The 57,671-nt window shown below is 52.2% G+C and carries 53 protein-coding genes and 2 rRNA genes (1 of these 55 running past the window's edge); 35 read left to right on the top strand and 20 right to left on the bottom strand.

Features of this window, described 5'->3' with window-relative positions; translation table 11 throughout:
• From K0778_RS12890 to kgtP, 3 genes are all read left to right on the top strand, one after another.
• Window positions 1-93, top strand: a 23S ribosomal RNA gene (locus tag K0778_RS12890); the annotation flags it as partial.
• Window positions 94-187: 94 nt separating this feature from the next.
• Window positions 188-303: ribosomal RNA gene (gene rrf / locus K0778_RS12895) — 5S ribosomal RNA — on the top strand.
• Window positions 304-628: 325 nt separating this feature from the next.
• On the top strand, window positions 629-1,927 hold the full coding sequence (gene kgtP, locus K0778_RS12900) for an alpha-ketoglutarate permease (RefSeq protein WP_000841103.1): 1,299 nt from the start codon (window positions 629-631) through the stop codon (window positions 1,925-1,927).
• On the opposite strand, the gene K0778_RS12905 is transcribed toward kgtP, so the two are convergent.
• The 5 genes from K0778_RS12905 to trxC form a co-directional block, all read right to left on the bottom strand.
• The gene (locus tag K0778_RS12905; RefSeq protein ID WP_001300818.1) at window positions 1,924-2,247 is read right to left on the bottom strand and encodes a YfiM family lipoprotein; all 324 of its coding nucleotides are present in this window, start codon (window positions 2,245-2,247) and stop codon (window positions 1,924-1,926) included. The genes kgtP and K0778_RS12905 overlap by 4 nt on opposite strands.
• Before the next feature lie 45 nt (window positions 2,248-2,292).
• Entirely contained in the window at window positions 2,293-3,648 is a 1,356-nt protein-coding gene (pssA, locus tag K0778_RS12910) for a CDP-diacylglycerol--serine O-phosphatidyltransferase (protein ID WP_000949265.1), read from the bottom strand.
• A gap of 113 nt (window positions 3,649-3,761) precedes the next feature.
• Window positions 3,762-6,422: a protein lysine acetyltransferase gene (pat, locus tag K0778_RS12920; RefSeq protein ID WP_063084665.1), complete on the bottom strand. Its 2,661-nt coding sequence runs from the start codon at window positions 6,420-6,422 to the stop codon at window positions 3,762-3,764.
• 31 nt (window positions 6,423-6,453) lie between these two features.
• A complete protein-coding gene (gene tapT, locus K0778_RS12925) occupies window positions 6,454-7,152 on the bottom strand; it encodes a tRNA-uridine aminocarboxypropyltransferase (protein ID WP_001300438.1) in 699 nt (232 codons plus the stop codon).
• 68 nt (window positions 7,153-7,220) lie between these two features.
• Window positions 7,221-7,640 carry a thioredoxin TrxC gene (gene trxC, locus K0778_RS12930; RefSeq protein WP_001098726.1) on the bottom strand — a complete coding sequence of 140 codons (420 nt, stop codon included), beginning with the start codon at window positions 7,638-7,640 and terminating at the stop codon, window positions 7,221-7,223.
• Window positions 7,641-7,846: 206 nt separating this feature from the next.
• On the opposite strand from trxC, the gene K0778_RS12935 reads away from it, so the two are divergent.
• A complete protein-coding gene (locus tag K0778_RS12935) occupies window positions 7,847-8,884 on the top strand; it encodes a tRNA/rRNA methyltransferase (RefSeq protein WP_000997403.1) in 1,038 nt (345 codons plus the stop codon).
• A 47-nt stretch (window positions 8,885-8,931) separates the two neighbouring features.
• Here K0778_RS12935 and ung read toward each other — a convergent pair whose 3' ends face one another.
• Window positions 8,932-9,621, bottom strand: coding sequence for a uracil-DNA glycosylase (gene ung, locus K0778_RS12940; RefSeq protein WP_001262716.1), 690 nt, complete (start codon window positions 9,619-9,621; stop codon window positions 8,932-8,934).
• A gap of 304 nt (window positions 9,622-9,925) precedes the next feature.
• Here ung and grcA point away from each other — a divergent pair, with 304 nt between their 5' ends.
• Window positions 9,926-10,309: an autonomous glycyl radical cofactor GrcA gene (grcA, locus tag K0778_RS12945; RefSeq protein ID WP_000627807.1), complete on the top strand. Its 384-nt coding sequence runs from the start codon at window positions 9,926-9,928 to the stop codon at window positions 10,307-10,309.
• Between the two features lie 55 nt (window positions 10,310-10,364).
• Here the strand turns inward: grcA and eamB are convergent, their stop codons facing one another.
• A complete protein-coding gene (gene eamB, locus K0778_RS12950; protein ID WP_000189207.1) occupies window positions 10,365-10,952 on the bottom strand; it encodes a cysteine/O-acetylserine transporter in 588 nt (195 codons plus the stop codon).
• 102 nt (window positions 10,953-11,054) lie between these two features.
• On the opposite strand from eamB, the gene K0778_RS12955 reads away from it, so the two are divergent.
• Window positions 11,055-11,936 carry a LysR family transcriptional regulator gene (locus tag K0778_RS12955; protein ID WP_001300638.1) on the top strand — a complete coding sequence of 294 codons (882 nt, stop codon included), beginning with the start codon at window positions 11,055-11,057 and terminating at the stop codon, window positions 11,934-11,936.
• Between the two features lie 208 nt (window positions 11,937-12,144).
• On the opposite strand, the gene srmB is transcribed toward K0778_RS12955, so the two are convergent.
• Window positions 12,145-13,479: an ATP-dependent RNA helicase SrmB gene (gene srmB, locus K0778_RS12960; RefSeq protein ID WP_063084666.1), complete on the bottom strand. Its 1,335-nt coding sequence runs from the start codon at window positions 13,477-13,479 to the stop codon at window positions 12,145-12,147.
• Window positions 13,480-13,610: 131 nt separating this feature from the next.
• On the opposite strand from srmB, the gene trmN reads away from it, so the two are divergent.
• Window positions 13,611-14,348 (top strand): tRNA(1)(Val) (adenine(37)-N(6))-methyltransferase TrmN, encoded by a 738-nt coding sequence (gene trmN / locus K0778_RS12965; RefSeq protein ID WP_001295363.1) that lies wholly within the window; start codon window positions 13,611-13,613, stop codon window positions 14,346-14,348.
• Here trmN and nadB read toward each other — a convergent pair.
• Window positions 14,333-15,955: an L-aspartate oxidase gene (gene nadB, locus K0778_RS12970; protein ID WP_001094491.1), complete on the bottom strand. Its 1,623-nt coding sequence runs from the start codon at window positions 15,953-15,955 to the stop codon at window positions 14,333-14,335. The genes trmN and nadB overlap by 16 nt on opposite strands.
• A 255-nt stretch (window positions 15,956-16,210) precedes the next feature.
• Here nadB and rseD point away from each other — a divergent pair, with 255 nt between their 5' ends.
• The 13 genes from rseD (at window position 16,211) to shoB (ending at window position 26,258) form a co-directional block, all read left to right on the top strand.
• Window positions 16,211-16,366 (top strand): rpoE leader peptide RseD, encoded by a 156-nt coding sequence (rseD, locus tag K0778_RS12975; RefSeq protein ID WP_001303621.1) that lies wholly within the window; start codon window positions 16,211-16,213, stop codon window positions 16,364-16,366.
• Window positions 16,363-16,938: an RNA polymerase sigma factor RpoE gene (gene rpoE, locus K0778_RS12980; protein WP_001295364.1), complete on the top strand. Its 576-nt coding sequence runs from the start codon at window positions 16,363-16,365 to the stop codon at window positions 16,936-16,938. The genes rseD and rpoE overlap by 4 nt, the downstream gene beginning before the upstream one ends.
• A gap of 32 nt (window positions 16,939-16,970) precedes the next feature.
• Window positions 16,971-17,621: an anti-sigma-E factor RseA gene (gene rseA / locus K0778_RS12985; protein WP_001168459.1), complete on the top strand. Its 651-nt coding sequence runs from the start codon at window positions 16,971-16,973 to the stop codon at window positions 17,619-17,621.
• Entirely contained in the window at window positions 17,621-18,577 is a 957-nt protein-coding gene (rseB, locus tag K0778_RS12990; protein WP_000812053.1) for a sigma-E factor regulatory protein RseB, read from the top strand. Before rseA ends, rseB begins: the two co-directional genes overlap by 1 nt.
• Window positions 18,574-19,053, top strand: coding sequence for a SoxR-reducing system protein RseC (rseC, locus tag K0778_RS12995; RefSeq protein ID WP_000589068.1), 480 nt, complete (start codon window positions 18,574-18,576; stop codon window positions 19,051-19,053). The genes rseB and rseC overlap by 4 nt, the downstream gene beginning before the upstream one ends.
• 197 nt (window positions 19,054-19,250) lie before the next feature.
• Window positions 19,251-21,050 carry a translation elongation factor 4 gene (gene lepA, locus K0778_RS13000; RefSeq protein WP_000790168.1) on the top strand — a complete coding sequence of 600 codons (1,800 nt, stop codon included), beginning with the start codon at window positions 19,251-19,253 and terminating at the stop codon, window positions 21,048-21,050.
• Window positions 21,051-21,065: 15 nt separating this feature from the next.
• Complete coding sequence (gene lepB / locus K0778_RS13005; protein WP_000002542.1) at window positions 21,066-22,040, top strand: signal peptidase I; 975 nt, start codon at window positions 21,066-21,068, stop codon at window positions 22,038-22,040.
• A 271-nt stretch (window positions 22,041-22,311) separates the two neighbouring features.
• Window positions 22,312-22,992: a ribonuclease III gene (gene rnc, locus K0778_RS13010; protein ID WP_001068343.1), complete on the top strand. Its 681-nt coding sequence runs from the start codon at window positions 22,312-22,314 to the stop codon at window positions 22,990-22,992.
• Window positions 22,989-23,894: a GTPase Era gene (era, locus tag K0778_RS13015; RefSeq protein ID WP_000020749.1), complete on the top strand. Its 906-nt coding sequence runs from the start codon at window positions 22,989-22,991 to the stop codon at window positions 23,892-23,894. Before rnc ends, era begins: the two co-directional genes overlap by 4 nt.
• Window positions 23,895-23,905: 11 nt before the next feature.
• A complete protein-coding gene (gene recO, locus K0778_RS13020; protein ID WP_000399393.1) occupies window positions 23,906-24,634 on the top strand; it encodes a DNA repair protein RecO in 729 nt (242 codons plus the stop codon).
• Between the two features lie 11 nt (window positions 24,635-24,645).
• Window positions 24,646-25,377, top strand: coding sequence for a pyridoxine 5'-phosphate synthase (pdxJ, locus tag K0778_RS13025; protein ID WP_001295365.1), 732 nt, complete (start codon window positions 24,646-24,648; stop codon window positions 25,375-25,377).
• Window positions 25,377-25,757: a holo-ACP synthase gene (gene acpS, locus K0778_RS13030; protein ID WP_000986029.1), complete on the top strand. Its 381-nt coding sequence runs from the start codon at window positions 25,377-25,379 to the stop codon at window positions 25,755-25,757. Before pdxJ ends, acpS begins: the two co-directional genes overlap by 1 nt.
• 420 nt (window positions 25,758-26,177) lie before the next feature.
• A complete protein-coding gene (gene shoB, locus K0778_RS13035; protein WP_000128776.1) occupies window positions 26,178-26,258 on the top strand; it encodes a type I toxin-antitoxin system toxin ShoB in 81 nt (26 codons plus the stop codon).
• Between the two features lie 193 nt (window positions 26,259-26,451).
• Here the strand turns inward: shoB and yfhL are convergent, their stop codons facing one another.
• A complete protein-coding gene (gene yfhL / locus K0778_RS13040; RefSeq protein WP_001196283.1) occupies window positions 26,452-26,712 on the bottom strand; it encodes a 4Fe-4S dicluster ferredoxin YfhL in 261 nt (86 codons plus the stop codon).
• Between the two features lie 55 nt (window positions 26,713-26,767).
• On the bottom strand, window positions 26,768-27,616 hold the full coding sequence (locus tag K0778_RS13045) for a MurR/RpiR family transcriptional regulator (protein WP_001013779.1): 849 nt from the start codon (window positions 27,614-27,616) through the stop codon (window positions 26,768-26,770).
• Window positions 27,617-27,824: 208 nt separating this feature from the next.
• Between K0778_RS13045 and yfhb the strand changes: the two genes are divergently transcribed.
• On the top strand, window positions 27,825-28,460 hold the full coding sequence (gene yfhb, locus K0778_RS13050; RefSeq protein WP_063084668.1) for a phosphatidylglycerophosphatase C: 636 nt from the start codon (window positions 27,825-27,827) through the stop codon (window positions 28,458-28,460).
• Window positions 28,461-28,517: 57 nt separating this feature from the next.
• Window positions 28,518-29,021, top strand: a complete 504-nt coding sequence (gene tadA, locus K0778_RS13055; protein WP_001297409.1) for a tRNA adenosine(34) deaminase TadA — start codon at window positions 28,518-28,520, stop codon at window positions 29,019-29,021.
• On the opposite strand, the gene mltF is transcribed toward tadA, so the two are convergent.
• The gene (mltF, locus tag K0778_RS13060) at window positions 29,018-30,574 is read right to left on the bottom strand and encodes a membrane-bound lytic murein transglycosylase MltF (protein WP_000734212.1); all 1,557 of its coding nucleotides are present in this window, start codon (window positions 30,572-30,574) and stop codon (window positions 29,018-29,020) included. The genes tadA and mltF overlap by 4 nt on opposite strands.
• A 257-nt stretch (window positions 30,575-30,831) precedes the next feature.
• On the opposite strand from mltF, the gene purL reads away from it, so the two are divergent.
• From purL to glnB, 5 genes are all read left to right on the top strand, one after another.
• Window positions 30,832-34,719 (top strand): phosphoribosylformylglycinamidine synthase, encoded by a 3,888-nt coding sequence (purL, locus tag K0778_RS13065; protein WP_000970095.1) that lies wholly within the window; start codon window positions 30,832-30,834, stop codon window positions 34,717-34,719.
• 557 nt (window positions 34,720-35,276) lie between these two features.
• On the top strand, window positions 35,277-36,704 hold the full coding sequence (gene qseE / locus K0778_RS13070; protein WP_024187693.1) for a two component system sensor histidine kinase QseE/GlrK: 1,428 nt from the start codon (window positions 35,277-35,279) through the stop codon (window positions 36,702-36,704).
• Window positions 36,705-36,868: 164 nt separating this feature from the next.
• Entirely contained in the window at window positions 36,869-37,582 is a 714-nt protein-coding gene (gene qseG, locus K0778_RS13075) for a two-component system QseEF-associated lipoprotein QseG (protein WP_001215861.1), read from the top strand.
• Complete coding sequence (glrR, locus tag K0778_RS13080; protein ID WP_001295369.1) at window positions 37,572-38,906, top strand: two-component system response regulator GlrR; 1,335 nt, start codon at window positions 37,572-37,574, stop codon at window positions 38,904-38,906. The genes qseG and glrR overlap by 11 nt, the downstream gene beginning before the upstream one ends.
• Before the next feature lie 60 nt (window positions 38,907-38,966).
• The gene (gene glnB / locus K0778_RS13085) at window positions 38,967-39,305 is read left to right on the top strand and encodes a nitrogen regulatory protein P-II (RefSeq protein ID WP_000717691.1); all 339 of its coding nucleotides are present in this window, start codon (window positions 38,967-38,969) and stop codon (window positions 39,303-39,305) included.
• A gap of 44 nt (window positions 39,306-39,349) precedes the next feature.
• On the opposite strand, the gene hmpA is transcribed toward glnB, so the two are convergent.
• Entirely contained in the window at window positions 39,350-40,540 is a 1,191-nt protein-coding gene (gene hmpA / locus K0778_RS13090; protein WP_000883122.1) for an NO-inducible flavohemoprotein, read from the bottom strand.
• Window positions 40,541-40,867: 327 nt separating this feature from the next.
• Between hmpA and glyA the strand changes: the two genes are divergently transcribed.
• Window positions 40,868-42,121, top strand: coding sequence for a serine hydroxymethyltransferase (glyA, locus tag K0778_RS13095; RefSeq protein ID WP_000919159.1), 1,254 nt, complete (start codon window positions 40,868-40,870; stop codon window positions 42,119-42,121).
• Between the two features lie 197 nt (window positions 42,122-42,318).
• Here the strand turns inward: glyA and K0778_RS13100 are convergent, their stop codons facing one another.
• Entirely contained in the window at window positions 42,319-43,512 is a 1,194-nt protein-coding gene (locus K0778_RS13100) for an ROK family protein (RefSeq protein WP_001556166.1), read from the bottom strand.
• Window positions 43,513-43,629: 117 nt separating this feature from the next.
• Between K0778_RS13100 and K0778_RS13105 the strand changes: the two genes are divergently transcribed.
• The 6 genes from K0778_RS13105 (at window position 43,630) to K0778_RS13130 (ending at window position 52,559) form a co-directional block, all read left to right on the top strand.
• A complete protein-coding gene (locus K0778_RS13105; RefSeq protein ID WP_001556165.1) occupies window positions 43,630-46,911 on the top strand; it encodes a DUF5107 domain-containing protein in 3,282 nt (1,093 codons plus the stop codon).
• A gap of 96 nt (window positions 46,912-47,007) precedes the next feature.
• A complete protein-coding gene (locus K0778_RS13110; RefSeq protein ID WP_001556164.1) occupies window positions 47,008-47,991 on the top strand; it encodes a substrate-binding domain-containing protein in 984 nt (327 codons plus the stop codon).
• A gap of 22 nt (window positions 47,992-48,013) precedes the next feature.
• Entirely contained in the window at window positions 48,014-49,525 is a 1,512-nt protein-coding gene (locus K0778_RS13115; protein WP_001556163.1) for a sugar ABC transporter ATP-binding protein, read from the top strand.
• Window positions 49,526-49,549: 24 nt separating this feature from the next.
• Complete coding sequence (locus K0778_RS13120; RefSeq protein ID WP_052932828.1) at window positions 49,550-50,548, top strand: ABC transporter permease; 999 nt, start codon at window positions 49,550-49,552, stop codon at window positions 50,546-50,548.
• A gap of 32 nt (window positions 50,549-50,580) precedes the next feature.
• The gene (locus tag K0778_RS13125) at window positions 50,581-51,675 is read left to right on the top strand and encodes a zinc-binding dehydrogenase (RefSeq protein WP_000700787.1); all 1,095 of its coding nucleotides are present in this window, start codon (window positions 50,581-50,583) and stop codon (window positions 51,673-51,675) included.
• An 11-nt stretch (window positions 51,676-51,686) separates the two neighbouring features.
• Window positions 51,687-52,559: an aldose 1-epimerase gene (locus K0778_RS13130; protein WP_000158547.1), complete on the top strand. Its 873-nt coding sequence runs from the start codon at window positions 51,687-51,689 to the stop codon at window positions 52,557-52,559.
• A 47-nt stretch (window positions 52,560-52,606) separates the two neighbouring features.
• On the opposite strand, the gene K0778_RS13135 is transcribed toward K0778_RS13130, so the two are convergent.
• The 6 genes from K0778_RS13135 to hcaE form a co-directional block, all read right to left on the bottom strand.
• A complete protein-coding gene (locus tag K0778_RS13135) occupies window positions 52,607-53,029 on the bottom strand; it encodes a DoxX family protein (protein ID WP_001094726.1) in 423 nt (140 codons plus the stop codon).
• Between the two features lie 96 nt (window positions 53,030-53,125).
• Window positions 53,126-54,328, bottom strand: a complete 1,203-nt coding sequence (gene hcaD, locus K0778_RS13140) for a phenylpropionate dioxygenase ferredoxin reductase subunit (RefSeq protein ID WP_000660788.1) — start codon at window positions 54,326-54,328, stop codon at window positions 53,126-53,128.
• 9 nt (window positions 54,329-54,337) lie between these two features.
• Entirely contained in the window at window positions 54,338-55,150 is an 813-nt protein-coding gene (gene hcaB, locus K0778_RS13145; protein ID WP_001281379.1) for a 3-phenylpropionate-dihydrodiol/cinnamic acid-dihydrodiol dehydrogenase, read from the bottom strand.
• Window positions 55,147-55,467, bottom strand: coding sequence for a bifunctional 3-phenylpropionate/cinnamic acid dioxygenase ferredoxin subunit (locus K0778_RS13150; RefSeq protein WP_001618764.1), 321 nt, complete (start codon window positions 55,465-55,467; stop codon window positions 55,147-55,149). Before K0778_RS13150 ends, hcaB begins: the two co-directional genes overlap by 4 nt.
• Entirely contained in the window at window positions 55,467-55,985 is a 519-nt protein-coding gene (gene hcaF, locus K0778_RS13155; protein ID WP_001276072.1) for a 3-phenylpropionate/cinnamic acid dioxygenase subunit beta, read from the bottom strand. Before hcaF ends, K0778_RS13150 begins: the two co-directional genes overlap by 1 nt.
• Window positions 55,982-57,343, bottom strand: coding sequence for a 3-phenylpropionate/cinnamic acid dioxygenase subunit alpha (gene hcaE / locus K0778_RS13160; protein WP_000211172.1), 1,362 nt, complete (start codon window positions 57,341-57,343; stop codon window positions 55,982-55,984). Before hcaE ends, hcaF begins: the two co-directional genes overlap by 4 nt.
• Before the next feature lie 135 nt (window positions 57,344-57,478).
• Between hcaE and hcaR the strand changes: the two genes are divergently transcribed.
• A protein-coding gene (hcaR, locus tag K0778_RS13165) for a DNA-binding transcriptional regulator HcaR (protein ID WP_000423261.1) crosses the window boundary here: on the top strand, window positions 57,479-57,671 show its start. 698 nt of this gene lie beyond the right edge of the window; only the first 193 of its 891 coding nucleotides appear in the window; it begins with the start codon at window positions 57,479-57,481; its stop codon lies beyond the right edge, outside the window.

The following is a 57,671-nucleotide window of genomic DNA, read 5'->3' on the forward strand; positions in this document are numbered from 1 at the left end:
GAACGTTGAAGACGACGACGTTGATAGGCCGGGTGTGTAAGCGCAGCGATGCGTTGAGCTAACCGGTACTAATGAACCGTGAGGCTTAACCTTACAACGCCGAAGCTGTTTTGGCGGATGAGAGAAGATTTTCAGCCTGATACAGATTAAATCAGAACGCAGAAGCGGTCTGATAAAACAGAATTTGCCTGGCGGCCGTAGCGCGGTGGTCCCACCTGACCCCATGCCGAACTCAGAAGTGAAACGCCGTAGCGCCGATGGTAGTGTGGGGTCTCCCCATGCGAGAGTAGGGAACTGCCAGGCATCAAATTATGCGAAAGGCCATCCTGACGGATGGCCTTTTTGCATTGGCGCAGAAAAAAATGCCTGATGCGACGCTGCGCGTCTTATACTCCCACATATGCCAGATTCAGCAACGGATACGGCTTCCCCAACTTGCCCACTTCCATACGTGTCCTCCTTACCAGAAATTTATCCTTAAGCTCCTCAATAACCATTTTCCTGCTAACTAAATTCATGGTTAAGGTTGCATAATGATATGCAACAAATGTATAACATTTCCTTTACCAAAAAAAATAAACAAAAGCGACCGACAAAAGCATCGGATTACGGCAGGAGACATAATGGCATGGCTGAAAGTACTGTAACGGCAGACAGCAAACTGACAAGTAGTGATACTCGTCGCCGCATTTGGGCGATTGTGGGGGCCTCTTCAGGTAATCTGGTCGAGTGGTTCGATTTCTATGTCTACTCGTTCTGTTCACTCTACTTTGCCCACATCTTCTTCCCTTCCGGGAACACGACGACTCAACTACTACAAACAGCAGGTGTTTTTGCTGCGGGATTCCTGATGCGCCCAATAGGCGGTTGGCTATTTGGCCGCATAGCCGATAAACATGGTCGCAAAAAATCGATGCTGTTATCGGTGTGTATGATGTGTTTCGGATCGCTGGTTATCGCCTGCCTCCCAGGTTATGAAACTATAGGTACGTGGGCTCCGGCATTATTGCTTCTCGCTCGTTTATTTCAGGGATTATCTGTTGGCGGAGAATATGGCACCAGCGCCACCTATATGAGTGAAGTTGCCGTTGAAGGGCGCAAAGGTTTTTACGCATCATTTCAGTATGTGACGTTGATCGGCGGACAACTGCTAGCCCTACTGGTTGTCGTGGTTTTACAACACACCATGGAAGACGCTGCACTCAGAGAGTGGGGATGGCGTATTCCTTTCGCGTTAGGAGCTGTGTTAGCTGTTGTGGCGTTGTGGTTACGTCGTCAGTTAGATGAAACTTCGCAACAAGAAACGCGCGCTTTAAAAGAAGCTGGATCTCTGAAAGGATTATGGCGCAATCGCCGTGCATTCATCATGGTTCTCGGTTTTACCGCTGCGGGCTCCCTTTGTTTCTATACCTTCACTACTTATATGCAGAAGTATCTGGTAAATACTGCGGGAATGCATGCCAACGTGGCGAGTGGCATTATGACTGCCGCATTGTTTGTATTCATGCTTATTCAACCACTCATTGGCGCGCTGTCGGATAAGATTGGTCGCCGTACCTCAATGTTATGTTTCGGTTCGCTGGCAGCCATTTTTACCGTTCCTATTCTCTCAGCATTGCAAAACGTTTCCTCGCCTTATGCCGCTTTTGGTCTGGTGATGTGTGCCCTGCTGATAGTGAGTTTTTATACATCAATCAGTGGAATACTGAAGGCTGAGATGTTCCCGGCACAGGTTCGCGCATTAGGCGTTGGTCTGTCATATGCGGTCGCTAATGCTATATTTGGTGGTTCGGCGGAGTACGTAGCGTTGTCGCTGAAATCAATAGGAATGGAAACAGCCTTCTTCTGGTATGTGACCTTGATGGCCGTGGTGGCGTTTCTGGTTTCTTTGATGCTACATCGCAAAGGGAAGGGGATGCGTCTTTAGTGACGGGTCAGTTGCCAGACGGTATAGCCGGTGCTTGCACCGGCGACATCCCAGGCCAAATCCTTCCAGCTCCAGCCGCTCCCTTCGGGGCGGCTATCCCAAAGCTCTTTTGACGCCCCCAAACTGACAGAGAACATCAATCCAAACATGGCACTGCGATCCCGGCTCATCCCCTGATGCTGTGAATATTCATTTCCGGCGGCGGAAAGCATCGCCGAGGCGATAAAGTGTTGAGCTTTATCCTGCCCGCTCCAGCTATCGTTAGCCATATGGCTGCATCCAGAAAGTAACAATAGCGAACAGACAAAAAGAATACGCAAAACGTGGCCTCCAAAAAACAAACCCCGTACAGGACGGGGTTGTGATTACAGGATGCGGCTAATTAATCGGTCGATGCGGATACGGCGCAAACGGCGGATGAGTTTACGAACCTTCACCGGATAATCGGCAATACTTTGCAGATCGCGATAGTGCTTAACGATGGTGGTATGCTCGCGGATCAGCTCCAGTTCTTTCTCTCGCTGTGGCGCCAGCTCAAGTTGCGGATCGTGGATCAAAATGGCGTTTTCCAGATCCAGACGCCAGGCGCGCGGGTTCAGGTTATTACCGGTGATCAACATCCACTTATCATCAACCCACATCCCTTTCAGGTGATAGGTGTTGTCGTCATCTTTCCATAACCGAACCACTAGCTGGTCAGTATTGACGTAATACTGCAAACGGCTCAGGAAACGACGCAGATTGATCTCATAGAGATAAGGCAATGCGCCAATTATCTTGAAAGGTTCATCTTCCGGAATGTAGAAGTCATTCGCGGTTTTATCACCAACAATAATTTCGACCTTTTTCCCTTCGCGCAGCAACTGGATAATATTGCGCACAAGGATTGCTGGCAGGTTGAAGTATGGCGTACAGATGGTTAGTTTCTGCTCGGCACAAGGCATAAGATGGAAAATGGTCTTGTTCAACAGACTCGATTTCCCCAGCCCCACTAGCGGCGTTACAGAAAGCTGATCGTTGTCGGCATCGCCCTGGAAATGATAAGCGGCATCACGCAGCTCCTGGCGGAACAGACGAATATCGTTCTTGATTTCCGGGCTTTTTGGCCGATTAACATCATCCAGACGATTAACGCCGCGGCCATTCATAATATTCTGTGTAACCCATTCAAACATAATGTCTGACATCTTACGGTTACGGATCAGATGATAACGGTCGTAGCGATATTTATCGTGCTGATGCAGGTAAACATCGTTCAGGCTGGCACCGCTATAAAGTACGCTATCGTCGATGATAAAGCCTTTAAAGTGCAGAACACCAAGGGCTTCACGAGTATTGATTGGAACGCCATAAACCGGAACATCTACGCCCGGATTTTCCTGCGCCATGCGGCAGTACCAGTCAGCGTTAGTGTTAGATGCCGCAGCGCCAATGCGTCCACGTTGTGCACGATGCCAGTCGACCAGCACCCGCACATCCAGTTCCGGACGCTGCCTTTTAGCCTCATACAACGCGTTCAGAATGCCTTTGCCACCGTCATCCTGTTCGAGATACAGGGCGACAATGCAAATGCGCTGCTTCGCGCTGGCTATTTTTTCCAGCAGCGTCTCCCGGAAGTCGGCGGGAGCGTAAAAGAAATCGACATCATCAACTGATTGAGAAATCTTGGGTAGTTGGGCAAGGTGTTGTTGATGTTTATTACGCTTAAATTTTGACAACATCACAGTGCATTTCTTCTCTGTTCATTGAAGGGTCCTCTGTGCAATGCAGACGACATAAGCGGGCAATAATAACACCAGTCCCGATTAAGTGGTCAACATTTCCAGTACCTTACTCATGATTCCTCGCGCTGGGCAAGATTTAGCGTAAGCCCAACGATCCCCTCTTCGAGCTGGATATCAACGTTAAACCCGAGCTTGCGGGCTAGCGCCACCATGCCACGATTGTTTGGCATCGTAATACCATTCAGACGTTGTAGTCCGTGATCTCGCGTATAGGTAATCAACTTTTCCATTAAGCGTCGACCTAAGCCTAACCCTTTGAGATCCGAGCGAACCAGTACAGCAAATTCGGCATCGATGTTATCAGGATCGGAAATCGCACGCGTGACGCCGAGGATCTCTTCCGTTTGATCAATACGTCGTACCGCTACAAACGCCATTTCCCGATCGTAGTCGATCTGTGTCATGTTGGCTAAATCTTCATGGGTAAATTCGTTGATCTCGCTAAAGTAGCGGTAATAAAGATCTTCTTTGGTGACTCGCGAAATGAATTGCTGAAGTTGTGGCTCATCTTCTGGCAAAATCGGGCGGAACAAGCAGCGTTCACCGTTTTTCAATTCTACCCATTCTTCCAGCTGATGCGGATAAGGGCGCACTGCCAGCCGACTCTCGTTATCGCCTTCAAACGGCGAGATATCCAGCGTGACATCCAGCGCGGTAAATTCACTGCCAGAAGCCAGCAAAGGATGAATATCCAGACGCTGAATTTCCGGGCAATCGACAATCAAGTTGGAAACCTGCACCAGAAGCTGGCTCAAGCCTGCAACATCCAATGGGCGTAGCGCACTGCGCGCACGAATCTTTTTACTTTTGATCCCCTGAATAACCAGATAGCGGGCCAGGTTCATGTTCAGCGGCGGCAGTGCGACGACGGCTTGATCTTCAGGACGCCACTCCACACCGCCTTCACCCAGCATGATCAACGGCCCGAAAACCGGATCGTGCTCAACCACAACCCGCAACTCCTGAGCGCCAGCACGGTTAGCCATACTTTGCACCAACAGGCCGTGGACCCGCGCCTGTGGCCAGGCCATTTTTACGCGATCGAAAATAGCGTTCGCCGCTTGCTGGACTTCATTGGCTGTACGCAGGTAAAGCATGACGCCCTGAACTTCCGATTTATGTGGAATATCCGGCGAACGCAATTTCAGCGCCACCGGATAACCAATCTGTTCGGCAATATGCACCGCTTCGGTGCTATCGCTGGCAATCCAGGTAGGGAGCGTGTTCATGCCATACGCTTGCAGGATGGGCTGAACTTCATGGGTATCGAGCGACGTAGCCCCTTCGGCAATCGCCTGTTGCAACAGAAGATGCGCTTCTGCGGTATTGGAAGTCAGATTGCTGGGCAACGCCGGCGTTTCGCGTAGTTGCTTCTGATTACGCCGGTACTCCACCATATGCATAAAAGCAGTGATGGTTCCTTCCGGGGTACGGTAGGTCGGCAGCCCGGCTTCGCTGAATAAACGTCGTGCCTCTTGCGAGGAGTGCTCGCCGCACCAGTTCGTCAGCAAAGAGACATATTTGCTGCGGGGATGATGCTTTACCGCTTCAATTAATACTTGCGCGCTTTCTGTTGCGGGAGCAGCGGCGCTGGGCGAATGAATAACCATCAGCGCGTCAAAATCCTGGCTGTGGAGCAGAATATCCAGCGTTTTAATATAGTGCTCACTGCTGGCGTCATCGCGTAGATCGAGCGGGTTAGATATTGCCACATGTTCTGGCAGTGCATCGCGCAGTTTCTGGCAGGTTTCTTCGCTTAGCGTTGCCAGCTTGCCATTGCGTGACCATAAGGCATCCAGCGCCAGCGCGGCAGGCGCAGCACCGTTGCTGATAATCATCAGCCGGTCGCCACGTAGCGGGCGCATATGGCTAAGGGTTTCCACCGCCGAAAACAGCTCGTGGGTGTCCTGTACCCGCAACAAACCGGCACGCTGAATAGCCGCATCCCATGCCGGGTCCATTCCTGCCGTCGTGTTGAGCAGTCGCTGTGCCGCCGGGCTACGTCCGCTTTTAATCACCAGAATCGGTTTATTACGCGAGGCACTACGGGCCGCCGAAACAAAGCGTCGCGCGTCGCTTAACTGTTCGAGATAGAGCAGGATGGCGCTGGTTTTACTGTCGCGTGCCAGATAGTCAAGCAATTCATCAACGTCGATATCCAGGCTGTCGCCGAGCGCAATAAAGTAGGAAAAGCCCATCTTACGCTGTTGCGCCCAGTCGAGGATGGTGTTGGAGACGGCAGCCGATTGCGAAATAAACGCCAGCTTGCCGCGATTAATCGGCACAGGCGAAAAGCTGGCATTCAGACCTTGCCAGGGAGCCAGTAAACCCAGACTGTTTGGTCCAAGCAGGCGCATGTTATGGCGCAGGGCGCAGGCGCGGAGATCTTCGTGTTGCGATGCCGGGGCGGAAAGAATAATGCAGGTTTTACAGCCTTTCTCGCCGAGCTCTTCCAGAAGAGCAAGATTACGGCTGGCATTGGTACATAAAACCGCAAGGTCGGGTGTAAAGGGCAAGCTGGCAATATCCGGCCAGGCCAACACACCCAACACCGCTTTCCAGGCTGGCGTCACCGGGAGTACCGGTCCGTTAAAGCCTCCCGCCAGCAGGTTACGCATCATCAGGTAACCTGCGCGATTGGGTTTCATCGACGCGCCAATTACCGCTATCGATTTTGGTCGCAGTAGTGCTTCCAGTCCTCGCTGACTCATACCGGTCTCCCGCAGAAGTGACCGAATGATTTTAAACGCTTTCTAACTGTTCTGCTGTGATGCTACCCAGATGTTGCGTTTTTCCTGCCAGATAGCGTGTTTTAAAGCGGGTAAAATGCTCGCCTAACCCTGCCGCCGCCCCGGTATCGCCGGCCATATCTAACAGTGCGATGGCTACCTCGGCAGTACAATATTGGCCTTCAGCCTGGGCTTCACGCAGGCGATAGGCAGAAAGCCGGGAAAGATCGACGGAAATGACGGGAAGATTATCCAGATACGGACTTTTACGAAACATCTTGCGAGCTTCCGGCCAGGTACCATCGAGCATGATAAACAGCGGTGGCTTACCGGCAGGTGGTGTGAAGATCACTTCCCGTTGCTCATCAGCATACGAAGCGGGAAAGACCACCATTGGCTGATAGTCCGGGTTTTGCACCAACTCCAGCAAATCCTGCGAGGGTTCGGTACGCGACCATTGAAACGCAACGGTATCAGGCAAAATATCAGCAATGAGACGCCCGGTATTACTGGGCTTCATTGGCTCGGTGTCGAACATCAGCAAACAGAAGCGACTTTTTGCTTGTGCTGGGGTAATTGTCGAACAGAGACATAATTTCTCTGGCAAAAGACAGCGTTGGCAGCGACGAACGCGATTACCGCGGGCAAGAAAAGGACGTGTTGCGCGCGCAATACGCTCGGCGCGTAACTGGAGAACAGCGTTTTCGGTCATAAGAGAGCGTCGAAAAAACGCCATTGTCGCAGAGGAGAAAACGGGGCACAAGATGCGCCCCGGTAAGATTAAAGAGATTCGTTCAGCCAGCTATCGAACGGCGCTTTCGGTACTGCGCCATTAAGCATGTCGACAACCTGACCGTTTTTGAAAATCATGATCGTCGGTATACTACGAATTCCAAAGCGACTGCTTAATTCACGTTCAGCTTCGGTATTCACTTTCACAAAGCGCACTTTACCGCTACGCTCTTGCGCGACATCTTCAAAAATTGGTGCGAAATTACGGCAGGGGCCGCACCACGGTGCCCAGAAGTCGATCACCACAGGTAGATCATCCTTCAGCAATTTGTCGAGTGTTTCACCGGTCGCATTAATCACCTCTCCGTCAAACAAGTCGTGACCGCAGCGTCCGCATTTTGCCGCATCTTCGATCCGATCGTCGGGAATGCGATTGATGGCCTGACAATGGGTACAAACGGTATTCATAACTAACCTCGGGATGAGTAAGGAGACTTATCGGCAACGACGCCGGTATGTTTCTAATATGTTACATATTATCGGGGACATTGTTCCAGACAACAATCTGTTTTATTCAATAGGTATGATAGTCGCAGGCTTTGGTACGAAATCATGGCGAACCGCGCGGACTTCGGGTAATCTGCGCGCTTCGCGCAGCGCTGGTGGAGAAAAGCATGAACGATGAAATGAAAGGTAAAAGCGGCAAGGTCAAAGTGATGTATGTCCGCAGTGATGATGATTCTGATAAACGTACCCACAACCCGCGTACCGGGAAAGGGGGCGGGCGTCCAGGAAAATCTCGTGCTGACGGTGGCCGTCGCCCCGCCCGCGATGACAAACAGAGTCAGCCCCGTGACCGCAAGTGGGAAGATTCGCCGTGGCGCACGGTTTCCCGCGCGCCGGGTGATGAGACGCCGGAAAAGGCCGATCACGGTGGCATCAGTGGTAAAAGTTTTATTGATCCGGAAGTGTTGCGTCGTCAGCGTGCGGAAGAAACCCGCGTCTACGGCGAAAATGCATGTCAGGCACTTTTCCAGAGCCGTCCGGAAGCGATTGTTCGCGCCTGGTTTATCCAGAGTGTAACGCCGCGTTTTAAAGAAGCTTTGCGCTGGATGGCAGCAAACCGCAAAGCGTACCATGTGGTGGATGAAGCGGAATTGACAAAAGCGTCAGGCACGGAACATCACGGCGGCGTTTGCTTCTTGATCAAAAAGCGTAACGGTACAACCGTGCAGCAGTGGGTAAGCCAGGCAGGCGCGCAGGATTGCGTTCTGGCACTGGAAAACGAATCTAACCCGCATAACCTGGGTGGCATGATGCGCAGCTGCGCGCACTTCGGCGTGAAAGGTGTCGTGGTGCAGGATGCGGCACTGCTGGAGTCGGGGGCGGCTATCCGTACCGCAGAAGGCGGCGCAGAGCACGTTCAGCCGATTACTGGCGACAACATTGTTAACGTGCTGGATGATTTCCGTCAGGCAGGTTACACCGTAGTGACCACTTCCAGCGAGCAGGGTAAACCGCTGTTCAAAACTAGTCTGCCAGCGAAAATGGTACTGGTGCTGGGTCAGGAATATGAAGGGTTACCGGATGCCGCACGCGATCCGAACGATCTGCGCGTGAAGATTGACGGTACGGGCAACGTTGCCGGGCTGAATATCTCTGTCGCAACCGGCGTTTTGCTTGGTGAATGGTGGCGTCAGAATAAAGCCTGATAAATCAGCCGGGTGGCAACTCTGCCATCCGGCATTTCCCCGCAAATTTACTCACTCTCTGCCGGTAATACTGGCATCCAGTCAATCGGCGTCTCGCCACGTTGTTCCAGCCACTGATTTGCCAGCACAAAATGGTTGCAGCCAAAGAATCCACGATGCGCCGAAAGCGGCGACGGATGCGGTGCTTTCAGTACATGATGGCGTTGCTTATCTATAATCGCCCCTTTCTTTTGCGCATGCGATCCCCACAACAAAAACACCACGCCTTCGCGATGCTGGTTAATCAGGCTGATCACTTTATCGGTGAAGGTTTCCCAGCCGAGGCTGGCGTGGGAATGCGCCTGACCTGCGCGTACCGTCAACACAGTATTGAGTAGCAGAACGCCCTGACGCGCCCAGCTTTCAAGATAACCATGATTAGGGCGGGTGAAGCCCGGAATAGTATTTTCCAGCTCTTTATACATATTCAATAATGACGGAGGAATGGCAATGCCGGGACGAACGGAAAATGCCAGACCATGCGCCTGTCCCGGTCCGTGATAAGGATCCTGGCCGAGAATCACCACTTTAACGTCACCCAACTCTGTAAAGCGGAACGCGTTAAAGACATCTTTTTGTGGTGGGTAGATAGTGACGCCGGACTGCCGCTCGCTGGCGACGGTCTGAAGGGTATTAAGAAAATAGGGTTGCTGCTTCTCTTCAGCCAGCACGTCATGCCAGGTTAATTCGTTAGCCATCTCGCTCTCCTGCGAATCTTCAATCCGCCTAGCTTAACTGCTTCTTTCTACAGAACAAAATCATGCTCATTTTTTAGACTTAAACGAGTGCAAAAAAATGTAAATTGGTAAAATTTCACACCCGCATAAGTTGATGTAAAACAATAAAATCCATTTGCGACCATACTTGATGTGTGGTTTTTATTGATTTAAATCAAAGATTCAAGGGTGTTTGAGGAGTATATATACACTCAAGCAACAATGGTTTTACCAATTGGCCGCGACAGGCTGAACAAATCAAATAATTTTGCCGGGGAGGCATCACATGATTACAGGTATCCAGATTACTAAAGCCGCTAACGACGATCTGCTGAACTCTTTCTGGCTGCTGGACAGCGAAAAAGGCGAAGCGCGTTGCATCGTTGCAAAAGCAGGTTATGCAGAAGATGAAGTGGTTGCAGTAAGCAAACTGGGTGACATTGAATACCGTGAAGTTCCAGTAGAAGTGAAACCAGAAGTTCGCGTTGAAGGTGGTCAACACCTGAACGTTAACGTTCTGCGTCGCGAAACTCTGGAAGATGCAGTTAAGCATCCGGAAAAATATCCGCAGCTGACCATCCGTGTATCCGGTTATGCAGTTCGCTTTAACTCTCTGACTCCGGAACAGCAGCGCGACGTTATCGCTCGTACCTTTACTGAAAGCCTGTAAGGCTTAAGTAGCAAGTTACTAAGCGGAAGAGGGCGACCTCTTCCGCTTTTTTTCGTTAATAGAAAATGCGTACCGCGCAATAGACCAGCAACAGGGCAAGCACGATATTTAACTGGCGACCATACTGGCGAAACAATCGCTGAAACAGATGCCCCGCCAGCGCCCAGCACACATTGCCAAACGTCCCAATCATCGCCAGCAAAACGCTGACGCCAACTACCCAGCTTAACGCCTGTGTTTGCGGCAGAACAAACGTCGACAGTGCCGTAACACCGTACAAAATGATTTTGACGTTCACAAACTGCAAAGCAAAGCTGGCCCAAAAGCTGATTGGTTTTGCCTGAAGTCCGTCTTCCTTTGTTGGGCTGGTGGCGATTTTCCACGCCAGCCAGACAATATATGCCGCCCCCGCCCAACTCAAAAGGTGTACCGCTGCCGGGTCAATCACTGCCAGTGAAAATGAAATGCCCGCACACAGTAACATCACAATCAAAAATCCCAGACTCATCCCTGCCAGCACGCGGGTACTTTGACGAAATCCATGCGACGTAGCAGAGCTAAGGGCGAGAATATTGTTCGGTCCTGGCGTCATAGCGGTAATCAGGGTGTAAGTCCAAAAAGCACTTAAAAGGGTCGGTGTCACTTGTTATCTCCTCTGTTTTGGTAGACAGTACCCGACACGGAACATTTAAAAAAATGAATGTTTTTATATTCTAGATTCGATATTTTCGATAGGTTTGGGGTTATGGATCTGCGCCGTTTTATTACGCTTAAAACCGTGGTGGAAGAGGGTTCCTTTTTGCGAGCTTCGCAAAAATTGTGCTGTACACAATCGACGGTGACTTTTCATATTCAGCAGCTTGAGCAGGAGTTTTCAGTCCAGTTATTTGAGAAAATTGGCCGACGGATGTGCCTTACCCGCGAAGGAAAAAAGTTGCTGCCGCACATTTATGAACTTACCCGAGTGATGGATACGCTTCGTGAGGCTGCCAAAAAGGAGTCAGATCCGGACGGGGAACTACGCGTTGTTTCGGGCGAAACGTTGCTCTCTTACCGAATGCCGCAGGTGTTGCAGCGTTTTCGGCAACGCGCCCCAAAAGTGCGTTTATCGTTGCAGTCGCTGAACTGTTACGTGATCCGTGATGCGCTACTGAATGATGAGGCCGATGTTGGCGTCTTTTATCGTGTAGGGAATGATGATGCTCTGAATCGACGAGAGTTGGGTGAACAATCACTGGTGCTGGTGGCTTCACCGCAAATTGCAGATGTCGATTTTACTGAGCCGGGAAGACATAACGCCTGTAGCTTTATTATCAACGAACCGCAATGTGTCTTCCGGCAGATATTTGAGAGCACGCTGCGTCAGCGGCGGATCACGGTGGAAAACACCATTGAGCTTATAAGTATCGAAAGCATCAAGCGTTGTGTCGCGGCGAATATCGGGGTCAGCTACCTACCGCGCTTTGCGGTGGCAAAAGAGTTGGAGTGCGGAGAATTAATTGAATTGCCTTTTGGCGAACAGTCGCAGACCATTACGGCCATGTGCGCACATCATGCTGGAAAAGCGGTTAGCCCGGCGATGCACACTTTTATTCAGTGTGTTGAAGAGAGTTTTGTGGCTGGATAAAAATAATGTCGGGATTAAACCCGGCATTTAACTTGTCGACAAAGTGCGCTTTATTCATGCCGGATGCGGCGTGAACGCCTTATCCGGCCTACAAGATCGTGCAAATTCAATATATTGCATGAGCCACGTAGGCCTGATAAGCGTAGCGCATCAGGCAGTTTTGCGTTTGCCAGCACTTTTAATACCAGGCTTAAACCTGGCATTGAGATTACTCTTCTGTCGTTTGCGGTGGCACGCCCGTTCCGCTTGGTTTACGGCGCTTACCAATATTTTTGGTGTCGCGATGGCGTTTTTTCACCCGCGGCTTCTCTTTCTCTTTAGCTTTTTTCTTCTCAGCACGTTTAGCCAGTACTTTCTTCGATGGCTTGCCGGTCTGCTTTTCGCTTGGCGCACGCGTTTTCGGGCGTAACTCATCAATAACGCGAGCTTTAATTGGCTCTTCAATATAGCGGCCTACTTTACCCAGCAGCAGATGGTCATGGGCTTCCACCAGCGAAATTGCGGTGCCTTTACGACCGGCGCGCGCGGTACGTCCGATACGGTGCAAATAAGTATCGCCATTGCGCGGCATATCGAAGTTAAAGACGTGGCTGACGTCAGGAATGTCGATACCGCGCGCGGCAACATCGGTTGCGACCAGTACGTTTACGCGACCTTCGGTCAAACGCTTGATCGCTTCGTTACGCTTGCCCTGTACCATCTCACCTTCGAGATAGCAGTTGTTGATGCCCGCTTCGCGCAGCCAGTTTGCCAGCTCATGCACACGCTCACGCTTACGCACAAACACAATTGAGCGGGTCGCTTCCGGCTGTTTTAACAGATGCACCAGCAACGCGGTTTTATGCTCAAGATCATCGGCGCGGTAATACCACTGATGAATTTTTTTGCGCTCACGGGTGGAGGGATTGGCAGAAACTTCCACCGGATCTTCCAGCAGACGCTCGGCAAAGTCCTGAATCGCATCGCCTTCCAGCGTTGCCGAAAAGAGCAGGGTCTGTTTACGCCAGCGCGTTTCGCCAGCAATATGTTCGATATCCTGAGCGAAGCCCATATCCAGCATACGGTCTGCTTCGTCGAGGATCAGCGTTTCAACCGCGCGGCAATCGAAGTTCTCTTCTTTTATGTATTGCAGCAGACGTCCGGTCGTGGCGACCACGATGTCCTGATTTTCGCTGAACACTTCCGCGTGGTTCATATAGGCTACGCCGCCGGTGATGGTGGCGATATCCAGATGCGTATGTTTCGCCAGTTCGCGGGCATGATCGGCCACCTGCATCGCCAGCTCGCGAGTTGGGGTGAGGATCAAAATACGCGGCGGACCGGATTTCTTACGCGGGAAATCGAGCAGGTGCTGCAACGCTGGCAGCAGATACGCCGCCGTTTTACCGGTGCCTGTCGGCGCAGAACCGAGTACATCACGGCCATCGAGCGCAGGCGGAATGGCGGCAGCCTGAATGGCGGTCGGGCGAGTGAAACCTTTATCCTGGAGGGCTTCCAGCAGGCTTTCGTCGAGTTCAAGTTCGGAAAAAGTCGTTACAGTCATGTTCTACCTCTGTGTGGGGCGCTGATTATAGACGTTACGGCTGCAATCTTCATCTGTTTGTATGGATATCGCTTCTCGGGTATTGTTCTCACCCGGTGCTATCGCCGTTTTTCCTGCAAGGTTTTATTTTCATGTCACAGTCTACATCCGTGCTTCGTCGTAATGGATTTACTTTTAAACAGTTTTTTGTTGCTCACGATCGCTGTGCGATGAAAGTGGGAACGGATGGTATTTTATTGGGCGCATGGGCACCGGTGGCTGGGGTAAAACGTTGCCTTGATATCGGCGCGGGTAGCGGGTTGCTGGCATTAATGCTGGCGCAGCGAACCGATGACAGCGTGATGATTGATGCAGTTGAACTGGAAAGTGAAGCTGCCGCGCAGGCGCAGGAAAATATCAACCAGTCCCCGTGGGCAGAGCGGATTAACGTCCATACGGCGGATATTCAGCAGTGGATCACACAGCAGACAGTACGCTTCGATTTAATCATCAGTAACCCACCTTACTATCAGCAGGGAGTAGAGTGCTCGACACCTCAACGGGAACAGGCTCGCTATACCACTACGCTTGATCACCCATCGTTGCTGACCTGTGCGGCGGAGTGCATTACCGAAGAGGGATTTTTCTGCGTAGTGCTGCCAGAGCAGATTGGTAATGGTTTTACGGAGCTGGCATTAAGCATGGGCTGGCATTTACGTTTGCGGACGGATGTGGCGGAAAACGAAGCGCGACTGCCGCATCGGGTGCTGCTGGCATTCTCCCCGCAGGCGGGAGAATGCTTTAGCGATCGCTTAGTCATTCGTGGGCCAGACCAGAACTATTCCGAAGCGTATACGGCGCTGACCCAGGCTTTTTATCTGTTTATGTAATGATTGCCGGGGGAAAGGATCGACGGACCGGAATGGGTGAGCAGTTCCGGATAATCCAGCGTGAAATGCAACCCCCGACTCTCTTTACGCATCATTGCACAGCGAACAATCAACTCGGCAACCTGTACCAGATTACGCAGCTCCAGCAAATTATTTGAGACGCGGAAATGGGCGTAATATTCGTCTATTTCTTGTTGGAGCATGGTTATCCGCCGCAGGGCGCGTTCCAGGCGCTTCGTTGTGCGCACAATGCCAACGTAATCCCACATAAACAGACGTAGCTCGTGCCAGTTATGCTGAATTACTACCCGTTCGTCAGGGTTCTCAACGCGGCTTTCATCCCACGGCGGTAACGTACTGATGTCGTGGGCATAAGGCATACGTCTGGTGATATCTTCCGCCGCCGACCAGCCATAGACCAGACACTCCAGCAATGAATTCGAGGCCATGCGGTTAGCGCCGTGTAAGCCGGTATAACTCACCTCGCCAATGGCATACAAGCCCTCGACGTCCGTACGCCCATGATCATCAACCATTACACCACCGCAGGTATAATGTGCAGCAGGCACAATCGGTACCGGTTCTTGTGTGAGATCAATCCCCAGCCCGAGCAGCTTTTCATAAATCATCGGGAAATGCTGGCGAATAAAATCGGCGGGCTTATGGCTGATATCAAGGAACATACAATCTGCGCCGAGGCGTTTCATTTCATGGTCAATGGCGCGGGCGACAATATCGCGCGGGGCCAGTTCGCCGCGCTCATCAAAATCGGGCATAAAACGCGTACCATCCGGGCGCTTGAGATAAGCGCCTTCGCCGCGCAGTGCTTCTGTTAACAGGAAATTGCGTGCCTGTGGGTGATATAGCGCGGTAGGGTGGAACTGATTAAATTCGAGATTGGCAACCCGGCAGCCTGCGCGCCACGCCATAGCAATGCCATCGCCAGAAGAAATATCCGGATTGGTGGTGTACTGATAAACCTTCGACGCACCGCCGGTTGCCAGCACCACCGCTTTTGCGTGGCAGGTTTCCACCGTTTCTTTATTACGGTTCCATACCCACGCGCCAACAACCCGTCGCGTGCCCGGCAGGCCAATTTTGTCAGAAACAATCAGATCAACCGCGTTGCTGCGCTCCAGCACGCGAATATTCGGATGGTTCAGCGCCTTGCTCACCAGCGTGGTTTCTACTTCTCTACCGGTGGCGTCGGCGGCATGAAGAATACGACGGTGACTATGTCCACCTTCACGGGTCAGATGGTAACTTTCTTCGCCATTCGGTTGAATGTGGGTATCAAACAACACCCCCTGGTCGATTAGCCATTGCACACAGGATCGTGCATTGCTGGCGACAAATTCAACTGCATGGCGATCGCAAATACCAGCCCCGGCAATCAATGTGTCTTCCACATGCGAGTCAATGCTGTCAGTTTCATCAAACACGGCGGCAATACCGCCCTGGGCATAAAATGTTGAACCTTCCGTTACCGGGCCTTTACTTAGAACGATGACCTGATGCTGGTCAGCCAGGCGTAGCGCCAGTGAAAGTCCGGCTGCGCCGCTACCGATAATCAACACGTCACATGAATGTTCAGGGAGAGTATTCATTTTCTTTGTTTAATTTACTAAACATGGTTTGGTCAGCATAGCATCATGTTGTGCGGATAAACACCTGCTATTTTAATATTTGTTACAGTTGCTAAACACGCTGACGCAGGGCGGCGAGAAAAAGAGAAGTTACTGGCTGGTGGAGGATTAGGTGGTGAAATAAAAAGGCCGTTGGGTTACTCTTCAGGCAGTTAAATGGGCATTTCTACACAGATAATGCGATGTTCAGATTCTGTAGACTTATAATGATAGATAATGATCCGTCTACAGCATGACAAACAAAAACAGATGCGTTACGGAACTTTACAAAAACGAGACACTCTAACCCTTTGCTTGCTCAAATTGCAGCTAATGGAGTGGCGTTTCGATAGCGCGTGGAAATTTGGTTTGGGGAGACTTTACCTCGGATGAGCGAGCAGTTAACGGACCAGGTCCTGGTTGAACGGGTCCAGAAGGGAGATCAGAAAGCCTTTAACTTACTGGTAGTGCGCTATCAGCATAAAGTGGCGAGTCTGGTTTCCCGCTATGTGCCGTCGGGTGATGTTCCCGATGTGGTACAAGAAGCTTTTATTAAAGCCTATCGTGCGCTGGATTCGTTCCGGGGAGATAGCGCTTTTTATACATGGCTGTATCGGATTGCTGTAAATACAGCGAAAAATTACCTGGTTGCTCAGGGGCGTCGTCCACCTTCCAGTGATGTGGATGCCATTGAAGCTGAAAACTTCGAAAGTGGCGGCGCGTTGAAAGAAATTTCGAACCCTGAGAACTTAATGTTGTCAGAAGAACTGAGACAGATAGTTTTCCGAACTATTGAGTCCCTCCCGGAAGATTTACGCATGGCAATAACCTTGCGGGAGCTGGATGGCCTGAGCTATGAAGAGATAGCCGCTATCATGGATTGTCCGGTAGGTACGGTGCGTTCACGTATCTTCCGAGCGAGGGAAGCTATTGATAACAAAGTTCAACCGCTTATCAGGCGTTGACGATAGCGGGATACTGGATAAGGGTATTAGGCATGCAGAAAGAACAACTTTCCGCTTTAATGGATGGCGAAACGCTGGATAGTGAGCTGCTTAACGAACTGGCTCATAACCCAGAAATGCAGAAAACCTGGGAAAGCTATCACTTAATCCGTGACTCAATGCGGGGTGATACTCCCGAGGTGCTCCATTTCGATATCTCTTCACGCGTGATGGCCGCCATTGAAGAAGAGCCAGTACGTCAACCGGCGACATTGATCCCGGAAGCCCAGCCTGCGCCGCATCAATGGCAGAAAATGCCATTCTGGCAGAAAGTACGTCCGTGGGCGGCACAGCTTACCCAAATGGGCGTAGCCGCATGCGTATCGCTTGCAGTTATCGTTGGCGTCCAGCACTATAATGGACAATCTGAAACGTCCCAGCAGCCCGAAACGCCGGTATTTAATACACTGCCGATGATGGGTAAAGCCAGCCCGGTAAGCCTGGGAGTACCTTCTGAAGCGACCGCAAACAATGGTCAACAGCAGCAGGTACAGGAGCAGCGTCGTCGCATTAATGCAATGTTGCAGGATTACGAACTGCAACGCCGACTCCACTCTGAACAGCTTCAGTTTGAGCAGGCGCAAACCCAGCAAGCCGCTGTACAGGTGCCAGGAATTCAAACTTTAGGAACGCAATCGCAGTAATGAAGCAACTTTGGTTTGCCATGTCATTAGTGACAGGTAGCCTGTTATTCTCTGCTAACGCCTCGGCCACTCCCGCGTCCGGGGCGTTATTACAGCAGATGAACCTGGCCAGTCAGTCACTGAATTACGAGCTGTCATTCATCAGCATCAATAAACAGGGTGTTGAGTCTCTGCGTTATCGACATGCACGCCTCGATAACCGTCCTCTTGCACAATTGTTGCAAATGGATGGCCCGCGCCGGGAAGTGGTACAGCGCGGCAATGAAATCAGCTATTTTGAACCGGGACTTGAACCGTTCACGCTTAATGGCGATTACATTGTTGATTCTCTGCCATCGCTTATCTATACCGATTTCAAACGCCTTTCTCCTTACTACGACTTTATCTCCGTCGGGCGCACGCGTATTGCTGATCGTCTTTGCGAAGTCATTCGCGTGGTTGCCCGAGATGGTACACGCTACAGCTACATCGTGTGGATGGACACCGAATCGAAATTACCGATGCGGGTTGATCTCCTTGATCGCGATGGTGAAACGCTGGAACAATTTCGCGTGATTGCTTTTAACGTCAATCAGGATATCAGCAGCAGTATGCAGACGCTGGCGAAGGCAAATTTGCCGCCGTTGCTTTCTGTTCCTGTAGGTGAAAAAGCTAAATTCAGCTGGACGCCAACCTGGTTGCCACAGGGTTTTAGCGAAGTTTCCAGTAGTCGACGTCCGCTACCGACGATGGACAACATGCCTATCGAATCACGTCTCTATTCCGACGGATTATTCAGCTTCTCGGTAAACGTTAACCGCGCTACGCCATCGAGCACCGATCAGATGTTGCGCACCGGACGCAGAACCGTCAGTACAAGCGTACGTGATAACGCCGAAATCACCATTGTCGGTGAACTGCCGCCGCAAACGGCGAAACGCATTGCCGAGAATATTAAGTTCGGGGCAGCGCAATGATCAAAGAGTGGGCTACCGTCGTCTCCTGGCAAAACGGGCAGGCGCTGGTTAGTTGTGATGTTAAAGCCTCATGCAGCAGCTGCGCTTCACGCGCCGGTTGCGGTAGCCGCGTGTTGAATAAACTTGGCCCGCAAACCACGCATACCATTGTCGTACCCTGTGATGAACCGTTAGTGCCGGGGCAAAAAGTGGAATTGGGGATCGCCGAAGGCAGCCTGCTTAGCTCCGCATTACTGGTTTATATGTCGCCGCTGGTGGGATTATTCCTCATCGCTTCGCTATTTCAGCTACTCTTTGCTTCTGACGTCGCAGCATTATGTGGTGCGATCCTCGGCGGTATTGGCGGGTTCCTGATTGCGCGCGGCTACTCGCGTAAGTTTGCTGCCCGGGCAGAATGGCAACCGATCATCTTAAGCGTGGCATTGCCGCCTGGCCTTGTGCGATTTGAAACATCTTCGGAAGACGCGAGCCAGTGATTTCACTGGCTTTGTTGCATTTTGCATAACAAATGCGAGGACGTTTCCAGATACCACAATCCATACGGTATGAACATTTCCTCGCCTCAATGTTGTAGTGTAGAATGCGGCGTTTCTATTAATACAGACGTTAAGCTCAGAACAGCGACTTCTAAAAGCCTGGTTAACCGGGCATTAAGGCACAATAATCATACTTTATGAAGAATATACGTAACTTTTCGATCATAGCTCACATTGACCACGGTAAATCGACGCTGTCTGACCGTATTATCCAGATCTGCGGTGGCCTGTCTGACCGTGAAATGGAGGCGCAGGTTCTCGATTCCATGGATCTTGAGCGTGAGCGTGGCATTACCATCAAAGCGCAAAGCGTGACGCTGGACTACAAAGCGTCTGACGGCGAAACCTATCAGCTTAACTTTATCGACACCCCGGGCCACGTAGACTTCTCCTATGAAGTTTCCCGTTCGCTGGCTGCCTGTGAAGGTGCATTGCTGGTGGTCGACGCCGGGCAGGGCGTGGAAGCGCAAACCCTGGCAAACTGCTACACCGCCATGGAAATGGATCTCGAAGTGGTGCCAGTACTGAACAAGATTGACCTGCCGGCAGCCGATCCTGAACGCGTGGCGGAAGAAATTGAAGATATCGTCGGCATCGACGCCACTGACGCGGTGCGCTGTTCAGCGAAAACCGGCGTTGGCGTGCAGGACGTTCTCGAACGTCTGGTGCGCGACATTCCGCCGCCGGAAGGCGATCCGGAAGGCCCGTTGCAGGCACTAATTATCGACTCATGGTTCGACAACTACCTGGGCGTTGTTTCACTTATCCGTATTAAAAACGGCACCCTGCGTAAGGGCGACAAAGTGAAAGTCATGAGTACCGGGCAGACCTATAACGCCGACCGTCTGGGCATCTTCACGCCGAAACAGGTTGACCGCACTGAACTGAAATGTGGCGAAGTAGGCTGGCTGGTATGTGCGATTAAAGATATCCACGGCGCTCCAGTCGGCGATACCTTAACGCTGGCGCGTAATCCGGCAGAAAAGGCGCTGCCTGGCTTTAAGAAAGTCAAACCGCAGGTATACGCCGGTCTGTTCCCGGTAAGTTCCGACGACTATGAAGCCTTCCGTGACGCGCTGGGTAAACTCAGCCTGAATGATGCCTCACTGTTCTATGAGCCGGAAAGCTCCAGCGCGCTGGGCTTTGGTTTCCGCTGCGGCTTCCTTGGCCTGCTGCACATGGAGATCATCCAGGAACGTCTGGAACGTGAATACGATCTGGATCTGATCACCACTGCGCCGACCGTAGTGTATGAAGTTGAAACCACGTCAAGGGAAGTTATCTACGTCGACAGCCCATCCAAGCTGCCTGCGGTAAATAACATTTACGAACTGCGCGAGCCGATTGCAGAGTGTCACATGCTGCTGCCGCAGGCATATCTCGGCAACGTTATTACGCTGTGCGTAGAAAAACGCGGCGTGCAGACCAATATGGTTTACCACGGTAATCAGGTGGCGCTGACGTACGAGATCCCGATGGCGGAAGTGGTGCTCGACTTCTTCGATCGCCTGAAATCTACCTCGCGTGGTTATGCGTCTCTGGATTACAACTTCAAGCGCTTCCAGGCGTCCGACATGGTACGTGTAGACGTATTAATCAACGGTGAACGTGTTGATGCGCTGGCGTTGATCACCCACCGTGATAATTCGCAAAACCGCGGTCGCGAGTTGGTGGAGAAGATGAAAGATCTGATCCCACGCCAGCAGTTTGATATCGCCATTCAGGCAGCGATTGGTACGCACATCATTGCGCGATCCACCGTGAAACAGCTGCGTAAAAACGTACTGGCTAAATGTTATGGCGGCGATATCAGCCGTAAGAAAAAGCTGCTGCAGAAGCAGAAAGAAGGTAAGAAACGCATGAAGCAGATCGGTAACGTCGAGCTGCCGCAGGAAGCGTTCCTCGCCATTCTGCACGTCGGCAAAGACAACAAATAACCCTTAGGAGTTGGCATGGCGAATATGTTTGCCCTGATTCTGGTGATTGCCACACTGGTGACGGGCATTTTATGGTGCGTGGATAAATTCTTTTTCGCACCTAAACGGCGGGAACGTCAGGCAGCGGCGCAGGCGGCTGCCGGGGACTCACTGGATAAAGCAACGTTGAAAAAGGTTGCGCCGAAGCCTGGCTGGCTGGAAACCGGTGCTTCTGTTTTTCCGGTACTGGCTATCGTATTGATTGTGCGTTCGTTTATTTATGAACCGTTCCAGATCCCGTCAGGTTCGATGATGCCGACTCTGTTAATTGGTGATTTTATTCTGGTAGAGAAGTTTGCTTATGGCATTAAAGATCCTATCTACCAGAAAACGCTGATCGAAACCGGTCATCCGAAACGCGGCGATATCGTGGTCTTTAAATATCCGGAAGATCCAAAGCTTGATTACATCAAGCGCGCGGTGGGTTTACCGGGCGATAAAGTCACTTACGATCCGGTCTCAAAAGAGCTGACGATTCAACCGGGATGCAGTTCCGGCCAGGCGTGTGAAAACGCGCTGCCGGTCACCTACTCAAACGTGGAACCGAGCGATTTCGTTCAGACCTTCTCACGCCGTAATGGTGGGGAAGCGACCAGCGGATTCTTTGAAGTGCCGAAAAACGAAACCAAAGAAAATGGAATTCGTCTTTCCGAGCGTAAAGAGACACTGGGTGATGTGACGCACCGCATTCTGACAGTGCCGATTGCGCAGGATCAGGTGGGGATGTATTACCAGCAGCCAGGGCAACAACTGGCAACCTGGATTGTTCCTCCGGGACAATACTTCATGATGGGCGACAACCGCGACAACAGCGCGGACAGCCGTTACTGGGGTTTTGTGCCTGAAGCGAATCTGGTCGGTCGGGCAACGGCTATCTGGATGAGCTTCGATAAGCAAGAAGGCGAATGGCCGACTGGTGTGCGCTTAAGTCGCATTGGCGGCATCCATTAATAGCCATCTTCGTTCACGTTGTCGCCGTTATGGCGACAACGTGAATTATTTATGAGATAAATCTCCCGTGGCTAACGACATCCCCCGTCGTTGTGTATAGAATATTCCCCCGAAGTTTAAGGTTGGCACCTCCAGGTTGCCACGGCACACGAAACAGCGTTGGTCCCCATATACCGGTAAACTGAAACTGCAGCGAAGCAGTTAGCAGAACCATGTATATCAGGTCTGTTTCGTGTGCTGAATTGTTGACGCATTTATTTATTGGTATCGCATGAACCCCATCGTAATTAATCGGCTTCAACGGAAGCTGGGCTACACTTTTAATCATCAGGAACTGTTGCAGCAGGCATTAACTCATCGTAGTGCCAGCAGTAAACATAACGAGCGTTTAGAATTTTTAGGCGACTCTATTCTGAGCTACGTTATCGCCAATGCGCTTTATCACCGTTTCCCTCGTGTGGATGAAGGCGATATGAGCCGGATGCGCGCCACGCTGGTCCGTGGCAATACGCTGGCGGAACTGGCGCGCGAATTTGAGTTAGGCGAGTGCTTACGTTTAGGGCCAGGTGAACTTAAAAGCGGTGGATTTCGTCGTGAGTCAATTCTCGCCGACACCGTCGAAGCATTAATTGGTGGCGTATTCCTCGACAGTGATATTCAAACCGTCGAGAAATTAATCCTCAACTGGTATCAAACTCGTCTGGACGAAATTAGCCCAGGCGATAAACAAAAAGATCCGAAAACGCGCTTGCAAGAATATTTGCAGGGTCGTCATCTGCCGCTGCCGACTTATCTGGTAGTTCAGGTCCGTGGCGAAGCGCACGATCAGGAATTTACAATCCACTGCCAGGTCAGCGGCCTGAGTGAACCGGTGGTTGGCACAGGTTCAAGCCGTCGTAAGGCTGAGCAGGCTGCCGCCGAACAGGCGTTGAAAAAACTGGAGCTGGAATGAGCATCGATAAAAGTTACTGCGGATTTATTGCCATCGTCGGACGTCCGAACGTTGGCAAATCCACATTGTTGAACAAACTGCTGGGGCAGAAAATCTCCATCACCTCCCGCAAGGCGCAGACAACTCGTCACCGCATTGTGGGGATCCATACTGAAGGCGCGTATCAGGCGATCTACGTCGATACACCGGGCCTGCATATGGAAGAAAAACGCGCCATTAACCGCCTGATGAACAAAGCGGCGAGCAGCTCTATTGGCGATGTTGAGCTGGTGATTTTTGTCGTTGAAGGCACCCGCTGGACGCCGGACGACGAAATGGTGCTCAACAAACTGCGCGAAGGCAAAGCGCCGGTAATCCTCGCGGTGAACAAAGTGGACAACGTGCAGGAGAAAGCCGATCTGCTGCCGCACCTGCAGTTCCTGGCAAGCCAGATGAACTTCCTCGATATCGTGCCAATCTCTGCCGAAACCGGGCTGAATGTCGACACTATCGCAGCAATCGTGCGTAAGCATCTACCTGAAGCGACTCATCACTTCCCGGAAGATTACATCACCGATCGCTCACAGCGTTTTATGGCGTCTGAAATCATCCGCGAAAAACTGATGCGTTTCCTCGGCGCTGAACTGCCGTACTCCGTGACCGTGGAGATCGAACGTTTCGTCTCTAACGAACGCGGCGGTTATGACATCAACGGTTTGATTCTCGTTGAGCGTGAAGGGCAGAAGAAGATGGTTATTGGCAACAAAGGGGCCAAGATCAAAACCATCGGGATTGAAGCGCGTAAAGACATGCAGGAAATGTTTGAAGCGCCTGTTCACCTTGAACTGTGGGTAAAAGTGAAATCCGGTTGGGCCGACGACGAACGCGCACTGCGCAGTCTCGGTTACGTTGACGATCTTTAAGAATCACTCCGATGGAAGGCTGGCAGCGCGCATTTGTCCTGCATAGTCGCCCGTGGAGCGAAACCAGCCTGATGCTGGACGTCTTCACGGAGGAATCGGGTCGCGTGCGTCTGGTTGCCAAAGGCGCACGCTCTAAACGCTCTACTCTGAAAGGTGCATTACAGCCTTTCACCCCTCTCTTGCTACGTTTTGGCGGGCGTGGCGAAGTCAAAACGCTGCGCAGTGCTGAAGCTGTCTCGCTGGCGCTGCCATTAAGCGGTATCACGCTTTACAGCGGTCTGTACATCAACGAACTTCTCTCCCGCGTACTGGAATACGAGACGCGCTTCTCTGAACTCTTTTTCGATTACTTGCACTGCATTCAGTCTCTTGCAGGTGCCACTGGTACGCCAGAACCCGCGCTGCGCCGCTTTGAACTGGCACTGCTCGGGCATCTGGGCTATGGCGTCAATTTTACCCATTGCGCGGGTAGCGGCGAGCCGGTAGATGACACCATGACGTATCGTTATCGCGAAGAAAAAGGGTTTATCGCAAGCGTCGTTATCGACAATAAAACGTTCACCGGAAGGCAGTTAAAAGCGTTAAACGCGCGGGAATTTCCTGACGCAGACACACTACGCGCCGCGAAACGCTTTACCCGCATGGCGCTTAAGCCGTATCTTGGCGGTAAACCATTAAAGAGCAGGGAACTGTTCCGGCAGTTTATGCCTAAGCGAACGGTGAAAACACATTATGAATGATGAGGATTGTCATGGCTGAATTACTGTTAGGCGTCAACATTGACCATATTGCAACGCTGCGTAACGCACGCGGTACTGCTTACCCGGATCCGGTGCAGGCGGCGTTTATTGCCGAGCAGGCGGGAGCGGACGGCATTACCGTGCATTTACGTGAAGATCGCCGTCACATTACTGACCGCGACGTGCGCATCCTGCGTCAGACGCTGGATACCCGTATGAATCTGGAGATGGCAGTGACCGAAGAGATGCTGGCGATCGCCGTTGAGACGAAGCCACATTTTTGCTGCCTGGTACCGGAAAAGCGTCAGGAAGTAACAACCGAAGGCGGCCTGGACGTTGCAGGGCAGCGTGAAAAAATGCGCGATGCCTGCAAACGTCTGGCAGATGCCGGGATCCAGGTTTCTCTCTTTATCGACGCCGATGAAGAGCAGATCAAAGCTGCGGCAGAGGTTGGCGCACCGTTTATCGAGATCCACACCGGTTGCTATGCTGATGCCAAAACTGACGCCGAACAGGCGCAAGAGCTGGCGCGTATCGCCAAAGCCGCGACCTTTGCCGCTAGTCTCGGTCTGAAAGTTAACGCTGGTCACGGTCTGACCTATCACAACGTGAAAGCTATTGCCGCCATCCCTGAGATGCATGAACTGAATATCGGTCATGCCATTATTGGTCGTGCAGTGATGACCGGACTGAAAGATGCGGTGGCAGAAATGAAGCGTCTGATGCTGGAAGCGCGTGGCTAATGGCAATATTAGGTTTAGGCACGGATATCGTAGAGATCGCTCGCATAGAAGCAGTGATCGCCCGATCCGGTGAACGCCTGGCACGCCGCGTATTAAGCGATAACGAATGGGCAATCTGGAAAACGCACCACCAGCCGGTGCGTTTTCTGGCGAAGCGTTTTGCTGTGAAAGAAGCCGCAGCAAAAGCGTTTGGCACCGGGATCCGCAATGGTCTGGCGTTTAATCAATTTGAAGTATTCAATGATGAGCTCGGCAAACCACGGCTACGGCTATGGGGTGAGGCATTAAAACTGGCGGAAAAGCTCGGCGTTGTAAATATGCATGTAACGCTGGCAGATGAGCGGCACTATGCTTGTGCCACGGTAATTATTGAAAGTTAAAAATAATACCGTTCTCTTTAAAAAGTAAAACCCCCGAACTGGTAAGGAACGGGGGTTTTACTTTTTAACTTTAATTTTGTGCAGCATGCACCCTCAACAACAGCGATTATGGATCAGTGTACTTATCTTTTACAAGCAACTTGCAATCTTTAGCATAAAAACTCGAGCCTTTACGAAGAAAGCAATATTGATGGAAAGATTAACGTGACCGCTAATTCGTAAGTACATTAAAATTGGCTTCGTTATTGAAGATTTTGCTGTGCTTTACACCATGCCACAGAATTCCCCCATTGAAACGAGTGGTGTCGTCAAAGCTCTGGTGTGGAGTGCAGCATGCACCCTCAATAACTCGCACGTTCAGTTTTGGGGAGATGTAAGGGCTAATCTGAATGGCTGCATTCCTTGTTTAAGGAAAAACGAATGACTGATTGCCGATACCTGATTAAACGGGTCATCAAAATCATCATTGCTGTTTTACAGCTGATCCTTCTGTTCTTATAACACAAGGAAACGTACTTAAGGTGCGTCCGGTGAACCAGTCGGACGCACCTTTAATAACTATAAATAAGTGTCTGGGCAGATACTATATAAATTAACTTAGTGAATGATTATGCTAATGTCATCAATTAAATAAATATAATGGCGTTAAGGCTTCCCAGTAATATAATTAATACTCTACTTCCAGAGTAGAATATTAAATTTTATCCGCGTGGTGCATCAGCACAAATTTATCCCACAACTGTTCTTCTGTCTCGACATGCGCCGGATCTTTCACAATAGTATTGGGGATCGGGCACACCTTCTGGCAGGTTGGTGTCTCGTAGTGCCCTACGCATTCGGTACACTTATCGCTGTTAATCTCGTAGATATGATCTCCCATTGAAATCGCCTCATTCGGGCATTCGGGTTCACACATATCACAATTGATGCATTTTTTAGTGATTAACAACGCCATAAGGAAACTCTCAAAACAACACAAACCGGGCGGGCATTATACGCGCATTCTTTACTCAGACCAGTTTTTTCACCAGCGCTTCACTATGACGAATACGTTCTGGTGCCAGTTCCAGATCCTGCTGAATCAGCGCAATGAACAGCAAATCCGTTAACATTCCCTGAGCGTGACAAGCAGAGATTGAAGCACTGTTTGTCGCTTGTTCTTCGGCAATGGTATACAGGCAATGAGAAGCACGCTGTTGCAGGGCATTCGGAGTAAAGCCGGTAATCGCCAGCACTTTTCCGCCCACTCGCAGCATCTCATCTGCCGCCAGGTTTAACTCGCGTCGTACACCGGTGTAGGAAATGGCTAATAACAGATCGTCAGGGGACGACGCCTGTACTGTTGCGAGTAGCGCATGCATATCGCGCACTGCGGCAGCATTGAAGCCAATCTTCATCAGCTTCCAGGCAAAGTTTTGCGCCACCAGACCCGAAGCGCCAATACCGGTCAGAATTATCCGCCGCGCAGAGCGCAACATTGTTACGCATTCATGCAGTTTCTCTTCACTATTAACGTTTAGCGTTGCGTACATAGCGGCAGTATTTTCTTTAATCAGTTTTTCGCCGACCAGCCGTAACGGATCATCACCGCGGATTTGGTTATGAATGGGCACGGAGGGTGATTCCGGCTGGCTTGCCAGCGCTTCACTCAACGCCAACTTAAGCGCCGGAAAACCTTTATAGCCGAGTTTTTGCGCGAACTTCACGACGCTGGACTGACTGACTCCGGCTTCGTTGGCCAGTTGCTGAGAGCTTAAATGGCGCGCCGTATCAGGTTGTAGCAGCAGATAATCCGCCAGTTTTTTATCACTCTGGGCAAGCCCCTGGTAACGCTGACGGATACGAAGTAAGCCGTTCATATCTTTCCTCGCGATGAAATAGTGGCGACAACAGGCAATATGAGACACACGCGAGTGAATTTTATATTCCATTGCCGCTAATTGCCATGAATTAAAAATTCCAGTTAGCCATGATGCGGTCGATTGTTGCCGGAAAAGTGATGATCTATCTGTTAGGCTATGTAGTAGCGAAAATTAATCAGGATGTTTCAGTCCAGAGGAGTATGGTTTGGCAACTCACGAGCGTCGTGTGGTGTTTTTTGACTTAGATGGAACATTGCATCAGCAGGATATGTTCGGCAGTTTTCTGCGCTATTTACTACGTCGCCAACCGCTGAATGCGTTACTTGTCCTGCCGTTGTTACCGATTATAGCCATTGCGTTATTGATAAAAGGTCGTGCGGCACGCTGGCCGATGAGTCTGCTTCTGTGGGGGTGCACTTTTGGTCACAGCGAAGCACGTTTACAGACGTTGCAGGCCGATTTCGTGCGCTGGTTTCGCGACAATGTTACCGCCTTTCCGCTGGTTCAGGAGCGATTAACCACCTACCTGTTAAGTTCCGATGCTGATATCTGGTTGATTACCGGCTCTCCGCAGCCGCTGGTTGAAGCGGTTTATTTCGATACGCCCTGGCTGCCGCGGGTTAATCTTATCGCCAGCCAAATTCAGTGTGGCTATGGTGGTTGGGTATTGACGATGCGTTGTCTGGGACATGAAAAGGTCGCACAACTGGAGCGCAAAATCGGCACTCCGCTGCGGCTGTACAGTGGCTATAGCGACAGTAATCAGGACAATCCGCTGCTTTATTTCTGTCAGCATCGTTGGCGAGTAACCCCGCGCGGTGAACTCCAGCAACTGGAATAGAGTAAAGCATAGCGTCCGTGTATAATGCGCCGCGCTTTTATAACCGGAGTTTTCTTTTTGTCTGAAGTCGAATTTAGCCACGAATACTGGATGCGTCACGCGCTGACGCTGGCGAAACGTGCCTGGGATGAGCGGGAAGTGCCGGTCGGCGCGGTATTAGTGCATAACAATCGGGTAATCGGCGAAGGCTGGAACCGCCCGATTGGTCGCCATGATCCCACCGCACATGCAGAAATCATGGCCCTGCGGCAGGGTGGTCTGGTGATGCAAAATTATCGTCTGATCGACGCCACGTTGTATGTCACGCTTGAACCATGTGTAATGTGTGCCGGAGCGATGATCCACAGTCGCATTGGTCGCGTGGTCTTTGGTGCGCGTGACGCGAAAACTGGCGCTGCGGGATCTTTAATGGATGTGCTGCATCATCCGGGTATGAATCACCGAGTGGAAATTACGGAAGGAATACTGGCGGATGAGTGCGCGGCGTTGCTCAGTGACTTCTTTCGCATGCGCCGCCAGGAAATTAAAGCGCAGAAAAAAGCGCAATCCTCGACGGATTAATTTTGTTTCTCTTCACTCCCTTTCCTGGAAAACAGCAGAGAGGGAGAATGGGTCAAATAGTTTGATGACGACTGGGAAAGAAACGAGAGAAAAGGAAATTTCTCTTTGCCCAACTCCGTAGGCGATACCGCCGGATAATCCTGCGCCAGTTGCATCGCCGCTTCTGTAGCCTGCTTCTCTTTCTCTTGCAGATAACCCACCAGGCTAATCTGATACTTACGAATATTTTCGACATAAGCGTAGGCTTCATGTCCACGAGCGTAGCCGTAAGTCAGCTTGCTGTAATAGGGTTTCTGGCTAAGTAAAGGCAGACGCTGTTTTACGTCAGCCCAACTGTCAGGATTCCCTTTGGTTTTTGCCGTCAGGGCGCGGGCATCCAGCATATGCGCATAGCCCATATTGTACGCAGCGAGGGCAAACCAGATCCGCTCGTTCTCCGGCACACTTTCCGGCACTTTACTCATCATATCCTGCAAATAACGCACGCCACCGCTGATGCTCTGTTCGGCATCGGTACGATCCGTAATGCCGAGGCTTTGCGCGGTATTTTTGGTTAACATCATCATGCCGCGCACACCCGTCGGTGAAGTGGCCTGTGCATCCCAGTGCGATTCCTGATAAGCAATAGCGGCCAGCAAACGCCAGTCAATTTCTTCGGCGTATTTCTCAAACAGGGGCTTTAACTGCGGCAGTACCGCATCGACGGCGCGTAAAAATGTGCGCGTATCGACGTAATCAAAATCATCGCCATGCCCCAGGTATTTCTCTTCAATGCGTGCCAGCGTACCGTCTTCATTCATTTCGTTGAAGAAGTCGAGCAGGGCGGCGGAAAGGGTATTATCGCCATCTAACGGGCTAAACCAAGTCACCGGTTGTTCATCGGTGATATCGAGCGCTACGGCGAGCTCCGGGTGAACGCGCTGAAACAGGCTGATGGCGACAGAATCAGCAATGGTGTAATCGAGTTTTCCTTCGATGACATCTTCCATTAATTCCGCAGAGCCTTTTTTGTCGTCTACCTTCCAGCTTAATTCCGGGAATTTTGTTTCTTTCAGGGTCTGGAGATCGTTAACCACCACATGACCCGGTGCAACGGTGAGTTGCTCCGCCGTCAGGTTGCCCAGCGTACGTGGGCGATACTGACCCACTTTATAAACCAGTTGTTGTGACACGGAATAATAGGTAGGGCCAGGCTGATAATTTTTTACCCGCTCACTGTTATAGACAAGTCCTGCCGCCAGCAGGTCGGCGTTACCATTATCAAGGTCGTCAAACAGCTGGCTGATATTCTGCCGCACGGTCACTTTCAGTTTTACGCCGAGGTAATCGGCAAACTGTTTCGCCAGTTCGTAATCCAGGCCAAAAGGTTTCCCGTTGATTTCGTTATAAGTCAGGGGAGTATGAATGGTGCTCACACGCAACTCTCCCCGCGCTTGAATGGCGGCGATACGGTTGTCGGCTTTACCAAACCAGGGAATAGATGGCCAGAGAGCGACCGCGAGCAGCAGTGCCAGAATGCCGATGAACAGATAATTAATCTTTAATTTTTTCAATTAGTTAATTCTCTGTGTCGTGCGCGTCCCAGCTTGAAAAAACGTAATAATAGTGAAAGGTTTACTCATAAATGAGCGGCATTTTGCGTAAACCTGCGCCAGATGGCAACTTATTACAGCCATTGGCGGCACGCGTTGCTAATTCACGATGGTGATTTTATTTCCACGCAAACGGTTTCGTCAGCGCATCAGATTCTTTATAATGACGCCCGTTTCCCCCCCTTGGGTACACCGAAAGCTTAGAAGACGAGAGACTTATGATGGAAATTCTGCGTGGTTCGCCTGCACTGTCGGCATTCCGAATCAACAAACTGCTGGCACGTTTTCAGGCTGCCAGGCTCCCGGTTCACAATATTTACGCCGAGTATGTCCATTTTGCTGACCTCAATGCGCCGTTAAACGATGATGAGCACGCACAACTTGAACGCCTGCTGAAATATGGTCCGGCACTCGCCAGCCACGCCCCGCAAGGCAAACTCCTGCTGGTGACCCCGCGTCCTGGCACCATCTCTCCCTGGTCTTCGAAAGCGACCGATATTGCCCATAACTGCGGGCTACAACAGGTAAACCGCCTTGAGCGCGGCGTTGCTTACTATATAGAAGCCGGTACGCTGACCAATGAACAATGGCAGCAGGTTACCGCTGAACTGCACGACCGCATGATGGAAACGGTCTTTTTTGCTTTAGATGATGCAGAGCAGTTGTTTGCCCACCATCAACCGACTCCGGTTACCAGCGTTGATTTGCTGGGGCAGGGCCGTCAGGCGCTGATCGACGCTAACCTGCGTCTTGGCTTGGCTCTGGCGGAAGATGAAATTGACTATCTGCAGGATGCTTTCACAAAGCTTGGTCGTAACCCGAACGACATCGAGCTGTATATGTTCGCTCAGGCGAACTCTGAGCACTGCCGCCACAAAATTTTTAATGCCGACTGGATTATCGACGGTGAACAGCAGCCGAAATCGCTGTTCAGGATGATCAAAAATACTTTCGAAACCACGCCAGATCACGTTCTCTCTGCTTATAAAGATAACGCCGCCGTAATGGAAGGTTCTGAAGTGGGCCGCTACTTTGCTGACCACGAAACGGGCCGCTACGATTTCCATCAGGAACCGGCGCATATTCTGATGAAAGTCGAAACTCACAACCACCCGACGGCGATTTCTCCGTGGCCGGGCGCGGCGACGGGTTCCGGCGGCGAAATTCGTGATGAAGGCGCCACCGGACGCGGTGCGAAGCCGAAGGCTGGTCTGGTTGGTTTCTCCGTTTCCAACCTGCGAATTCCTGGCTTCGAACAGCCGTGGGAAGAAGATTTCGGTAAGCCTGAGCGCATTGTCACCGCGCTGGACATCATGACCGAAGGCCCGCTGGGCGGCGCGGCGTTTAACAACGAATTTGGTCGTCCGGCACTGAATGGCTACTTCCGTACTTATGAAGAAAAAGTGAACAGCCACAACGGCGAAGAGCTGCGCGGTTATCACAAACCGATCATGCTGGCGGGCGGGATCGGCAACATTCGCGCCGATCACGTACAAAAAGGCGAGATCAACGTCGGTGCGAAGCTGGTCGTTCTCGGCGGCCCGGCAATGAACATCGGTCTTGGCGGCGGAGCGGCGTCTTCCATGGCGTCAGGTCAGTCTGATGCCGACCTCGACTTTGCTTCCGTACAGCGCGACAACCCGGAGATGGAGCGTCGTTGCCAGGAAGTAATCGACCGTTGCTGGCAGCTTGGTGATGCTAACCCAATTCTGTTTATCCACGACGTCGGTGCGGGCGGTCTTTCTAACGCCATGCCGGAACTGGTGAGCGACGGCGGGCGCGGCGGTAAATTCGAACTGCGCGATATCCTGAGCGACGAACCGGGCATGAGCCCGCTGGAAATCTGGTGTAACGAATCCCAGGAACGCTACGTGCTGGCGGTTGCTGCTGATCAATTACCGCTGTTTGACGAGCTGTGTAAGCGTGAGCGCGCACCCTACGCTGTGATTGGTGAAGCGACCGAAGAACTGCATCTTTCTCTGCACGATCGTCATTTTGATAATCAGCCGATCGATCTGCCGCTGGACGTCCTGCTTGGTAAAACGCCGAAGATGACCCGCGATGTACAAACGCTGAAAGCGAAAGGCGACGCGCTGGCCCGTGAAGGGATCACCATTGCAGACGCGGTGAAACGTGTGCTGCATCTGCCGACTGTGGCGGAAAAAACCTTCCTGGTGACCATTGGCGACCGCAGCGTAACCGGCATGGTAGCGCGCGATCAGATGGTGGGGCCGTGGCAGGTGCCGGTCGCTAACTGCGCGGTCACTACCGCCAGCCTCGACAGCTACTACGGTGAAGCGATGGCGATTGGCGAGCGTGCGCCGGTTGCGCTGCTGGATTTCGCCGCCTCTGCCCGTCTGGCGGTCGGTGAAGCGTTAACCAACATCGCCGCAACACAAATTGGCGATATCAAACGCATCAAACTTTCCGCCAACTGGATGGCGGCGGCAGGCCACCCTGGTGAAGATGCGGGCCTGTATGAAGCCGTTAAAGCCGTGGGCGAAGAGCTTTGTCCGGCGCTGGGCCTGACGATCCCGGTGGGTAAAGACTCCATGTCGATGAAAACCCGCTGGCAGGAAGGTAACGAAGAGCGCGAAATGACGTCGCCGCTGTCGCTGGTGATTTCTGCATTTGCCCGCGTGGAAGATGTACGTCACACCATCACGCCGCAGCTTTCTACCGAAGATAACGCACTGCTGCTGATTGATTTGGGCAAAGGCAATAACGCGCTGGGCGCAACGGCGCTGGCGCAGGTTTATCGTCAGCTTGGCGACAAACCGGCAGATGTACGCGATGTCGCGCAACTGAAAGGCTTCTATGACGCGATTCAGGCGCTGGTTGCACAGCGTAAGCTGCTGGCGTATCACGACCGCTCTGATGGCGGCCTGCTGGTAACGCTGGCGGAAATGGCCTTTGCTGGTCATTGTGGCATTGACGCGGATATCGCCACTCTGGGTGACGATCGCCTGGCGGCGTTGTTTAACGAAGAACTGGGTGCGGTGATTCAGGTTCGTGCCGCTGACCGTGAAGCGGTCGAGTCCGTACTGGCACAGCATGGGCTTGCTGATTGTGTCCATTATGTAGGGCAGGCGGTTTCCGGTGACCGTTTTGTGATTACCGCCAACGGGCAGACTGTATTCAGCGAAAGCCGCACCACGTTGCGTGTCTGGTGGGCAGAAACTACCTGGCAGATGCAGCGCCTGCGTGACAACCCGGAGTGTGCCGATCAGGAGCATCAGGCGAAATCTAACGACGCCGATCCGGGCCTGAATGTAAAACTGTCGTTCGATATCAACGAAGATGTGGCAGCACCGTATATTGCCACTGGCGCACGTCCGAAAGTTGCCGTACTGCGTGAGCAGGGCGTGAACTCGCATGTTGAAATGGCGGCAGCTTTCCACCGTGCAGGCTTTGATGCTATCGACGTGCATATGAGTGACCTGCTGACCGGACGCACGGGCCTGGAAGATTTCCACGCCCTGGTCGCGTGCGGTGGTTTCTCCTACGGTGATGTGCTGGGTGCCGGTGAAGGTTGGGCGAAGTCAATCCTGTTCAATGACCGTGTACGCGATGAGTTTGCAACCTTCTTCCACCGTCCGCAAACGCTGGCGCTGGGGGTATGTAACGGTTGCCAGATGATGTCTAATCTGCGTGAACTGATCCCAGGTAGTGAGTTGTGGCCACGTTTTGTGCGCAATACCTCCGATCGCTTTGAAGCGCGTTTCAGCCTGGTTGAAGTAACCCAAAGCCCGTCTCTGCTGTTGCAGGGGATGGTGGGCTCGCAAATGCCGATTGCTGTCTCTCATGGTGAAGGGCGCGTGGAAGTGCGTGATGCGGCGCATCTGGCGGCACTGGAAAGCAAAGGGCTGGTGGCACTGCGCTATGTCGATAACTTCGGCAAAGTCACTGAAACCTACCCGGCTAACCCGAACGGTTCACCGAACGGTATTACGGCAGTCACGACTGAAAGTGGTCGAGTCACCATTATGATGCCGCACCCGGAACGTGTTTTCCGTACTGTCAGCAACTCCTGGCATCCGGAAAACTGGGGCGAGGATGGCCCATGGATGCGCATTTTCCGCAATGCGCGTAAGCAGTTGGGGTAAGTCGTCAGCCCATTGGTTTTGCAGCCCGGATGCGGCATTAAGCACCAACCACTATCATAAGCTCCCAACTCCGGGAGCTTTTTTGTGTCTGTAAATCACGACAATGGGTGGTTTGCCGTGTCGCTTTCTGGCGACACTTAACTCATTGATTTTAATATTATCTAATAAGTTTATCTTAAGTTGTCTCTTTTTAGCGACACAGTGGCTGATTTACATTCAAACAGCGGAGGAGACATAAACCCCTCAAAGCAACGTATAATCAGTACGTTACCAAACTATTTTCTTTATTGGCACAGTTACTGCATAATAGTAACCAGTGGCTCATTCACCGACTTATGTCAGCCCCTTCGGGACGTGCTACATAAAATACGAATGACGCACAACAAGGTGCCTGCCGTCCAACTTCTGATATCAGCGTAGCTATATCAACCATCGGGCGAAACGTCGAGTTAGGCACCGCCTTATTCCATAACAAAGCCGGGTAATTCCCGGCTTTGTTGTATCTGAACTTCCCCTCGGTTAGCATCAGGCTATTCGCGTCTGACGAGAGTAACACCTTGAAACGCTGGCCCGTTTTTCCCCGCTCATTACGACAACTGGTAATGCTGGCATTTTTGCTGATTCTGCTGCCCCTGTTGGTGCTGGCATGGCAAGCCTGGCAAAGCCTGAATGCGCTTAGCGATCAGGCGGCGCTGGTTAACCGCACTACGCTTATTGATGCCCGGCGCAGTGAAGCGATGACCAACGCGGCGCTGGAGATGGAGCGTAGTTACCGTCAGTATTGCGTGCTGGACGACCCAACCCTGGCGAAGGTTTATCAAAGCCAGCGCAAGCGTTACAGCGAAATGCTCGATGCCCACGCAGGCGTGCTGCCGGACGATAAACTCTACCAGGCATTACGTCAGGATTTGCACAATCTGGCTCAACTTCAGTGTAACAACAGCGGTCCCGATGCTGCCGCCGCCGCACGTCTTGAAGCCTTTGCCAGTGCCAATACCGAAATGGTACAGGCCACGCGCACAGTGGTGTTCTCTCGTGGGCAGCAGCTTCAGCGTGAAATCGCCGAACGTGGGCAATATTTTGGTTGGCAATCGCTGGTGCTATTTCTGGTGAGTCTGGTAATGGTACTGCTTTTCACGCGGATGATTATCGGGCCGGTGAAAAATATCGAGCGCATGATCAACCGTCTGGGGGAAGGGCGTTCTCTGGGCAATAGCGTCTCGTTCAGTGGACCGAGCGAGTTACGCTCGGTTGGGCAACGTATTCTTTGGTTAAGTGAGCGCCTGTCATGGCTGGAATCCCAACGCCATCAATTTTTAAGACATTTATCTCATGAATTAAAAACGCCACTGGCGAGTATGCGCGAGGGCACTGAATTACTGGCTGACCAGGTTGTCGGGCCGCTTACGCCAGAGCAAAAAGAGGTGGTGAGCATTCTTGATAGCAGCAGCCGCAATTTGCAAAAACTGATCGAACAACTGCTTGATTACAACCGTAAACAGGCGGACAGTGCGGTGGAACTGGAGAATGTTGAGTTAGCACCGCTGGTGGAGACAGTGGTTTCTGCTCATAGCCTGCCCGCACGGGCTAAAATGATGCATACCGACGTCGATCTCAAAGCAACAGCTTGCCTGGCGGAGCCAATGCTGCTGATGAGCGTACTGGATAATCTTTACTCCAATGCGGTGCACTACGGGGCTGAATCCGGTAACATTTGCCTTCGCAGCAGTTCACATGGTGCGCGGGTTTATATTGATGTCATCAATACAGGCACGCCCATTCCGCAAGAGGAACGCGCCATGATCTTCGAACCCTTTTTTCAGGGAAGCCACCAGCGAAAAGGGGCGGTGAAGGGCAGCGGTCTGGGATTAAGCATTGCCAGGGATTGTATTCGCCGTATGCAAGGGGAACTGTATCTGGTCGACGAGAGCGGGCAAGACGTTTGTTTCCGCATTGAATTACCGTCGTCGAAAAACACGAAATAATGCTAACAGCCTATCCTATCAGGCTATTTTATTTGTCAGTTCGGCCCCGGGCAGTGCTCGAAATCTTCACGTACGATATGTACGCTCCGGTTTCTCCGCGCTGTCCATGTCCAGACTGTCTGCAACAATTACGCCCACTGGGATAGGCTTTAAGTCTGGTGAATATGCGACACATTTTTCAACGATTATTGCCCCGACGGCTGTGGCTGGCAGGGCTGCCATGTCTGGCATTGCTGGGTTGCGTGCAGAATCACAATAAGCCAGCCATTGATACGCCAGCAGAAGAAAAAATTCCGGTTTATCAACTGGCTGACTATCTTTCTACTGAATGTAGCGACATCTGGGCGCTGCAAGGTAAATCAACCGAAACCAATCCGCTTTACTGGCTGCGGGCGATGGATTGTGCTGATCGTTTAATGCCTGCGCAGTCGCGTCAGCAAGCTCGCCAATATGACGACGGCAGCTGGCAAAATACCTTTAAACAAGGGATTTTGCTCGCCGACGCCAAAATTACGCCGTATGAGCGCCGCCAGCTGGTCGCGCGTATTGAAGCGTTAAGTACCGAGATTCCGGCACAGGTTCGCCCACTGTATCAACTCTGGCGCGACGGTCAGGCGCTGCAACTGCAACTGGCGGAAGAGCGCCAACGTTACAGTAAACTCCAGCAGTCCAGCGACAGCGAGCTGGATACATTGCGCCAGCAACATCACGTTCTACAGCAGCAACTGGAACTCACCACCCGCAAGCTGGAAAACCTGACCGATATTGAACGCCAGCTCTCGACCCGCAAACCGGCTGGAAATTTCTCGCCGGATACGCCGCACGAGAGTGAAAAGCCCGCGCCATCCACCCATGAGGTCACTCCTGATGAGCCATAAACCTGCGCATTTATTATTGGTCGATGACGATCCGGGATTGCTGAAACTGCTTGGCCTGCGCCTGACCAGCGAAGGCTACAGTGTGGTCACGGCGGAAAGTGGCGCTGAAGGATTACGGGTACTGAATCGCGAAAAAGTAGATTTAGTTATCAGCGACCTGCGGATGGATGAAATGGACGGTATGCAGCTATTTGCTGAAATCCAGAAAGTGCAGCCGGGAATGCCAGTAATTATTCTTACTGCGCATGGTTCTATCCCCGATGCCGTTGCTGCAACACAGCAGGGCGTTTTTAGTTTCCTCACCAAGCCTGTCGACAAAGACGCGCTATATCAGGCAATTGACGATGCGCTGGAGCAATCCGCGCCAGCCACCGATGAACGCTGGCGCGAGGCAATTGTCACCCGCAGCCCGCTGATGCTGCGTTTGCTGGAACAGGCGCGGCTGGTGGCGCAATCAGACGTCAGCGTTTTGATTAACGGTCAGAGCGGCACCGGGAAAGAGATTTTCGCCCAGGCTATCCACAACGCCAGCCCGCGCAACAGCAAACCATTTATTGCTATTAACTGTGGCGCATTGCCCGAGCAATTGCTGGAGTCGGAGCTGTTTGGTCATGCGCGTGGCGCGTTTACTGGCGCTGTCAGCAATCGCGAAGGTTTATTCCAGGCGGCGGAAGGCGGAACGCTATTTCTCGATGAAATTGGCGATATGCCTGCGCCGTTACAGGTCAAACTGCTGCGCGTGTTGCAGGAGCGTAAAGTGCGCCCGCTGGGCAGTAACCGCGATATTGATATCAATGTGCGGATTATTTCTGCCACTCACCGTGATCTGCCAAAAGCGATGGCGCGCGGGGAATTCCGCGAAGATCTCTATTACCGCCTCAACGTTGTCAGCCTGAAAATTCCGGCTCTGGCAGAGCGCACAGAAGACATTCCGCTTCTGGCAAATCACCTGTTGCGCCAGGCGGCAGAGCGACATAAACCGTTTGTCCGCGCGTTCTCCACTGATGCGATGAAACGCCTGATGACCGCTAGCTGGCCGGGTAATGTGCGCCAGTTGGTCAACGTGATTGAACAGTGCGTGGCGCTGACCTCATCTCCGGTTATTAGCGATGCATTAGTAGAGCAGGCGCTGGAGGGTGAAAACACGGCGCTGCCAACCTTTGTTGAGGCACGTAATCAGTTTGAACTCAACTATTTGCGTAAGCTGCTGCAAATTACCAAAGGCAACGTCACCCACGCGGCGAGAATGGCGGGGCGCAACCGGACAGAATTTTATAAACTGCTTTCCCGACACGAGCTGGATGCAAACGATTTCAAGGAATGAATTGGCGTTATGTGTTACGTTTAGCAGATCAAAAGACAGGCGACCTTTTCAAGGAATAGCATGAAAAAGATTGATGCGATTATAAAACCCTTCAAGCTGGACGATGTCCGCGAAGCACTGGCTGAAGTCGGCATTACCGGCATGACGGTCACTGAGGTGAAAGGTTTTGGCCGCCAGAAAGGCCATACCGAGCTGTACCGCGGCGCGGAGTATATGGTGGATTTTCTGCCGAAAGTGAAAATTGAGATTGTCGTACCGGACGACATTGTCGATATCTGTGTCGATACCATTATTCGCACGGCGCAAACCGGCAAAATCGGTGACGGTAAAATCTTCGTCTTTGACGTGGCACGGGTCATTCGCATCCGTACCGGTGAAGAGGACGACGCGGCAATTTAAACCGCGTCAAGGGTTGCCGGATGTTTCCATCCGGCAACATCAAATTACAGCACCTTATGCGGGCCAAAGCATTCGTAATGAATGTTTTCCTGCTTCACGCCCAGATCCACTAACTGTTTCGCGGTAAACTGCATGAAGCCAACCGGGCCGCAGAGATAGAACTGCATTGTCGGATCGCTGAACGCACCTTCCAGTTTGCTCAAATCCATCAGACCTTCGCTATCAAACTGACCTTTAGCGCGATCGGCTTCGCTCGGCTGACGATACCAGGTGTGCGCGGTAAAGCGCGGCAGTGACTGCCCCAGTTCCTTAACTTCATCGGCAAAGGCGTGAACATCGCCATTTTCTGCCGCATGGAACCAGTTCACTTGTGCTGTGTGGCCTGCTTTTGCCAGCGTGTCGAGCATTGCCAGCATTGGCGTTTGACCAACACCGGCAGAGATTAACGTCACTGGTGTGTCATCTGCGACAGCCATAAAGAAATCACCTGCCGGAGCGACCAGTTTCACGACATCGCCAACATTGGCGTGATTGTGCAACCAGTTGGATACCTGCCCACCCTCTTCGCGTTTCACCGCAATACGATAGCCTTTGCCATCCGGTTTGCGAGTCAAAGAGTACTGACGAATTTCCTGATGCGGGAAACCTTCCGGTTTCAGCCAGACGCCGAGATATTGCCCCGGACGGTATTCTGCCACTGCGCCACCGTCGACCGGCTCCAGTTCGAAGCTGGTGATAAGCGCGCTGCGCGGTGTTTTAGCCACAATGCGGAAATCGCGAGTACCTTCCCAACCACCGGCTTTGCTGGCGTTTTCGTTATAGATTTCCGCCTCGCGATTGATAAATACATTAGCCAGTACACCATAGGCTTTACCCCAAGCGTCCAGCACTTCCTGCCCCGGGCTGAACATTTCGTCCAGCGTCGCCAACAGGTGTTCGCCGACGATGTTGTACTGTTCCGGTTTGATCTGGAAACTGGTGTGCTTCTGCGCGATTTTTTCTACCGCTGGCAGCAGCGCAGGCAGGTTTTCAATATTACTGGCGTAGGCGGCAATAGCGTTAAACAGGGCTTCACGTTGATCGCCATTACGCTGGTTACTCATGTTAAAAATTTCTTTGAGTTCTGGGTTATGAGTAAACATACGGTCGTAGAAATGGGCGGTTAACTTTGGCCCCGTTTCCACCAGTAAAGGGATGGTGGCTTTTACTGTAGCGATGGTTTGAGCGTCAAGCATATGGTCTTCCTTTTTTTGCATCTTAATTGATGTATCTCAAATGCATCTTATAAAAAATAGCCCTGCAATGTAAATGGTTCTTTGGTGTTTTTCAGAAAGAATGTGATGAAGTGAAAAATTTGCATCACAAACCTGAAAAGAAATCCGTTTCCGGTTGCAAGCTCTTTATTCTCCAAAGCCTTGCGTAGCCTGAAGGTAATCGTTTGCGTAAATTCCTTTGTCAAGACCTGTTATCGCACAATGATTCGGTTATACTGTTCGCCGTTGTCCAACAGGACCGCCTATAAAGGCCAAAAATTTTATTGTTAGCTGAGTCAGGAGATGCGGATGTTAAAGCGTGAAATGAACATTGCCGATTATGATGCCGAACTGTGGCAGGCTATGGAGCAGGAAAAAGTACGTCAGGAAGAGCACATCGAACTGATCGCCTCCGAAAACTACACCAGCCCGCGCGTAATGCAGGCGCAGGGTTCTCAGCTGACCAACAAATATGCTGAAGGTTATCCGGGCAAACGCTACTACGGCGGTTGCGAGTATGTTGATATCGTTGAACAACTGGCGATCGATCGTGCGAAAGAACTGTTCGGCGCTGACTACGCTAACGTCCAGCCGCACTCCGGCTCCCAGGCTAACTTTGCGGTCTACACCGCGCTGCTGGAACCAGGTGATACCGTTCTGGGTATGAACCTGGCGCATGGCGGTCACCTGACTCACGGTTCTCCGGTTAACTTCTCCGGTAAACTGTACAACATCGTTCCTTACGGTATCGATGCTACCGGTCATATCGACTACGCCGATCTGGAAAAACAAGCCAAAGAACACAAGCCGAAAATGATTATCGGTGGTTTCTCTGCATATTCCGGCGTGGTGGACTGGGCGAAAATGCGTGAAATCGCTGACAGCATCGGTGCTTACCTGTTCGTTGATATGGCGCACGTTGCGGGCCTGGTTGCTGCTGGCGTCTACCCGAACCCGGTTCCTCATGCTCACGTTGTTACTACCACCACTCACAAAACCCTGGCGGGTCCGCGCGGCGGTCTGATCCTGGCGAAAGGTGGTAGCGAAGAGCTGTACAAAAAACTGAACTCTGCCGTTTTCCCTGGTGGTCAGGGCGGTCCGTTGATGCACGTAATCGCTGGTAAAGCGGTTGCTCTGAAAGAAGCGATGGAGCCTGAGTTCAAAACTTACCAGCAGCAGGTCGCTAAAAACGCTAAAGCGATGGTAGAAGTGTTCCTGGAACGCGGCTACAAAGTGGTTTCCGGCGGCACTGATAACCACCTGTTCCTGGTTGATCTGGTTGATAAAAACCTGACCGGTAAAGAAGCAGACGCCGCTCTGGGCCGTGCTAACATCACCGTCAACAAAAACAGCGTACCGAACGATCCGAAGAGCCCGTTTGTGACCTCCGGTATTCGCGTGGGTACTCCGGCGATTACCCGTCGCGGCTTTAAAGAAGCCGAAGCGAAAGAACTGGCTGGCTGGATGTGTGACGTGCTGGACAGCATCAATGATGAAGCCGTTATCGAGCGCATCAAAGGTAAAGTTCTCGACATCTGCGCACGTTACCCGGTTTACGCATAAGCGAAACGGTGATTTGCTGACAATGTGCTCGTTGTTCATGTTGGATGCGGCATGAACACCTTCTCAGGCCTACAAAATCTTGCAAATTCAATATATTGCAATCTCCGTGTAGGCCTGATAAGCGTAGCGCATCAGGCAATTTTTCGTTTATGATCATCAAGGCTTCCTTCGGGAAGCCTTTCTACGTTATCGCGCCATCAAATCTGTCGTAACTGCGCCTCAACATACAAATAGCCAATTCCCAGCACCTGTTGGGCGCGGCTTAATTGCCCAAAGCCAATTTGCGTCGCTTTCACGCTCGGTCCTTCGTCGCGGTCGAACGGGTTAAATCCTGTCTGGCGAATAATAGTATTAAGCCAGTTCTCACCAAAGGCACAACTGCGACCGTACAACCAAATCTGATTAATATTGAGGATGTTGAGGAAGTTATACAGACTCAAACCAATGGCATTGGCAGAGCGATCAACCCAGCTGGTGATCCACGGTTCTCCACTCTGCCAGGCAGCGATTAACTGCGCGGTTGTCAGTTTTTCAGGATCAAGCTGAGTATTAACCGGTTGTGATTTTAGCCATACCCGCGCCTGTTTTTTTAATGCACTTAACGAGGCGACGGTTTCCAGGCAGCCGTAACGTCCACAGTCGCAGACGACGCCATCCGGATTAACGATGGTGTGACCAATCTGTCCGCTACCATACAAACTGCCGCGATAAATTTGCTCGTTAATCACGAACGACGAGCCAATGCCGTAATCAACGTTGATCACGCAGAAATCCCGTTCCTGCGAATTATTTTGCCATTTCTCCGCCAGCGCCAGCATCACGCAGTCATTATCGACCATCACCCGAATGCCGAGCTTCTCTTCCAGCAGATATTTCACCTCCACCGGCGTTGTCCACGGCGCTTGCGGCATGGTTTGCGACACGCCGGTCACAGGATCAACCTGACCGTGGATTGCCAGCGCCAGATTGATGGTGCGGTCCGGCCACAATTTACGGTGGCGATGCCAGCATTTTTCGATTTCGGACAGCAGCGCCTGCGGCGTCGGTGCATCAATCTGTAAATACTCAAACTCGCCTTTCGGACTTAAACAAGCATTAGCAACCTGACACTCAATACTGGTGGGCGTCACGTTCAGGCACAGCGTCCAGTCACCTTCCGGCGCAATCAGCCATGTACCGCTACTATGCCCGCGCGTCTGACTTTTATCGTCGATATTCACCACCCGTTTTTCGCTTTCCAGTTCCTGCAAAATATTACTGACCGCCGGAATCGAAATTTGCGCCAGCCGGGCCAGCGTTGATTTATTGGCGCGCTTTTGCCGGTACAGCAGTTCCAGAATCACGCATTTGTTATGGTGGCGGATCTGTTGATTGTTAATGCAGGCTCTCATCTTCACTAAACCTTGTTTAGTTAATTGCGTGATTATTCCGCGAAAACATTGCCAGATTGTTCAATACACTGCCACAAATCTTTTAATTCAGTATGTCTTGTTAATATTGAGGGCACCATGACTCCAGTAAAAGTGTGGCAAGAGCGCGTTGAGATCCCGACCTATGAAACCGGGCCGCAGGATATACATCCTATGTTCCTGGAAAATCGCGTTTATCAGGGATCGTCCGGCGCGGTTTATCCCTACGGCGTGACCGATACGCTGAGCGAGCAGAAAACCCTGAAATCCTGGCAGGCGGTGTGGCTGGAAAACGACTACATCAAAGTGATGATCCTGCCGGAACTGGGCGGTCGGGTGCATCGCGCATGGGATAAAGTGAAACAGCGCGATTTTGTCTATCACAATGAAGTCATTAAACCTGCGCTGGTGGGGCTGCTGGGACCGTGGATCTCTGGCGGGATTGAGTTTAACTGGCCGCAACACCATCGCCCGACCACCTTTATGCCCGTTGATTTCACCCTCGAAGCCCATGAAGACGGCGCACAGACGGTGTGGGTCGGCGAAACGGAGCCGATGCATGGTTTACAGGTGATGACAGGTTTCACCCTGCGCCCTGACCGGGCGGCGCTGGAAATCGCCAGCCGCGTCTATAACGGCAACGCCACGCCGCGTCATTTCTTGTGGTGGGCCAACCCGGCAGTGAAAGGGGGGGAAGGGCATCAGAGCGTTTTCCCGCCGGATGTGACTGCGGTGTTTGATCACGGCAAACGGGCCGTCTCCGCTTTCCCCATCGCCACCGGCACTTACTACAAAGTGGACTACTCCGCTGGAGTGGACATTTCTCGCTATAAAAATGTGCCCGTTCCAACCTCATATATGGCTGAAAAATCACAGTACGATTTTGTTGGCGCGTGGTGTCACGATGAAGATGGTGGTTTGCTACACGTTGCCAACCACCATATTGCGCCAGGTAAAAAGCAGTGGAGCTGGGGACACAGTGAATTTGGCCAGGCGTGGGATAAGAGTCTGACCGACAATAACGGCCCGTATATCGAACTGATGACCGGTATTTTTGCCGATAACCAGCCTGATTTTACCTGGCTTGATGCTTACGAAGAGAAGCGTTTTGAGCAGTATTTCCTGCCTTATCATTCTTTGGGCATGGTGCAAAATGCCTCCCGCGATGCGGTGATAAAACTCCAGCGTAGTGAGCGGGGGATTGAGTGGGGGCTTTATGCCATCTCTCCGTTGAACGGATACCGCCTGGCGATCCGCGAAATCGGCAAATGCAACGCGTTACTTGATGATGCCGTGGCACTGATGCCTGCGACCGCCATCCAGGGCGTGTTGCACGGTATCAATCCTGAAAGGCTGACCATTGAGCTCTCCGATGCCGACGGCAATATTGTACTGAGTTATCAGGAACATCAGCCGCAAGAGTTGCCGTTGCCGGACGTCGCCAAAGCGCCACTGGCAGCACAAGACATTACCAGTACAGATGAAGCCTGGTTTATCGGTCAGCATCTGGAGCAATATCATCACGCCAGCCGTTCACCGTTCGATTACTACCTGCGCGGCGTGGCGCTGGATCCGCTGGATTACCGCTGTAACCTGGCGCTGGCGATGCTGGAATATAACCGCGCAGATTTCCCGCAAGCGGTGGCGTATGCCACTCAGGCTCTGAAACGCGCACATGCGCTGAACAAAAATCCGCAGTGCGGACAGGCGAGTTTGATTCGCGCCAGTGCTTACGAACGTCAGGGACAATATCAACAAGCCGAAGAGGATTTCTGGCGTGCGGTCTGGAGCGGCAACAGCAAAGCCGGTGGCTATTATGGCCTGGCACGACTGGCGGCGCGTAATGGTAACTTCGACGCTGGTCTGGATTTTTGCCAACAAAGTCTTCGCGCCTGCCCAACCAATCAGGAAGTGCTTTGCCTGCATAATCTGCTGCTGGTGTTAAGTGGTCGTCAGGACAACGCGCGTGTGCAGCGCGAGAAACTGCTGCGCGATTATCCGCTGAACGCCACTCTGTGGTGGCTGAACTGGTTCGATGGTCGTAGCGAATCAGCCCTCGCGCAGTGGCGCGGTCTGTGTCAGGGACGCGACGTTAACGCCCTGATGACCGCCGGGCAACTGATTAACTGGGGAATGCCCACCCTGGCGGCAGAGATGCTGAACGCACTGGACTGCCAGCGCACGCTGCCGCTTTACCTGCAAGCCAGCTTGCTGCCGAAAGCCGAACGTGGCGAACTGGTCGCAAAAGCCATTGATGTCTTCCCGCAGTTTGTCCGTTTCCCGAATACGCTGGAAGAAGTGGCGGCGCTGGAGAGTATTGAAGAGTGCTGGTTTGCTCGCCATTTACTGGCCTGCTTCTACTACAACAAACGTAGCTACAACAAAGCCATTGCCTTTTGGCAACGTTGCGTAGAGATGTCGCCGGAGTTTGCCGACGGCTGGCGCGGGTTAGCGATCCATGCGTGGAATAAGCAACACGATGATGAGCTGGCCGCGCGTTATCTTGATAATGCTTATCAGCTTGCGCCGCAGGATGCACGTCTGCTTTTCGAACGGGATTTGCTTGATAAGTTAAGTGGAGCCACACCGGAGAAACGACTGGCGCGTCTGGAAAATAATCTGGAAATTGCGCTGAAACGCGACGACATGACCGCAGAACTGCTCAATTTGTGGCATCTCACGGGTCAGGCAGACAAAGCGGCGGACATTCTCGCCACGCGTAAATTCCACCCGTGGGAAGGCGGGGAAGGGAAGGTCACCAGTCAGTTTATCCTCAACCAGTTATTACGCGCCTGGCAGCATCTTGATGCCAGAGAGCCGCAGCAGGCCAGCGAACTGCTTCATGCCGCGCTGCATTATCCGGAGAATTTAAGCGAAGGCCGTTTACCGGGGCAAACTGATAACGACATCTGGTTCTGGCAGGCGATATGCGCCAACGCGCAGGGCGATGAAACTGAAGCGATGCGTTGTTTACGTCTGGCGGCGACCGGCGATCGCACCATTAACATCCACAGTTATTACAACGATCAGCCGGTTGATTATCTCTTCTGGCAAGGAATGGCGCTGCGACTGCTGGGTGAACAGCAAACCGCACAGCAACTGTTTAGTGAAATGAAACAGTGGGCGCAAGAGATGGCGAAAACCAGTATTGAGGCGGATTTCTTTGCTGTTTCACAACCTGACCTGTTATCGCTGTATGGCGATTTACAACAGCAGCATAAAGAAAAATGCCTGATGGTGGCGATGCTGGCGTCCGCGGGACTCGGGGAGGTTGCGCAATATGAGTCTGCTCGCGCTGAATTGACGGCGATTAATCCGGCCTGGCCGAAAGCGGCATTATTCACCACTGTGATGCCTTTTATTTTTAACTACGTTCACTAAACCCTATTAACTGTAATATTTGAGCGGCACGCGCTGCCGCTCATCACAAAATAATTAGAATAAGCCGTTGTTAATAAAAACCCTACAGGAGGCACTATGCCTAAAAAAATGAGAACAACCCGTAATCTATTATTAATGGCTACGCTATTAGGTAGCGCACTATTTGCCAGGGCTGCGGATAAAGAAATGACCATTGGTGCAATATACCTTGATACCCAGGGATATTACGCTGGAGTGCGTCAGGGCGTTCAGGATGCGGCAAAAGATTCTTCAGTACAGGTACAGTTAATTGAAACTAACGCCCTGGGTGATATTTCGAAAGAAAGTACCTTTGTTGATACCCTCGTGGCGCGTAATGTCGATGCCATTATTTTATCGGCAGTGTCTGAAAATGGCAGTAGCCGTACCGTTCGTCGCGCCAGTGAAGCGGGTATTCCGGTGATTTGCTACAACACCTGTATTAATCAAAAGGGGGTCGATAAATATGTCTCGGCGTATCTGGTCGGCGATCCGCTGGAATTTGGTAAAAAACTGGGTAACGCTGCCGCCGATTATTTTATTGCCAATAAAATTGACCAGCCGAAAATTGCCGTCATCAATTGCGAAGCCTTTGAAGTTTGTGTGCAGCGACGTAAAGGATTTGAAGAAGTATTAAAATCCCGCGTTCCCGGCGCGCAAATTGTCGCTAATCAGGAAGGGACTGTTTTAGATAAAGCGATTTCCGTTGGTGAAAAACTGATTATCTCCACGCCGGATCTCAACGCCATTATGGGGGAGTCGGGCGGTGCGACACTCGGCGCGGTAAAAGCGGTACGTAATCAAAATCAGGCCGGAAAAATTGCTGTTTTCGGTTCGGATATGACAACCGAAATTGCTCAGGAGCTGGAAAACAATCAGGTGCTGAAAGCGGTAGTGGATATTTCCGGTAAGAAAATGGGCAATGCTGTTTTCGCGCAAACATTGAAGGTTATCAATAAACAAGCCGACGGTGAAAAAGTGATTCAGGTGCCTATCGATCTCTATACCAAAACGGAAGATGGTAAACAGTGGCTGGCAACGCACGTTGATGGTCTGCCCTAATCGCTGATTCGCAGAGGTCCCTATGTTCACGGCAACAGAGGCAGTCCCGGTAGCAAAAGTGGTGGCAGGAAATAAGCGTTATCCCGGCGTCGTTGCGTTGGATAACGTTAACTTCACGCTCAATAAAGGCGAAGTTCGTGCACTGCTAGGTAAAAACGGCGCGGGCAAATCGACCCTCATTCGAATGCTTACCGGCAGCGAACGCCCGGATAGCGGTGAAATCTGGATTGGCGAGACGCGACTGGAAGGCGACGAAGCTACGCTGACTCGCCGTGCCGCTGAACTGGGGGTACGCGCGGTTTATCAGGAGTTAAGTCTGGTGGAAGGGCTGACGGTGGCGGAAAACCTCTGCCTCGGTCAGTGGCCCCGCCGCAACGGCATGATTGATTACCTGCAAATGGCGCAGGATGCCCAACGTTGCTTACAGGCGTTGGGCGTTGACGTTAGTCCTGAACAACTTGTTTCAACACTAAGCCCGGCGCAAAAGCAGCTGGTGGAAATTGCGCGGGTGATGAAGGGCGAGCCGCGCGTGGTCATTCTTGATGAACCTACCAGTTCGCTTGCGAGTGCGGAAGTTGAACTGGTGATCAGCGCGGTGAAAAAGATGTCGGCACTGGGCGTGGCGGTGATTTATGTCAGCCACCGGATGGAAGAAATTCGCCGCATTGCCTCCTGTGCCACCGTTATGCGCGATGGTCAGGTGGCGGGCGATGTGATGCTCGAAAACACCTCCACGCATCATATTGTGTCGCTGATGCTCGGGCGCGATCACGTTGATATTGCGCCGGTAGCCCCTCAGGAAATTGTGGATCAGGCCGTGCTGGAAGTCCGTGCGTTACGCCATAAGCCCAAGCTGGAGGATATCAGTTTTACGCTACGTCGTGGCGAAGTGCTCGGCATTGCTGGTCTGCTGGGGGCAGGGCGCAGTGAATTGCTGAAGGCGATTGTTGGGCTGGAGGAGTATGAACAGGGCGAAATTGTTATCAACGGCGAGAAAATCACGCGCCCCGATTACGGCGACATGCTGAAACGCGGCATTGGCTATACGCCAGAAAACCGCAAAGAAGCGGGGATCATTCCCTGGTTGGGCGTTGACGAAAATACAGTGCTGACCAATCGGCAAAAAATCAGCGCCAACGGTGTGCTGCAATGGTCCACCATCCGCCGCCTGACCGAAGAGGTGATGCAGCGGATGACGGTCAAGGCCGCCAGTAGCGAAACACCCATCGGCACGCTTTCTGGTGGCAATCAGCAAAAAGTGGTGATCGGTCGTTGGGTCTATGCTGCCAGCCAGATTTTGTTGCTCGACGAGCCAACGCGCGGCGTCGATATCGAAGCCAAACAGCAGATTTACCGTATTGTCCGTGAGCTGGCTGCCGAAGGAAAAAGCGTGGTGTTTATCTCCAGTGAAGTGGAGGAGTTGCCGCTGGTGTGTGACCGCATCCTGTTATTACAGCACGGCACGTTCTCGCAGGAGTTTCACGCTCCGGTCAATGTGGATGAGCTGATGTCCGCCATTCTGTCTGTGCACTGATGAATTTTACCGAGGAACCTGAAGATGTCTGCTTCGTCATTACCATTGCCGCAGGGCAAGAGCGTCTCGCTCAAACAATTTGTCAGTCGCCATATTAATGAGATCGGTTTGCTGGTGGTGATTGCCATTCTTTATCTGGTCTTCTCCCTGAACGCGCCTGGCTTTATCTCATTGAATAACCAGATGAACGTGCTGCGCGATGCCGCCACCATTGGGATTGCCGCCTGGGCGATGACGCTGATTATTATCTCCGGTGAAATTGATGTCAGCGTTGGGCCGATGGTGGCTTTTGTCTCGGTGTGCCTGGCATTTTTGCTGCAATTTGAAGTTCCGCTGGCGGTGGCGTGCCTGATGGTGTTGCTGTTAGGCGCGCTGATGGGAACGCTGGCCGGGGTGCTGCGCGGCGTGTTTAATGTACCAAGTTTCGTTGCCACACTGGGGCTGTGGAGCGCCCTGCGCGGAATGGGGCTGTTTATGACGAACGCACTGCCAGTGCCGATTGATGAAAACGAGGTGCTGGACTGGCTGGGCGGACAATTTCTCGGTGTGCCGGTATCCGCGCTGATCATGATTGTGTTGTTTGCGCTGTTTGTGTTCATCAGCCGCAAAACCGCCTTCGGGCGCTCGGTTTTTGCCGTTGGCGGTAATGCTACGGCGGCGCAGTTGTGCGGCATCAACGTTCGTCGGGTGCGCATTCTTATCTTTACCCTTTCGGGATTATTAGCGGCGGTGACCGGCATTTTGTTGGCGGCGCGCCTCGGTTCTGGTAACGCAGGTGCCGCAAACGGTCTGGAGTTTGACGTCATCGCCGCGGTCGTGGTCGGCGGTACGGCACTTTCCGGCGGTCGCGGTTCCCTGTTCGGTACATTGCTTGGTGTGCTGGTGATTACGCTAATCGGTAACGGTCTGGTGCTGCTCGGTATTAACTCCTTTTTCCAGCAGGTGGTACGCGGCGTCATCATCGTGGTGGCGGTGCTGGCGAATATCTTGCTGACCCAGCGAAGCAGTAAAGCGAAACGCTAAACCTTAACGCCCCTGGCGCGGGTGCGGCAGGGATGAAAATTAATCGTATTGTTAATGAGGGATTTATGAAAACGATGCTGGCAGCTTATTTACCAGGAAATTCGACCGTCGATCTGCGGGAAGTTGCGGTGCCGACGCCGGGGATTAACCAGGTACTGATCAAAATGAAATCCTCCGGGATTTGCGGAAGCGATGTCCACTATATCTATCATCAACACCGTGCCACAGCGGCGGCACCCGATAAACCGTTATACCAGGGCTTTATCAACGGTCATGAACCGTGCGGGCAGATTGTGGCGATGGGGCAAGGCTGCCGCCATTTTAAAGAGGGCGACCGCGTGCTGGTGTATCACATTTCTGGCTGTGGTTTTTGCCCGAACTGCCGTCGCGGTTTTCCTATTTCTTGTACTGGCGAAGGAAAAGCGGCTTACGGCTGGCAGCGTGACGGCGGTCATGCCGAATACTTGCTGGCGGAAGAAAAAGATCTGATCCTCCTGCCGGATGCGCTGAGCTACGAAGATGGTGCGTTTATCAGTTGCGGCGTTGGTACAGCGTATGAAGGAATTTTGCGCGGCGAAGTTTCCGGCAGTGATAACGTGCTGGTGGTCGGTCTGGGGCCAGTCGGCATGATGGCGATGATGCTGGCGAAAGGTCGCGGTGCAAAACGGATCATCGGCGTTGATATGCTGCCGGAACGTCTGGCGATGGCAAAACAGTTAGGGGTGATGGATCACGGCTATTTAGCAACCACCGAAGGTCTGCCGCAGATTATCGCCGAACTCACCCACGGTGGCGCGGATGTTGCGCTCGATTGTTCCGGTAATGCCGCAGGTCGCTTGCTGGCACTGCAATCCACCGCTGACTGGGGACGGGTGGTTTACATTGGTGAAACCGGAAAAGTGGAATTCGAGGTCAGCGCCGATCTGATGCACCATCAACGGCGGATTATCGGCTCCTGGGTGACCAGTCTGTTCCATATGGAAAAATGCGCCCATGATCTGACGGACTGGAAGCTGTGGCCGCGTAACGCCATTACCCATCGCTTCTCGCTGGAACAGGCAGGTGATGCCTATGCGCTGATGGCGAGCGGCAAATGCGGGAAAGTTGTGATTAACTTCCCGGATTAAGGAGTTAGCGGATGACCATCTATACCTTATCCCACGGGTCGCTAAAGCTGGACGTTTCTGACCAGGGCGGCGTAATCGAAGGCTTCTGGCGCGATACGACGCCGCTCTTACGTCCTGGTAAAAAAAGCGGTGTGGCAACCGATGCCTCATGTTTTCCGCTGGTGCCATTTGCAAACCGGGTGAGCGGCAATCGTTTTGTCTGGCAGGGGCGTGAGTATCAACTGCAACCGAATGTTGAGTGGGATGCGCACTATCTACACGGCGATGGCTGGCTGGGCGAGTGGCAATGTGTCTCGCACAGCGATGATAGTTTGTGTCTGGTGTATGAACATCGCAGCGGTGTCTATCACTATCGGGTAAGTCAGGCGTTTCATTTAACGGCGGATACGCTGACGGTGACGCTCTCTGTCACCAATCAAGGGGCAGAGACGCTGCCATTTGGTACCGGCTGGCATCCTTATTTTCCGTTGTCGCCGCAAACGCGGATTCAGGCACAGGCGAGCGGTTACTGGCTGGAGCGGGAGCAGTGGCTGGCGGGTGAGTTTTGCGAGCAGCTACCGCAGGAACTGGATTTTAACCAGCCCGCGCCGTTGCCGCGCCAGTGGGTGAACAATGGTTTTGCCGGATGGAATGGTCAGGCCCGCATCGAGCAGCCGCAGGAAGGTTATGCCATCATCATGGAAACGACGCCACCTGCACCGTGTTATTTCATCTTTGTTTCCGACCCTGCGTTTGATAAAGGATATGCGTTTGATTTCTTCTGTCTGGAACCGATGAGCCATGCGCCGGATGATCATCATCGCCCGGAAGGGGGTGATCTCATTGCGCTAGCACCAGGGGAATCAACAACTTCAGAGATGTCGTTGCGGGTAGAGTGGCTGTAATTTATTAAATGCCGGATAAGGCGTTCACGCCGCATCCGGCATCTTTCCTAACGCCGATCGAGAGAAATTGCCCCCGGCCCGGTAATTGCCAATAGCAAGAACGCGCCAGCGATACTGACATTCTTCCAGAAATTAATCATATTTGGCCCAACCGCATCGCCGGTCATATCCCAGTAATGGTGACCAATCACCGCCGTACCCAGCGTGTAGAAAATAAACAGCACCGCCAGCGGACGGGTGAAAAAGCCAAGCACGATTAATATCGCGGCGGGCACTTCCATAACTACCGCAATAATCGCTGCCAGCATCGGCATTGGCGCGCCCAACGAGGCCATATATTGGACCGTACCGTCAAAGCCCATCATTTTGGGAAAACCAAAAATAATGAAAATTAAGACCACGGCGATACGGGCAATTAATAACAAAACGGGGCGGGCAGCTCCAAAATCAAAATAACGTAGTGTGTTCATAACCAATCCCTTTGCAAGATAATGTGATTTAAACGTAATACACACTCTTGCACCTCGCCACGCCCCAGGCATTGAGATATTCGCTAATTATCCTGGTTACAGTGATTTAAGCGCGATGTTCTCATCTATCAGCAGTTTCGCATCAAACGTTTTGCCGCTCTGGATCCATTTGCGAATTGGGCGAATCTCACGCCCCTGATTCAGCGTGACCGCACCGATAAGCACGCCGTTTTGCAGATTAAACCAAATCGCCTTCTGAGTTTCCGGGTTGCCACGACAAAGCCAGTCATCGCCACGCATATCGCCAATAAACTGTAAGTTATCACTGTACTGATCGCTCCAGAACCACGGCGGCGGCAGTAGCGGTAGCGGTAGCCCTAACATTGCGGCAGCGGCAATTTGCGCCTGGTTATTGGCGTTTTCCCAGCTTTCGCAGCGGTGTAGTGCACCATTATCAAGACGAGTGATTGCCACATCGCCACCGGCAAAGATCGCGGGATCGCAGGTGCGGCAAGCCTCATCAATGACAATGCCATTGGCAGTATCAAGGTTGGCCTCGCGAGCCAGTTGCTCGTTGGCGCTGATACCAATACCGTAAATCACCACATCAGCCTGAAGCGTTTCCCCACTTTGCAGCGTCAGTTCTACTTTTTCACCATCGACCACATGTTCAATGGCATTATTGAGCAGAATGCGCACACCAGCCTGCTGGTGGCGCTGTAAAAGATAGCGTTGCACGGGCGGTGGTGCATTACGGCCCATGACGGTTGCCGCCAGTTCAATCACTGTCACCTTACATCTGCGCTGCGTGGCGCTGGCAGCCAGTTCCAGACCAATAGTTCCGGCACCGATAATCACGACTGACCGTTCGGGCTGCAGAACTTCTCGCAGTCTGGCGGCATCACCGGCATGGCGTAGGGTAAAGCAGCGTTCTCCCAGTGCATCAAGCAACGGCAGCGGTCGAGCTGCCGCGCCGGTTGCTATAAAAAGCTGATCCCAGTGCCAGCTTTCGCCGTTGGTTAACACTAACTCTCGTGTGTCGCGACCCAGCGTTTTGATGGTTACACCGGAATGCAGATGAACATTGTTTTCCTGCCACCAGTTAGCGGGTAACACCTGCTGTAACTGCGGGGAATCTTCCAGCAACATGGATTTCGAGAGTGGAGGTCGTTCATAAGGAAGATGTCGCTCATCGGAAAACAGATGCAGCTCACCGGTGAACCCTTGCTGGCGTAGCGAGGCCGCAGCCATTGCCGCCGCTTGCCCGCCACCGACAATAATGATCGTTTTTTCTTTCATCGTGCTTCCTTAAAGATCCAGCCCAGCCGCTACGTGGCGAATGCCGCGAATCGCTAAACCCGCATCAGCGTTGATCATCACACCGCTTAATGCGCGATTATTGCGCCGCGATGTCAACATCACATACGGCCCCGTAAAATCCGCCGGTTGCGGGAAAAATTGCAGCGGTAAAATGGCGGCAATTTTCTCCGGCGTCAGAGACTGCATTATCGAGGTTTCACTTTGCCCGAGCGCCTGTGGGCCGCGCAGGTCGCTGGCCATACCACACGGGCCGACGCCATTCACCCGCACTTTCGGTGCCAGTTCATAAGCCAGTTGGCGAATAAGTCCGGTTGCGGCATGTTTACTGGCGGTGTACAGCGGGCCACCGCCGCCAGGATACCAGGCGGCATTTGACAGTGTGAAAATCATGCTGCCTTCACTGGCGATTAACGCCGGAGCGCAGGCTTTTGCGCCCAGCAGGTAACCGAGAACATTGACGTTAAACAGCTCGTGGAAGCCGGTTTCGAGCGTCTCTGCGGGAGTATTAACCAGTGAGGCATTGTGATCCCAGATGCCTGCATTGCCGATAAAACAATCCAGCTTGCCGGAACGAGTCAGGATCTGATCGACCGCGCGTTGATAATCGGCATAACAGGTCACGTTACCTTCCACCGCCAGAATATGTTCGCCAAATCGCTGACGCAGACTGGCGACTTTTGCCGCCGACAGTTCCAGCGTGGCAACCTGCGCGCCTTCTTCGATAAATCGCTCGACCAGCGCCAGCCCTAATCCCGATCCGCCGCCGGTAATAAAAATGGACTCGTTATGCAGATCGCTCATGGCTGCGCCTCCGGTAAGTCGATGAAAATGTCACCACCTTCAACGTGTACTGGATAAGTGGTGAGCGGATCGGTGGCGGGCAGGCATAACGCTTTCCCCGTTTTCAGGCAAAAACTGGCGGCGTGTAGCGGGCACTCCACCGTGGCGTCATCTTCCAGATACCCTTCTGACATTGACGCATTACCATGGCTGCAACGATCTTTAATGGCATAAAACTCGCCGCCAACGTTGAACAGGGCGATGACGGGCGAGGTATCGATCCGGAGAGCCTCACCCTCCGGCACATCCGCAACGGGACACGCATAAATTCGATTCATCAGAACAGTACACTCAGGTTATGGGAAGTGATTACCGCTTGATCCAGGACGATATCCCGTTCCAGCAAGCGCCAGTTGTCATCTTCCAGACGGCGAACTTTGTCGAAACGCGTTCCAACATAGAATGTTTCATCGCGCTCTTTTTGTGCCCGATAAAGCAGATAATTTACCCGCACAGCAAATACGTTTGGGATGTCGGTTTCGCTTATCTGGCAGTTGCTGATTAAGTGACGGGTGCGTGACGGCGGCTCTTCTGCCCAGGCCATGCCCGTTTCCAGACGGGCGATTCGCCGCTCCAGCTGGTCTTTGGTGTCATTAAAAATCCAGGTTGTCGGTGGCTGGACGCCTTTGCGGCGGTCGCGTGTTTGCGCGTTAACTGTGGTGCGCATGGTGTAACGAATCTCTTCGTCGAGCTGCGCCAGCCAGTCACGAAATTTCCAGTCGTCCAGTAAGCTGGCTTCGTGAAAGAGAAACTGGCTAATGCGGTGATGTAACTCTAGTGAAACTTGCGCACTCATTTCATCACCTCCTGCTGGTAAGCGGCGGTTTTATCGAGCACTTCCTGCCAGCTTTCGCTACTCAGAAGATCGGCCCAGCGTTGGTACATTCCACGAGCGGCAGTTTCTGAAAAGATATAGTTAGTAATGCCAGGAATGCCGTCGTCGCGGCGCTTTTCCTGACCAAGCCCCATTTCCAGACACAGTTTGCTGTTGCGGGCGCGGTGGCCTTTAAGCAATTTCTGGATTTCACACCAGTTCTCCGAGTCATCCTGCTCGAGAAAACCAGCAGGACCAAAAGCACGAGTGGCGCTGTTTTCAAAAGCGGCTTTAACTTCATCGGAGGCGGCTTTGTCAGTAATACAGAACGCCCACACTTCAACTTGATCAGGGCCGCGCGGATGCCAGACGCGGAGTGTGGCAGTGCCGTTTAGCCATGAAAGCGTGGGGAAAATATTGTTATGACCCGCCAGGCGCAGGGCGCGAACTTCACCTAAACGTTGTTCTGCTTCGGCATAGGTTTCGCGGTAATAGCTTGAAACTGCGCCATCGACCCAGACATTAGCATCCGGTTTTTCAGTAAAGAAGAAACCGCTACCGTGACCGTCCTGACCAAATTGCAGCGCATCTTTGGCGGTTTCCCACACCGGGCGGGCGGTTTGTCCATCACCGAGGCGCTTATCGCTGCCATCATCTTTCGCCCCTAATACCTGAACGGCAGAAGCATGGCTGAACAGAGCATGATACTGGTCACTGGCGAACTGCTCTGCCGGGAATTTCCAGTTACAGTTGATCACCCACTTTTGTACGCCGCCGACAATTTCGGTGCCGCCTTCGCGACGATCCAGCATGCCATCCAGATACCAGGCAATGTCACCCAGGTAATCACGCAGGCCCGGTGCGCTGGTATCCCAGTTGCCAAAAATTAGCCCTTTATAACTCTCCACACAAGGAACTTCGTTTAGTCCCCAGTGGGATTTACACAACCCTTGTGGGTAGGCGCGAGGTTCCAGCGGTACATCGATCAACTCGCCGTTAATGCCATAAGACCAGCCGTGATACGGGCAGGTAAAGGCGCGAGTGTTGCCGCAATCTGCATAACTCACACGCATGGCCCGGTGGCGGCATTGGTTGAGAAACGCCTTGATGCTGCCGTCTTTCTGACGCACTACGACAACCGCATCTTCTCCCATGTAGGTGTTAAAGAAATCACCGGGTTTTGGGATCTGGCTTTCGTGGGCGAGAAATAGCCAGCAACGACCAAAAATACGCTCAAGCTCCAGTTGGTAAATATCCGGGTCGGTATAAATACGCGGAGTGACCCGACCATTTTGGGTGTCAATCAGTTGGTAAATGTTCAAATCTGAGGGTGTGGTCATATTTTTTAATCCTGAAAGATAAGATGTATTGACCTTCTATTTTTGTGCCATAAGGATGTTGCTGGTTGGTTGCTAATATGTGAAATAGTTAATTTCTACCAGCTGAGACGTTTTTTCGATAACAAGGGGAAGGTGATGGAACTACGGCATTTACGCTATTTCGTCGCAGTGGCGCAGGCACTGAACTTTACCCGTGCGGCGGAAAAACTGCATACCTCACAGCCTTCGTTAAGCAGCCAGATCCGCGATCTTGAAAACTGTGTCGGTGTTCCGTTACTGGTGAGGGATAAGCGCAAAGTCGCGTTGACGGCGGCGGGAGAATGTTTTC

Origin of the sequence: Escherichia sp. XD33, from assembly GCF_019375075.1 — a bacterium.
GTDB lineage: Bacteria > Pseudomonadota > Gammaproteobacteria > Enterobacterales > Enterobacteriaceae > Enterobacter > Enterobacter flexneri_A.

What these genes read in the sequence shown, in the direction of transcription:
- nadB (WP_001094491.1), bottom strand. Translation starts at nt 15,955, where the DNA reads ATGAATACTCTCCCTGAACATTCATGTGACGTGTTGATTATCGGTAGC.
- qseG (WP_001215861.1), top strand. Translation starts at nt 36,869, where the DNA reads ATGCGACACATTTTTCAACGATTATTGCCCCGACGGCTGTGGCTGGCA.
- lepB (WP_000002542.1), top strand. Translation starts at nt 21,066, where the DNA reads ATGGCGAATATGTTTGCCCTGATTCTGGTGATTGCCACACTGGTGACG.
- lepA (WP_000790168.1), top strand. Translation starts at nt 19,251, where the DNA reads ATGAAGAATATACGTAACTTTTCGATCATAGCTCACATTGACCACGGT.
- rseA (WP_001168459.1), top strand. Translation starts at nt 16,971, where the DNA reads ATGCAGAAAGAACAACTTTCCGCTTTAATGGATGGCGAAACGCTGGAT.
- trxC (WP_001098726.1), bottom strand. Translation starts at nt 7,640, where the DNA reads ATGAATACCGTTTGTACCCATTGTCAGGCCATCAATCGCATTCCCGAC.
- yfhL (WP_001196283.1), bottom strand. Translation starts at nt 26,712, where the DNA reads ATGGCGTTGTTAATCACTAAAAAATGCATCAATTGTGATATGTGTGAA.
- K0778_RS13125 (WP_000700787.1), top strand. Translation starts at nt 50,581, where the DNA reads ATGAAAATTAATCGTATTGTTAATGAGGGATTTATGAAAACGATGCTG.
- K0778_RS13110 (WP_001556164.1), top strand. Translation starts at nt 47,008, where the DNA reads ATGCCTAAAAAAATGAGAACAACCCGTAATCTATTATTAATGGCTACG.
- K0778_RS13115 (WP_001556163.1), top strand. Translation starts at nt 48,014, where the DNA reads ATGTTCACGGCAACAGAGGCAGTCCCGGTAGCAAAAGTGGTGGCAGGA.
- rseC (WP_000589068.1), top strand. Translation starts at nt 18,574, where the DNA reads ATGATCAAAGAGTGGGCTACCGTCGTCTCCTGGCAAAACGGGCAGGCG.
- K0778_RS13135 (WP_001094726.1), bottom strand. Translation starts at nt 53,029, where the DNA reads ATGAACACACTACGTTATTTTGATTTTGGAGCTGCCCGCCCCGTTTTG.
- K0778_RS13105 (WP_001556165.1), top strand. Translation starts at nt 43,630, where the DNA reads ATGACTCCAGTAAAAGTGTGGCAAGAGCGCGTTGAGATCCCGACCTAT.
- K0778_RS13120 (WP_052932828.1), top strand. Translation starts at nt 49,550, where the DNA reads ATGTCTGCTTCGTCATTACCATTGCCGCAGGGCAAGAGCGTCTCGCTC.
- K0778_RS13130 (WP_000158547.1), top strand. Translation starts at nt 51,687, where the DNA reads ATGACCATCTATACCTTATCCCACGGGTCGCTAAAGCTGGACGTTTCT.
- pat (WP_063084665.1), bottom strand. Translation starts at nt 6,422, where the DNA reads ATGAGTCAGCGAGGACTGGAAGCACTACTGCGACCAAAATCGATAGCG.
- K0778_RS13150 (WP_001618764.1), bottom strand. Translation starts at nt 55,467, where the DNA reads ATGAATCGAATTTATGCGTGTCCCGTTGCGGATGTGCCGGAGGGTGAG.
- era (WP_000020749.1), top strand. Translation starts at nt 22,989, where the DNA reads ATGAGCATCGATAAAAGTTACTGCGGATTTATTGCCATCGTCGGACGT.
- acpS (WP_000986029.1), top strand. Translation starts at nt 25,377, where the DNA reads ATGGCAATATTAGGTTTAGGCACGGATATCGTAGAGATCGCTCGCATA.
- K0778_RS12955 (WP_001300638.1), top strand. Translation starts at nt 11,055, where the DNA reads ATGGATCTGCGCCGTTTTATTACGCTTAAAACCGTGGTGGAAGAGGGT.
- ung (WP_001262716.1), bottom strand. Translation starts at nt 9,621, where the DNA reads ATGGCTAACGAATTAACCTGGCATGACGTGCTGGCTGAAGAGAAGCAG.
- K0778_RS13100 (WP_001556166.1), bottom strand. Translation starts at nt 43,512, where the DNA reads ATGAGAGCCTGCATTAACAATCAACAGATCCGCCACCATAACAAATGC.
- pssA (WP_000949265.1), bottom strand. Translation starts at nt 3,648, where the DNA reads ATGTTGTCAAAATTTAAGCGTAATAAACATCAACAACACCTTGCCCAA.
- kgtP (WP_000841103.1), top strand. Translation starts at nt 629, where the DNA reads ATGGCTGAAAGTACTGTAACGGCAGACAGCAAACTGACAAGTAGTGAT.
- rseD (WP_001303621.1), top strand. Translation starts at nt 16,211, where the DNA reads ATGATCCGTCTACAGCATGACAAACAAAAACAGATGCGTTACGGAACT.
- pdxJ (WP_001295365.1), top strand. Translation starts at nt 24,646, where the DNA reads ATGGCTGAATTACTGTTAGGCGTCAACATTGACCATATTGCAACGCTG.
- rpoE (WP_001295364.1), top strand. Translation starts at nt 16,363, where the DNA reads ATGAGCGAGCAGTTAACGGACCAGGTCCTGGTTGAACGGGTCCAGAAG.
- glnB (WP_000717691.1), top strand. Translation starts at nt 38,967, where the DNA reads ATGAAAAAGATTGATGCGATTATAAAACCCTTCAAGCTGGACGATGTC.
- hcaE (WP_000211172.1), bottom strand. Translation starts at nt 57,343, where the DNA reads ATGACCACACCCTCAGATTTGAACATTTACCAACTGATTGACACCCAA.
- srmB (WP_063084666.1), bottom strand. Translation starts at nt 13,479, where the DNA reads ATGACTGTAACGACTTTTTCCGAACTTGAACTCGACGAAAGCCTGCTG.
- recO (WP_000399393.1), top strand. Translation starts at nt 23,906, where the DNA reads ATGGAAGGCTGGCAGCGCGCATTTGTCCTGCATAGTCGCCCGTGGAGC.
- rseB (WP_000812053.1), top strand. Translation starts at nt 17,621, where the DNA reads ATGAAGCAACTTTGGTTTGCCATGTCATTAGTGACAGGTAGCCTGTTA.
- K0778_RS13045 (WP_001013779.1), bottom strand. Translation starts at nt 27,616, where the DNA reads ATGAACGGCTTACTTCGTATCCGTCAGCGTTACCAGGGGCTTGCCCAG.
- hcaF (WP_001276072.1), bottom strand. Translation starts at nt 55,985, where the DNA reads ATGAGTGCGCAAGTTTCACTAGAGTTACATCACCGCATTAGCCAGTTT.
- tapT (WP_001300438.1), bottom strand. Translation starts at nt 7,152, where the DNA reads ATGACCGAAAACGCTGTTCTCCAGTTACGCGCCGAGCGTATTGCGCGC.
- glrR (WP_001295369.1), top strand. Translation starts at nt 37,572, where the DNA reads ATGAGCCATAAACCTGCGCATTTATTATTGGTCGATGACGATCCGGGA.
- hmpA (WP_000883122.1), bottom strand. Translation starts at nt 40,540, where the DNA reads ATGCTTGACGCTCAAACCATCGCTACAGTAAAAGCCACCATCCCTTTA.
- trmN (WP_001295363.1), top strand. Translation starts at nt 13,611, where the DNA reads ATGTCACAGTCTACATCCGTGCTTCGTCGTAATGGATTTACTTTTAAA.
- shoB (WP_000128776.1), top strand. Translation starts at nt 26,178, where the DNA reads ATGACTGATTGCCGATACCTGATTAAACGGGTCATCAAAATCATCATT.
- hcaB (WP_001281379.1), bottom strand. Translation starts at nt 55,150, where the DNA reads ATGAGCGATCTGCATAACGAGTCCATTTTTATTACCGGCGGCGGATCG.
- rnc (WP_001068343.1), top strand. Translation starts at nt 22,312, where the DNA reads ATGAACCCCATCGTAATTAATCGGCTTCAACGGAAGCTGGGCTACACT.
- grcA (WP_000627807.1), top strand. Translation starts at nt 9,926, where the DNA reads ATGATTACAGGTATCCAGATTACTAAAGCCGCTAACGACGATCTGCTG.
- purL (WP_000970095.1), top strand. Translation starts at nt 30,832, where the DNA reads ATGATGGAAATTCTGCGTGGTTCGCCTGCACTGTCGGCATTCCGAATC.
- glyA (WP_000919159.1), top strand. Translation starts at nt 40,868, where the DNA reads ATGTTAAAGCGTGAAATGAACATTGCCGATTATGATGCCGAACTGTGG.
- K0778_RS12935 (WP_000997403.1), top strand. Translation starts at nt 7,847, where the DNA reads ATGAACGATGAAATGAAAGGTAAAAGCGGCAAGGTCAAAGTGATGTAT.
- hcaD (WP_000660788.1), bottom strand. Translation starts at nt 54,328, where the DNA reads ATGAAAGAAAAAACGATCATTATTGTCGGTGGCGGGCAAGCGGCGGCA.